This is a genomic window from Luteipulveratus flavus (assembly GCF_029439465.1).
Taxonomy (GTDB): domain Bacteria; phylum Actinomycetota; class Actinomycetes; order Actinomycetales; family Dermatophilaceae; genus Luteipulveratus; species Luteipulveratus flavus.
The window spans coordinates 1-57671 of record NZ_JAROAV010000057.1; the positions used below are offsets into that span (position 1 = coordinate 1).

Genomic DNA, 57671 nt, shown 5'->3' on the forward strand with positions numbered 1-57671 from the left:
GGCGGGGCGACCGGGACGGGCGGGGCGACCGGGACGGGCGGGGCGACCGGGACGGGCGGGGCGCGGCGTACGGTGCGACCGTGCGACGCGTGCTGATCACCGGACTGTCCGGCGTGGGCAAGTCCAGCGTGCTCGAGCGGCTGGCCGCGCTCGGCCACCGCACGGTCGACACCGACCTCGGTCCGTGGCTGCACGAGGTGCCGGTCGAGGACGCCGGAGGGACGACGCATGAGCCGATGCTGGTGCCCGAGCTGATGGACGAGCTGCTGCGCACCGCCGACGGCGAGTTGCTCGCTGTCGCCGCCACGGCGCGCAACCAGGGTGACTTCTACGACCGGTTCGACGCGGTCGTCCTGCTCAGCGCGCCGGTCGAGGTGATGGCCGAGCGGCTCGAACACCGCAGCACCAACGACTACGGCAAGGACGCGACCGAACGAGCCGAGGCGCTGGCGTACAAGGAGACGGTCGAGCCGTTGCTGCGACGCGGCGCGACCCTGGAGATCGACACCCGGACGCCGCTGGACGAGGTGGTCGCATCAATCCTGGGGCACGTCGGGCTGGATCCGTAGGCAGCGCACCGGGTCTCGGTACGGGCCTGACTTCGTCCGCCCTCCTCGACCAGCGGTGGGCGGGACGCGCCGCTCGGCCGGCAGAAGGTGGTGAGTGGCACAGGTATGCGTGTGCTGCCGGCCAGGTTTTGCCGAGGGGGTGAGGGGCTAGTCGGGTGGGGGCGCGAGGAGGAGGCGCAGGTCGGTCCAGTCCTCACCGGCCCGGGTGTCGAGCCGGCTCGCGAGCTCGAGCAGGCGCGCATCGAGCGCCGGGTCCCCGCCTCGCCGCGCGAGCCGGGCCCGCACCTTGTCGACGACGAGCGGGAGCGGCAGCGAGGCCGGGATGCCGGCCAGCAGGTCGTCGTGGGCGCGGTCGGGCTTCTCCGCAGCCTTGATCCGCTCCCAGGACGCCTCGACCTCGGCCGGCGTCGACGCGTCACCGTCCCCGAACACGTGCGGGTGGCGGCGCACCAGCTTGGCGACGAGCCCGGCGGCGACGTCGTCGATGTCGAACGGCTCCTGCTCGTGCTCCTGTGCCACCCGTGCATGGAAGAGGACCTGCAGCAGCACGTCGCCGAGCTCCTCCTCCAGGTGCGAGAGGTCCTCGGTCTCGATCGCCTCGACCGTCTCGTGGGCCTCCTCCAGCAGGTACGGCGCGAGGCTGGCGTGCGTCTGCTCCGCATCCCAGGGACAGCCGCCCGGGGACCGGAGCGCGTCCATGACGGCGACGGCGTCCAGCAGCCGCGCACCGGGGACGTCCCAGGACCCGACGAGAACCTCCACCTCCGGCGGCTCCTCCAGCCGGGACAGCTCGGCCGCGAGCGCGTCGGTGAGGCCGGGGTCGCCGTCGGGGGAACCCACCCAGACGACGTCGCCCGCGCCGGTCCGCTCGACCAGCCGTCGGGCCAGTAGGAGACCTTGCTCGTCGGTCGTGACGACCTCGACGCCCGATGTGGTCACGGCGTGGGTCGTGGGGTCCTCGGTGTCCGCGGCCAGGACCTGCGTCGCGGACCCGAGGACCTGCCAGGCGTCACGGGTCAGCAACCCCGCGGCCACCCGCGGGCTGGTCACCAGGATCGTCAGGCGATGGGTCACGCGGTCGTCAGGAGTCGCTGGACTGCTTGAGCCAGTTGTTCAGCTTCCCCGCCTCGACGGGGCCGCCCTTGCTCCAGCGGCCGTAGCGAGGGTTCAGCTTGATGTCGGCACTGCGGACGAGCGTGGCCAGCGCGGTCTGCGAGCGCGGGTTGTCCCGCAGCGTGCCGAAGGTGAGGTTGGACTGCACGGCGTCGATGCCGGCGTTGCTCGGGTCGGCGACCGGCTGCAGAGCCTTCTCCGCCTGGTCCCGCGAGACGCCGAGGTCGTACCGCGCGGCCAGCTCGTTCAGCTTGGGCCGCAGGGCGAGGAAGATCGCCGCGCTCTGGCCGTCGAAACCGGTCTGCGGGGCGACCCGGGAGACGTCCTTGACCGCGTCCTGGACCTGGGCGGTCGTGACGGTGGTGTCGCCGTACGTCGCGGCGGTGCGGCCGTCGGACATCAGGCCGCCGCAGCCGGAGACCGCCAGCGTCGCCCCGGCGAGCAGTGCCAGGCCGGCCGTACGCCGCGAACGGCGGGTGGTGCGCAACACGTGAGGTCCTCTCCCTTGGTCTGCCGGGGACATGATGCCACTCACACTCCGGCCGCTCACGACGAGGCGGCCGCAGCGGCCGGGACGTCGTCCAGCAGCACCGCTCGGATGAGCTGGGCGGCCCACTGCAGCACGTCGGTGTCCCGCAGCGGATGACCCGCGACGGGCGCCGTCGTCGGCACCGGGACCAGGATCTGGTGCAGCGCGTCCTTGACGAGCGTGCCCTTGTAGATCCGCTGCAGGCGCAGCGCCTGGCTCTCGCGCAGGTCGACCGGACCGAACCGGACGAACTTGCCCTGCACGGCGATGTCGGACACGCCGCCCTGCCGCGCGACGGTGCGCAGCCGGGCGACCTCGATCAGGTGCTGCACCGGCTCCGGCGGCTGGCCGTACCGGTCGTTCAGCTCGTCGACGATCTCCTGCAGACCTGCCTCGTCCTGGACGGTGGCGAGCTTCTTGTACGCCTCCAGCCGCAGCCGCTCCCCCGGCACGTAGTCGTGCGGCAGGTGCGCGTCGACGGGCAGCTCGATCTTGACCTCCGCAGGCGCCTTGTCGCCGCCCTCACCACGGAAGTCCGCGACGGCCTCGCCGACCATCCGGACGTACAGGTCGAAGCCGACGCCGGCGATGTGGCCGGACTGCTCGCCGCCGAGCAGGTTGCCGGCGCCGCGGATCTCCAGGTCCTTCATCGCGACCTGCATGCCGGCGCCGAGGTCGGTGTGGCTGGCGATGGTCTCCAGCCGGTCGTGCGCGGTCTCGGTGAGCGGCTTGTCCGGCGGGAAGAGGAAGTAGGCGTACGCCCGGTCGCGGCCACGGCCGACCCGACCGCGCAGCTGGTGCAGCTGGGAGAGCCCGAGGACGTCGGAACGCTCGACGATCAGGGTGTTGGCGTTGGAGATGTCCAGGCCGGTCTCGACGATCGTCGTGCAGACCAGGACGTCCGAGCGCCGCTCCCAGAAGTCGACGACGACCTCCTCCAGCCGGTGCTCGCTCATCTTGCCGTGCGCCGTGGCGATCCGGGCCTCGGGCACGAGCTCGCGCAGCCGGGCCGCGGTCTTCTCGATGGACTGCACCTTGTTGTGGACGAAGAAGACCTGACCCTCGCGCATCAGCTCGCGTCGGATCGCGGCGGTGATCTGCTTCTCGTCGTACCCGCCGACGAAGGTCAGGACCGGGTGCCGCTCCTCCGGAGGCGTCGCCAGCGTGGACATCTCCCGGATGCCGGTGACGGCCATCTCCAGGGTCCGCGGGATCGGCGTCGCCGACATGGCCAGGACGTCGACCGCCGTCCGCAGCTGCTTGAGCTGCTCCTTGTGCTCGACGCCGAAGCGCTGCTCCTCGTCGACCACGACCAGACCGAGGTCCTTGAACCGGATCTCCTTGGACAGCAGGCGGTGGGTGCCGATGACCAGGTCGACGCTGCCCTCGGCCAGGCCGTCGATGACCTCGCGGGCCTGGCTGTCGCTCTGGAACCGGGACAGCGACTTCACCACGACCGGGAACCCGGCGTACCGCTCGGAGAACGTCTGCTGGTGCTGCTTGACCAGCAGCGTCGTCGGGACGAGCACGGCGACCTGCTTGCCGTCCTGGACCGCCTTGAACGCCGCGCGGACCGCGATCTCGGTCTTGCCGTACCCGACGTCACCGCAGATCAGCCGGTCCATCGGGACGGTCTTCTCCATGTCGGCCTTGACCTCGTCGATGGACGAGAGCTGGTCGGGGGTCTCGATGTAGGCGAAGGCGTCCTCGAGCTCGCGCTGCCACGGGGTGTCCGGCGGGAACGCGTGACCCGGCGTGGCCATCCGCGCGGAGTACAGCTGGATGAGCTCGCCGGCGATCTGGCGGACGTGACGACGGGCGCGCGACTTGGTGGTCTGCCAGTCCGAGCCGCCCATCTTGTTGAGGTTGGGCATCTCGCCGCCGACGTACCGGGTGACCTGGTCGAGCTGGTCGGTGGGCACGAAGAGCCGGTCGCCGGGCTGGCCGCGCTTGGACGGGGCGTACTCGAGCACGAGGTACTCGCGGGTCGCACCGCCGACGGTGCGCTGCATCATCTCCACGAACTTGCCGACACCGTGCTGCTCGTGGACGACGAAGTCACCCGGACGCAGCTGCAGCGGGTCGACGACCTTGCGCCGCCGCGACGGCATCTTGCGCATGTCCTTGGTGCTGCCGCCGGCGGACGCGGCGGCACCTGTCAGGTCGGACTCGGTGAGCACGACGAGGTCGCTGGACGGCAGCGCGAACCCGTGACCGAGCGAGCCGGTGGTGATCTCGACCGCGCCGGGCGCGAGGGCGTCCAGGGAGTGTGCGGACACGTCGTTGTCGTGCAGCACCTCGGTCACGCGCTGCGCCAGACCCGGGCCCTCGGTGACGACGAGGACGCGCCGGCCCGCGTGTACCCAGTCGCGCAGGTCGCCGACGGCGGCCTCGGTGTTGGAGCGGTACGCGGGGACCTCCTCGGTCGCGACCGTCACCCGTTCGCCGGGCAGCTCGTCCTCGACGAACTCGGCGAGGTCCTCGTCGCTGGCGAACGAGGACAATGACCACCACGGGTGGCCGCGCTCGATCGCGTGCTCCCGGGTGTCGGACAGGGTCCAGTACGACGCCGCACCGAGCACGCTCTGCAGGTCGATCGGGACGACGTTGCCGGCCGCTGCGTTGGCCCAGGACGCCTCGAGGAACTCGGCGCTGGTCGCGACGAGGTCGTGCGCCCGGGTGCGGACGCGCTCGGGGTCGCTCAGGACGATGTGGGTGCGCTCGGGCAGCACGTCGACGAGGGTCTCCATGCCCTCGTCGAGCAGCGCCGGGCCGAGCGACTCCATGCCCTCGACGGCGATGCCCTCGGCCACCTTGTGCAGCAGGTCGGCGACGCCGGGCAGCTGCTCCGCGAGCTCGGCGGCCCGCAGCCGGACCTGGTCGGTCAGCAGCAGCTCACGGCACGGCGGTGCCCACAGACCGTGCTCGGCGACACCCCGGTCCTCGCCGGCGCCCGCACGGTCGCCGACCCCGATCGAGCGCTGGTCGGCGACCTTGAACCACCGGATCTCCTCGACGGTGTCGCCCCACAGCTCGACCCGCAGCGGGTGCTCCTCGGTCGGCGGGAAGACGTCGAGGATGCCACCCCGGACGGCGAACTCGCCGCGCCGCTCCACCATGTCGGTCCGGGTGTACGCGGCGGCCGCGAGCGCCTCGACGATGTCCTCCAGCGGACGCTCGTCGCCCACCTTCAGCGCCACCGGCTCCAGGTCGCCCAGACCCTTGGCGATCGGCTGCAGGAGCGCGCGCACCGAGGCGATGACGACCTTGAGCTCACCGTGCGTGGCGTCGTGGGCGTCCGGGTGGGCGAGGCGACGCAGCACCGCGAGCCGCCGTCCGACGGTGTCGCTGCGTGGACTCAGCCGCTCGTGGGGCAACGTCTCCCAGCTCGGGAACTCGGCGATGGACTCCGGCGGCAGGAAGCAGCGCAGCGCGGCCGCGAGGTCCTGCGACTCCCGGCCGGTGGCAGTCACCGCGAGCACCGGCACCGGCCGCTCGGCACGGTCGACGACAGCGGCGATGAGCGGCCCACGGGCACCGGGCGCCGCGGCCACGTCGACGACCGAGGCCGTACCGACGAGGTCGAGGACGCGGCGGACCGCGGGGTCGGCCACCAGGACGTCGAGCAGGGGCGTGAGGGTCACGGCGAGATCTCCTTGGACAGCACAACGACCCCGCACCGATGAATCGGAGGGGGTGTCTCCATGGTGCCAGAGCGCTCCGACATCCGTACCGGGCCGAGCCTGCGGCGCCCTCGGGCGGTCTGCGCGATACCGCCTGCCGGGGCGAGCGCTTGCCCTAGCATGGCGGCCGGCCGGTGCGGTCGTTCAGGGGACAGGGGTGGATCAGGATGACGCGGCACGGCTCGGTCGGACGGGTGGGTTACGCCCCCGGGGTCTACGACCTCTTCCACGTCGGCCACCTCAACATCCTGCGTCGCGCGCGGGAGCGGTGCGACCACCTGATCGCCGGCGTCGTCTCGGACGAGAAGGCGCTCCTGGCCAAGGGTCGCGCGCCGGTGGTGCCGCTCGGTGAGCGCCTGGAGATCGTGGAGCACATCCGCTTCGTCGACGAGGCCGTGGTCGAGTCCGCCGCGACGAAGCTGGAGATGTGGCAGCTGCACCCGTTCGACGTGATCTTCAAGGGCGACGACTGGCGTGGCACGCCGAAGGGTGAGCGGCTGGAGCGCGACTTCGCGGGTGTCGGCGTGGAGGTCTGCTACCTGCCGTACACGATCCACACCTCGAGCACGCTGCTACGCGCCACGCTGGACGGCTTCGCCTCCTGAGGCGACCAGGTCCTCCGCGGGCCGCTCGTCCCGCAGCCGCCGGGACCCGCCCGACCGCCGGCCGCTGCGGCGCCGCCGCTCGGAGAGGCCCTCGGCCAGCTCGCTGCACAGCTTCTCGTAGCGCGCCGCCACGTCGTCCCAGGTGTACCGGTCGGCCGCCCGGCGACGCGCGTCCTCGCCGAGGCGCCGCATCTCCTCCGGACGACGCTCGGAGGCCTCCAGCAGCACCGCGAGGTCCGCGGCACCGCCGAAGAACCGCCCGGTCCTCCCGAGCACCTCGCGGTTGAACATCACGTCGTACGCGACGGTGTACGCCGCGGCGCCCATCGCGCGCAGCAAGGAGGGGTTGGTGCCGCCGACGGAGTGGCCGTGCACGTAGGTGGCGGCGTTCGCGTACAGCTGGTCGAGCAGGTCCTGGTCCCAGACGCCGCCGAGCAGCCGGACGCGCGGGTCGGACGCCGCGAGCCGCTCGAGGCGCTCGACGTGCGCGCTGCGGTACGGCGCCGAGCCGACGACGACGAGCGGAAGTCGCGCGGCGCTCGCGAGGTAGCCCTCCAGGGCGACGTCGACGTGGTTCTCCGGCTCGAACCGGGCGACGACCAGGTGGTACCCGTGCGACGTGAGGCCGAGCCCCTCGACGCCGGATGCGCCGCTGTGGTCGAGAATCGGTGCGCCGTAGGCGATCTGGTGCGTCATCGCGCCGAACTCGTCGACGTAGTAGTCCGCGATGCCGGCCGCGTCGGCGATCAGCGCGTCCGACCAGCGCACCGACAGCGACTCGGCCATCCGGTAGTACCGCTGCCCGGTCGGCCCCCACTTGCCCCGGCGCCACTCCAGCCCATCGACGTGCGTGGCCGCCGGCGTACGCCCGATCCGCAGCAGCGGCAGGAAGATCGAGTTGGCGGCGTTGAAGACGACGGCCACGTCCGCGCGTGCCCTGACCACCTGGTGGACGACCGACAACGCGGTGTGGCTCAACGTCTCCAGGCTGCGCTGCCGCACCGCCGGCAGGTGGACGAGCTCCATCCCCAGGTAGGTGCGCGGACGCTCGCCGGTGCCGTCGTCGCGGCAGTACACGGTGACCCGATGACCCCGTGCCACCAAGCGGCGACCGACCTCCTCGACCGCCGTCTCGAACCCGCCGTAATGGGCTGGCACACCTCGCGTCCCGATGAGTGCGATGTGCACAGCCGTCCCCTTCGGTGATCTGTCGATTGGCGGCGTCCGGCCGCGCACTGCTCTCCCAGCAGGCCACAATAGGTGAACCGGCGTCATCCGGGACGTGAACTGATCGAAGGGGTATGTACATGGGGGGCACCGGGGTGCGGGCCGTGGGTCGGGAGGACTCCTGGCGCGACGTCGTCGACCATCTCGCCGGCGCGCAGAAGAGCAACCGGGGCGCGGCGGCGTACTCCCGATGGGTGAACCGACCGCTCGGACGACGTCTGGCCGCAACGGCTTTCAAGCTCGGTCGAACCCCTGACCAGGTCACCCTGGTGAGCGCAGCGGTGACGTTCACGGGGATCGTCCTGCTCGCGCTCCTTCCGCCGTCCCTCGCGACCGGCGTGGTCGTCGCCATGCTGCTCGTCCTCGGCTACGCCCTCGACGCCGCCGACGGACAGCTGGCCCGGCTGACCGGGACCGGCAGCATGTCGGGCGAGTGGCTCGACCATGTCGTCGACTGCCTCAAGATCTCGGCTCTGCACCTCGCGGTGCTGATCGGCTGGTACCGCGGGTTCGACCTCGGCGACGGGTGGCTGCTCGTCCCGATCGCGTTCTGCGCCGAGGCCGCGGTGTTCTTCTTCGCGATCATCCTGACCGAGCAGCTGCGCCGTCGCGCCGGGGCGATGCCGCCGGTCACCGCCGACCTGTCAAGGCCGTCGGTCCTCCGGTCGCTGCTGGTCATCCCCAACGACTACGGCGTGCTGTGCCTGACCTTCCTGCTCTGGGGCTGGCACGCCGGGTTCGTCGGGATCTACGCGGCGCTCGCCGTGGTCAACGTCGGTCTCCTGGCGATCGCCCTGGCCCGGTGGTACGCCGAGCTGCGCCGCATCGACGCCGCCCGCCTCGACGCCGCCCGCGCCGAGGCGATGTGACCGGGGGCGAGCCACCTCCCGCCCGGCGACGACGTGTCCTGATCAGTGCGTACCACTGCGCGCCGGGGCACGGTCCTGAGGCGGGTGCGGGATGGGCGTTCGCACGCGCTGCCGCCGTCGACCACGACGTCTGGGTGATCACCCGCCCGGTGTACGCGGCCTCGCTGGAAGCCGCGCTCGCCGACGACCCGGAGACGGCGGCGCACCTGACCGTGCGCTACCACGACCTGCCGGCCCGGGTGCTGCGGCACAAGAAGCGCGGCTTCGACCTGTACTGGTACTACTCCTGGTGGCAGCGCGAGCTGGCCTCCGTGGCCCGCGAGCTGCACGTGATGCACCGGTTCGACGTCGCCCACCACGTGACGTTCGCCAACGACTGGCTGCCCTGTGGGGTCGCGGCGCTGAAGGACGTACCGCTGGTCTGGGGTCCGGTCGGTGGTGCGACCGCTGCGCCATGGCGGCTGGCTCGCTGGCTGGGGCCGCGCGCGGTCGCGACGGAGGTGGTCCGGACGACGGCGAGCGAGGCCTTCCGGCGCGCGTTCACCGACCGGGTCGCCCGCCGAGCGTCGCTGGTCGTCGCGCAGAACGGCGACGTCGCACGCCGGTTCCGCCGGGCGCGACGAACGGTTGTCGAGCCGAACGCCGCGTTCGAGGGCACGGAGTACGCGGGCGGGGTCGCGGCCGAGCGCGAGCCGGGACTGGCGGTGTTCGTCGGGCGGCTGATCCCGTGGAAGGGCGCGCGGTTGGCGATCGCGACGCTCGCCGAGCCCGACCTGCACGACTGGCGGCTGGAGATCTACGGCACCGGCCCGCTGGAGCCCTCGCTGCGGGCGTACGCCGGATCGCTCGGGGTCGCGGATCGCGTGACTTTCCACGGCCACCGCCCGCGCGCTGAGGTGCTGGAGGCGTACCGGCGCGCCCAGGTGATGCTCTTCCCGTCGATGCACGACTCGGCCGGCTGGGCCGTGGGCGAGGCCAGCTCGGCCGGTTGCCCGGTGGTGTGCCTCGACATCGGGGGGCCGCCCGTACTGGCCGGACTGAACGGTCACGTCGTGACGCCGTCCGAGGACGTCGTCCCGGCGCTGGCCCGGGCGGTGCTGGACGCCGCCGCGAGCGGCGGTGAACCGCACCGCCGTTGGGCCTCCGACCGGCTGCCCGCTCTGGTCTCCGGGTGGTACGCCGACGCTCTAGCGAACCCCTGCCCTGGTCGGTAGCGCCACAGCCCACCCGACAGGTCGGTCCTCACCACGCCCGACCTCCCCCGAAGCCTCTCGACTCGACGACGATTCCGCTCTGGAGCCGTGGCAGCCCATCGATCGTTCATGCGCGAACTGTGCTGCCGACAGCGACCGACAGCCGACATCGATACCCGACACGGGTTGCCGAAGCGGATCCGATCGCTCAGTCGCGGTAGATCTTCGACCTGGGCGGCACGATGATGTCGACCGGTCCCCCCACGTCAGCAACAGTGAGCTTGGCCGTCGCGCCCGTGATCATCTCTTGCAGATAGTCCATCGGCGTCGTCGTGGACGACCCGGTCACCGAGTGCCCTCGACCGGACACGGTGAGGGATGCGATCGCCCCGGACGGCTTGAAGGTGAGCACGGCGGGGATCCGTCCCGCCAGCGTGTCACTAAGCCGGGCGTCCTTGCTCAGCGCGGTCTGCATGCCGAGCAGGTTCATTCCGCTGGCCGCATCGACCGTGCCCGTGATGCTCGCGCCCGTACCATCCGCCCCGCGATCAGCGGTGAACTCGGCTACCCCGAGCGGGACGGCCGTGGTGTTCGCGCGATCGGGAGCGGGAATGCCGGCGTTCACCATCGCCGAGCCGGTAAACCTCAGCCACTTGCCTCGTCGGGCGTCGGTCCAGGAAGGCATCGTCAGGTAGTACGCCTTCGACGTGACCACGACGTCGGTCTCGAGTTTCTTGCCCGCTTCCTTTCCCTCGCTGGGCGTCATGACCACTCGCACATGCTGTCGGTTGCGCGACACATCGACCCGCACGTCGCGGACGGTGCGGACCCTGAAGCCAGGAACCGCGAGGTCCGAGGTGACCGAGAAACGGACTGACTTCGCCGCGCGCATGGACGACACGGCCCTGGCCAGCCGCGAGCCGCGCGGAGCCGACGGCACACCACTGGTCGCGGACGTGCCCACGGCCGCCGGCGTGGCCACGGTGGTCGAGGACTTGGGCGCAGCAGCCCTCGGCGCATCCGTCTGGCATCCCGCCGTCAGCCAGACCAGCAGCCCAACCCCAACAACCCCCGTCAGTCTCACGGCCGGGACTGTACCGCTGCCGGAGGACTGCACGGTTCAGTACGTGCCATCGACCCTGTAGTCCCGGCACCCAGACTCGTCATTGCTGCCGAATCATGTTGCCGCACAGAAGTAATCGCAAATGCCGATAATTTAGTTATGTAGTGTCCCGTGGCGACCAGGCTGAGGCACGACAACGCCGGTCGCGTGCCTCAGCCGGTCCCAACTAAGCCGCCAGGGCGACGAACCCCCGCCGCTTCGCGTCCTGGAACCGATCGCGCAGCTCTCGCTCGACTCGGCCGGTCAGATCAGTCGGAAGCGTGCATCCGCCACCACCCCCGAATCCGTAGCCGTCCTCCTGAGCCTCCGCGCAGCGCAGCTCACGTGGAACCTCGCGTCGGATTCGCACGCACAAGTCGTGCTCGTGCCCGCGGACGCAGGTCCACTTCACGCGGACCCGGTGCCCGCCGTCCGGGCCGGTCACTTCTTCTTCGTCCCGTAGGGCGACTGGTTCGTCGGCTTGAGACTCACACCGATCTCTGAGGCGTGTGACTGTACGGCGTCCTCGGTGCGTCCCATCTTGAGTCCGATGACCCGGGTGGGCGTGTTACGACGGGCGAGATCGGTCAGCCGAGTGTTGTCGCCGGCCGACCAGGCCTTGCCGTGGTTACTGGGCTTTGCCATGTGGTTCGCCTTCCGCGCCGACAGACGCCCACCAACACTGCGCACCTTCATTGCTCCTCGTCCGCCCCGGATGGAGCGGGCCGAAACGCGGTGCGGTACGGTCCCCGGACAAGCGACCAACTTGTATCCGGCCCCGATCGTTGGCAACCCCGACCTTCGGGGCTTCGCTGTCGGCGCTTCCTCTGAGACCGGCCGCCTGGCATGAAACCACAGCGACGTAATTCCCAGAGCATTCACAGGATACCTGCAGGCACCGACAACCCCCTTGGCCTGTGGAGCGGGCCCGCTTGCCTGCTGGCGACGATGACGCGCTCGGCGAGTCATTGAGCCGCTATCGGGTGGGATAATGCACGGAATCCCGTGTGATAGTCGGTAGGGTCGGCCTCATGTTCAGCCCCGACCAGCCCGCCCGCGGCTACGCGCTGACCTGGCCCCGCGAGCTGTTCCGTGCCGAGCTGCAGGCTCTGCTGGCTCGCTCGGACGAGACAGAGCTGGGGAACCGACTCGAGCTGCTCTTCGAGGAGGCGTTCCACGGTCCGCACCCGCAGGAGGACGCTCGGTACGCGGCCGATCAAACTGCCCGGGATTTCCTAGCCTCGCCAACCTCCAACGAGGCCCGCAACCTCGCGACCTGCGTGCTAGAGCACCTTGACACTTTGCCGATGTACGCCCGAAAGCGGTATTTCCGTGAGCGGCAGGCGGGACCGGCGCCGGAGCTCCTCTTCTCGCCTTACCACCGGATCTCCAACGATCCGTTGGTGGTGGCACAGCTGGAATGGGGCGCGATGGTGGCAGGACTTGATGCGACGGGGTACCTGGACCGATTCGGCGGAGACCAGTGCGTCGACGGACAGGGTTACCAGGAGCACAACGCGACGCTGCAGCGACTGATCACCCGAGAGTCCTCGTTGGACATCGCGTGGCCGCCGATGCTCGTCGGTGGCGATCCGGCGACCGGCGTGCCGCAGGACGACTTCCTTACTCTCGTTGAGGTGGTCCATGACCTGGTCGCTCGACCCCAGCGTCGGTGGACTCACGACTACGAGGAGCACTACGACTACGCCGACTTCGACGAACACTCCGGGCAAGCCGTCTACAGGTGGAAGGTGAACGAGCTCCTTGCTCGTCACCTGCCGGCCTACCGGATAGCGGAGGAGGGTGAGGACGTTGGTCTAGTCGTGGCCGCGGTTGCCGACCCTCGGGCCGACCTGCTGAAGCAGGTACGCGAGGACGTCCCAGACGCGCCCGCCAACCTGGGGCCGATCGATCATGCGATCGCCTTGTTCCGAAGTCGTGACGTCACGATCGAGGACAAGCGCAGCGCCTGCAAGGACCTCGCCGACGTCCTGGAGCACCGGCGGTCGCTGCTGAGGGATGAGCTGCTGACGAAGGACGAGGGCCTGCTCTTCCAGCTCGCGAACGGCTACCGCATCAGGCACCACCGCGCCCAGAACGAGCGCGGCGACTACGCCGAGGAGTTCCTGGACTGGATCTTCTGGAACTTCCTGTCCGCGGTCGAGTTGTCCAACCGACTGCTGACCCGAGCACCCGCCACGCCCGAGGCGAGCAGCGATGGTTGACCACTCCCCCGGCCGCCCGGCGGAGACCGACGCCATCGCACTGCTGGATGACGTGCCGCTGTCTACCGCCGAGGCCGGCTACGTCGAGGCCGCCCGGGCCGCGAACACGCTGCGCGGGTACCGCTCCGACTGGGCAGAGTTCACCGCCTGGTGCACCCACTCCCCCACCGGCGACGGCGCACCGCTACCGGCCGCACCGGCCACCATCACCGGCTACCTCACCAACCTCGCGACCGCCGGCGCCAAGGTCGGCACCATGTCCCGCCGGCTGTCCGCGATCCGGTTCGCCCACCAGCTGCGCAACCTGCCCGACCCCACCGCCAACGCCCGCGTGATCGCCGTCTGGGAGGGCATCCGCCGCACCCACGGCGCACCCCCCGAGCAGGCCAAACCGCTCATGCCCCCGGACCTGTTCGACGTACTGGACGCATGCCCCACCACCAAGCACTGGAAGGATCCCGACCGACCCGACGAGCCGGACCTGAGCGGCGCCCGCGACCGGGCCCTGCTGCTGGTCGGATTCGTCGCCGCGCTACGCCGCAGCGAGCTGGCCGCCCTCACCACCGCCGACGTCACCGACCACCCCAACGGCCTGGTTCTCAGCTTGCCCCGGTCCAAGAGCAATAAGCACGGCGAGCACGCCGAGCTCGCCGTCCTGCCCCGCTCCGGCAACCCCGCCCGCTGCCCCGTCGTCGCCCTGCAGCACTGGACACAGCTGGCGGGCATCACCGACGGGCCACTGCTGCGCGGCGTCACCAAAGCCAACACTGCAACCACTCGGCCGCTGCACCCGGAGTCCATCAACACCCTGGTCCAGAAGGCCATCAACCGCGCGGGCCTGGATCCCACCGGCTACAGCGCCCACAGCCTGCGCGCCGGCTTCGTCACCTACGCCCACCTGCGCGGCGCCAACGACCGCGCCATCGCCCACCAGACACGCCACCGCTCCCTGGCCACCGTCGGCACCTACGTGCGCATCCACCACGCCTGGACCGACAACGCCGCCACCACCCTCGGGTTATGACACTCGGGGGCGCAGTGATGAATCACCACGCCCCCGAGTTGCGAGGCATTGCAGCCTCGCGCTTCAATGAGGGTGAGTCGTCGGATTCGCAGTCACAGCGACTCACCCTCCCCTAGTGGGGCTCAAGCGTGATGCTGAGCCGCCCGGCGCCCCAGCGCACCGACAGACGAAAGCCACGCACAGTGGATCGTCTCCTTTCTGACGCTCTCACGAGCCGAGGGCATGCCGTCGTCCAAGCGCCACCAGTTGGCGCCGGTCCCTCATGCTCACCATCGGTCATCAAGCGCCAAATCACCACTACCGAGACACCTACCGGTAGTGCGGCGTGACAGCCTCCCAGTCGGCGGGTTGACATCCTGCATTTCTGCGGGTTGACACCTACCTGATAAGCAGCCGCACCCCATCCGCCTGAGCGGTAATATACAAAGTAGAAGGGCCAAGTACCCCCGAGTACCCCGCGTACCCCTGTGCATTACTGGTTGGTCCGCTCACTTGGTCGACGACTTCGGCGCCGAGGAGCAGAGACCATGGTGGACAGGCCCAACCAGGAGGCCATCGAACGGCTGGAGAAGATCGCAAAGCAGTCCAAGCGGTCGACCGTCCAACTCCCCCAGGCCTTTGCGCGGGACGGCCAGAGCAAGGTCGCCGACCCGGTGCTGGCCATGCTGCTGCGCCGAAACGGGCTCCTGGTGAAGACGTACCTCACCGTTGCCATGGTCTCGACCAAGGACCCACACACCACCACGAAGCCGGCAACAGAGCTCGCGGCCGCCCTCGGGCTACCGCAACCCGAGACCGCAGGCGCGCGACGGGTCAACGCGGCCCTCAAGCAGCTCGAGAACCTTGACCTCGTCCGCCGAGAGCACCGCCGCGGCCGAGTACCCATCACCCACGTCCTCGACGCGCGCGGTAGCGGCAAGCCCTGGGGCGAGGTGAGCCTCGGAAACCCGTGGATCACCCTTCCGATCACGCTGTGGCAGCGGGGCTGGTTCGTCGCGCTGTCTCCGCGGGCTATCACATTGATCGTCGTACTCAAGGAGCTAACCCATGGCCGCCCTGGCCAGAAGGCGTGGGTCGACGGCATCCGGAAACGTCAGTACGGCCTCTCCGACGACACGTGGACGCGGGCCACTACGGAACTCGTAAGCGCAGGTTTGCTGGACATCGAGCGAGACACGTACCAGTCACAAGGTGAGCCTCGGCAGCGCAACGTCTACCGGCTGCGGCTCGACTTGCTGTCACTGCTGGACCCGGGCGACCCAGTCCCGGATACCGACAGCGAGGCACTGCCCTTCTAGCCCCGGGGCGGACCTGCGGGTGCCGCGTAGTCGCCCTGGTCCGGCCGACCGTCGACCAGCACCTTAAGCTTCCTGCGCGCGATCGTTCAGACCCGTGCGTACCCGCACGACGCCACGCCCCACTCTCGTACCCCGGCTCAAAATGACGGATAGTGAGCCACTCTCACTCCATGGCTTACTGAGCCAAGGGTATTGAGCCGGACTGACGGCCGCCTGGACGTGGTCGACGGCGTGGCTCGAAAACGATCGACATCGGGTCAGCAGTGCGCGGCCGGCCATCTTCCTGAGACAGCCCGTGATGGGCGTCACCATGTCGATGCTCACGCGCTACTCGAAGTCAGGCCAGGTGAGAAGCAAATATGCGAAGTAGGCGAAGTACGCGACCGCGGCCATCACGAGCAACGCGGCGACGCACATGGCCGCCTGCTGAGCCTTTGAGAAGCCGGACCACCAGCCGCGAACGTTGCCTGACATGAGCGCGATCGTGCCACGCGGATCGCCAAGCGGTGGCCCCGATGCCACCGTGGCCTCACCTTTCCGCAGCTCTGCCGAGCGAGTGTCTTGATGGACGGTCGGCTGCCGAGCTGCTCGCAATGTGAGGATCAGGCAGCTGAGCCGCGAACCCGCCGACTTTTGAGCCGGTCACTGAGCCGTCACCTGCGGGCGGCGTATCGCGGCCCGGAAACGATCGACACTGAGTCGCCGCGGCGGTGAAGGCCTTGGCGACCGTCGGACAGCCTCTGTTTGACGGGCTGGCGGTGAAACCGTGGTGCGTCGTCACATGTGCGGCGTCACGATGTGGCCATGGTGGAGGGGCTGGACGCGCGGCTGGCGGCGGGCGGAAACAGTACCGACGTCGGCGTGCTGCTCGATCTGGGGTGCGACCTGTTCGATGCCGGCCGCATCGAGGACGCGGAGACGTGCTTCAGGCGCGCGAGCGGCCTGGGCTCGCCCGAGGGTGCGTTCAACCTCGGGAACACACTCGTCAGGCAGGAGCGGCACGAGGCCGCGATCCCGGCGTTCGAACTTGCGCTCGCCCGAGGCGAGACAGACGCCTGGGCCAACCTCGGGCTGGTCCTGGAGGAGCTGGGTGACCTGGTCGGCGCGGCCCGTGCGTACGAGCAGGCTGAAGCGACCGGCGACCGCAGCGGCGCGTTGCGTCTGGCGATGCTGCTCCATGACCAAGGTGGCCGGGACCGGGCGATGACCGCGGCGCAGCGGTCTGCCGACGCCGGTGACCAGCTCGCCGCGGCCGTGGTGGCGTGCTGGCAGTGGTGCCGGACGCGGGATCCTGGCCTGGAAACCGCGCTACGGGCAGGCGCCGATCTCCTCCCCTCGGCCCGCGCTGACCTGGGTGCGCTGTTGCTGATGTCCGGCCGGGTCAACGAGGCGCGCACGGTGCTCGAGCAGGGCAGCAGCGTGGGTGAGGTGGAGTGCATGCTGCCCCTCGCGAACGTGTACAGCGATCTGCTCGGCGACGATGAACGAGCTCGAGCGGTGCTCACTGCCGCGGCCGACCTCGGCGACGCGCATGCTCATCACAACCTGGCCGTCCTCCTCGAGCCGGACGGCCAGCTCGAGGACGCCGCACTGCACTACCGGCTCGCGATCGCCGGCGGCGATTCACTGGCGGCCACTGCACTTCGAGACCTGCTCAACGAGTAGGGCTCCTGTTGTCCGCCACCGGGGCACTGACCATCTGCTGAGCTGGTGGCGGCGTGTGGGTGTCAGCGCGTCGCCCGAACGTGCGCCGTCGGTGGCCTGGGGCATGCTGGGGCGGATGCGAAGCGCCCTCTCCCACCTCCAGTGCTCCGACTGCGGCCGCGAGCACGACGCCGACCGGCTGCAGAACCTGTGCGAGTGCGGCGGACCGCTGCTCGCGCGCTACGACCTGGAAGGCGTCACGGTCACACCAGACGAGATCGCGCGTCGTCCTCGCGGCATCTGGCGATGGGCCGAGCTGCTCCCGGTACGCGACGACGCGCGCCGCCTGACCCTCGGCGAGGGCGAGACGCCGCTGCTGAACCTGCCGTCGCTGGGACTGCCGGGTCTGGTCGTCAAGGACGAGGGCCTCAACCCGACCGGCAGCTTCAAGGCTCGGGGCGCGGCCGTGGGCGCTGCCCGCGCCGCCGAGCTGGGCGCCACCCACGTCGCGCTGCCGACCAACGGCAACGCCGGCGCGGCGTGGGCTGCGTACGGACGCCGGCACGGCCTCGACGTCACCGTCGCCGTGCCCGGCGCCGCACCCTCGGTCACGCGTGGCGAGGCGGCCGCGGCCGGGGCCGACGTCCAGGTCGTCGACGGCCTCATCGGGGACGCGGGGCGACTGGTCGGTCGTGCTGCTGCGGCCCGCGGCTGGTTCGACGTGTCGACGCTCAAGGAGCCCTACCGCGTCGAGGGCAAGAAGACGATGGGGTTGGAGATCGCCGAGCAGCTGGGCTGGCGCGCGCCGGAGGTCGTCGTCTACCCCACCGGCGGCGGCGTCGGCCTCATCGGCATCGCCAAGGCGTTCGCGGAGCTGCGCGAGCTCGGTTGGCTCACCGGCCCGACGACCCGGTTCGTGGCCGCCCAGTCCTCCGGCTGCGCCCCGGTCGTCGACGCGTTCGAGCGCGGCGCGGACGACGTCGAGCCCTTCCCGAACCCCGAGACGATCGCGTACGGCATCACGGTCGCCGGCCCGCTCGGCGGCCGGCAGGTGCTCCGCGCCCTGCGGGCGGGCGGCGGGACCGCGGTCGCGGTGGATGACGAGGACGCCCTCGCCACCCGGGACGAGTGCGCCCGCGGTGACGGCCTGCTGCTCTCGCCCGAGGGAGCGGTCGCGGTGCACGCGGCGCGGGTGCTGGCCGACCGCGGGTGGGTCGCCGGCGACGAGCGCATCGTGGTCATGGGCACCGGCAGTCCTCTCGTCCAGCCCGAGCTGCTGCCCGTGCCCACCGGACTCATCGCTCGCGACGGCGAGCTGCGAGGGCACGGGTGACCGCGATCAGGACCAGCCCGAGGTGCGTCCGACGACGCGGGCCGGGTTGCCTGCCACGACGGAGTACGCGGGGACGTCACCGCTCACGACCGAGCCGGCTCCGACCACGGCGTGGTCGCCGATCGTCACGCCCTTGAGAATGATCGCGCCGGTACCGATCAGGACGTGCTCGCCGATCGTCACCGGTGCGCTGACCGGCCCGGCGCGGCCGTCCTCGTCGCGGATCTCGTGAAAGTCGGTGTCGAGGATCTGGCACTGCCAGGACACCTGCGTCCCGGCGCCGATGCTCACGCGCGTCGCGACGTTGACCACCGACCGGGCGCCGATGGCCGAGCGCGGTGCGAGTTCCAGGACCGCGCCGTCGGCGACGAACGCCTGCACCCCGTCGTGGATCAGCGAGCCGCGGTGCAGCAGGTACTCACCGGGGCCGGTCAGGCGGACACCGGCACCGATCCGCGCGCCGGCACTCCCCCGCACCGATGCCCGGCCCCGCTGCGCGACCTTGCGCGCGGTCGCTCGCCGGAAGTCGCCGTCCCGCGCGAGCCGGAGCACGGCCGTCCTGCGGCTCACCGCCTGACCCGCCCTGAGGGGCCCGCCGCGAGCGCCGTGACCACCTCGTCCAGCCGGTCGGCGTACTGCTCGACCGAGAACCGTTCGTGCGCCTGGCGTTCGGCGGTCTCGACGAGCGAGGCGACGAGGGCCGGGTCGTCGACGAGCCGGCGTACGGCGGCGGCGAGCGCGGCCGGGTCGCCCGGCTCGACCAGCAGTCCGGTACGTCCGTCCTCGACGGTCTCCAGGTGGCCGCCGCCTGCGGCCGCCACGACCGGGCGGCGAGCGAGCTGCGCCTCGACCACGACGTTGCCGAACGACTCGCGCGAGGACGGCGCGAGCAGGACGTGCGCCTCCGCCAGGGCTGCCCACACCGGGCTGACGTACCCCCGCAGCCGGACCGAGTCGACCAGCCCGAGCTCGTCGATCAGCGCGCGCAGCTCCTCGGCGTACCACTCGTAACCCGGGAAGACCGTGCCGTAGACGTCCAGCTCGGCGGGTACGCCTGCCGCGCGCAGCAGCCCGACCGCGCGGATCGCGTCGGCGCAGCTCTTGCGGGGGGAGAGACGAGAGATCACCACGAGCCGGACCCGGCCCTGCGTCGGGACCCCGTCCGTCGGCGGCTCGACCGGGGCGGGCACCCCGTTGTGGACGACGTGCCCGCGACGCCGCAGGCGCGGGACCGCCTCGGCTGCGGTCCGCAGGCTGGTCTGGCTGTTGAGGACGACCCGGTCGGCCAGCAGCAGCGGCGCGGTGAGGACGGTGCGGACGGCCCGCGGGTCGCTGCGCTCCGCCTCGTGGACGTGGCACAGGCTCGGGGTACGCGACGTCCGGGCGGCGAGCAGCCACCACGGCACGGTGACGGTGTTGGCGTACACGACGTCGGCCGAGGTCTCGCGGATCGTCCGCCGCAGCACGCGATGGGTCCTGGCGACGCTCGCGCTCAGCCGGACGAGACCGCCCGGTGACGCGCTGGCCCGGCGCAGCACGGGGAAGTCCACCGTGCGGACCTCACCGCCGGCCGCGACGATGCGCTCGACCAGCGGGCCGTCGTCCGGCACGGCCACCACGACCCGCCAGCCGCGACCGGTCAGTCCCGAGATGCTCTGCAGCATCTGCAGATCGGCGCCGTAGACGTCCGCCGACGGGTGCGCGATCAGTACCGTGCGCGACGGGCCGGCGCCGCTCACGACCCGAGGCGACCCAGGACGACCGGGCTCACGACTCTTCCTCGGTGGTCGTCGTGGTGCCGGACTTCCTGGAGGTCGGCAGCCGGCGGGCCGGCACCGGCATCTCCATCGTCTCGTCCTGGACCTCGCGCAGGCTGCGCGCTCGCGGCAGGGGCGCCGGCGAGGACTCGTTGCGGTCGGTCGTCTCCGGCGCGGCCTCCACCGGCACGGAGTCGTACGTCTCGTACCCGTCGGTCTTCGTGCGCTTGGGGCGCGGCGTCATGGTGAGGACGCAGCCGAGCACGGATGCGCCGACGGCCTCCAGCGAGCGCAGCGACTGCTGCACGTGCGACCGCTTGGTGTCACCGTGCCGGACCACCAGCAGCGCGCCGTCGGCGTGGGCCGCGACGACCGCGGCGTCGGTGACGGGCAGCAGGGGCGGCGTGTCGATGATGACCATGTCGCACTCCTCGCGGGCGCGGGCCAGCAGGTCGATCATGTTGCGGGTGCCGAGCAGCTCGGAGGGGTTCGGCGGGATGGAGCCGCTGGAGAGCACCATCAGCTGGTGCCGGCCGAACGGCTGGACGGCGTCGTCGAGGTCGGCCTGCCCGGCGAGCACGTTCGACAGCCCCACCGAGCGGTCCAGGCCGAGGTAGTCGCACACCTTCGGCCGGCGCAGGTCGGCCTCGATGAGCAGCACGCTCGATCCGGCCTCCGCGAAGGCCAGCGCGAGGTTCGCCGACGTGGAGGACTTGCCCTCCTGCGCCGTCGAGGACGTCACGACCAGGACCTTCACGGGTTCGTCGACATTGATGAACTGCAGGCCGGTCCGCAGCTGGCGGAACGCCTCGGCGCGCGGGGTGCCGTTGGCGGCGCCGAGGACCAGCGGGCGGTCGGCCGCCCCGCGGTCGAACCCGATCGAGCCGAGCACCGGCTGACGCGTCACCGATCGCAGCACGTCCGGACTGCGGAAGGTGTTGTCGAGCACGTCGCGCAGGATCGCCGCGAGCACGCCCAGCGCCAGGCCGACCGCGAGGCCGGCGGCGACGTCCTTCTTCTTCTGCGGCGCAACGGGGTACGGCTTGAGCGTCGGCCCGGACACGACCTCCAGGGCGACCGGCGACTGCCGCTTGCCGCCCTGGCTCTCGATCTGGTCGACCAGCGTCACCATCTCGGTCGAGACCGCCTTGGCCAGGCGCAGCGACCGCTCCCGGGAGCCGTCCTGCACGTGGACCGTGAGCAGCACCGTGTTGACGTCGGCGTCCGCGGTGATCCGCTTGGTGACCTGGCGCGGCGTCAGGCTGGTACCCGACTTCTCCACGACCATGGTGGCCAGGCGCTCGCTCGGAGCCAGGAGCACGTAGCTGTTGACCCGCTGCTGCCCGAACTGCGCCCCCGACAGCGGGGAGTCGCCCGCCGTGGTGGGCGTCGAGACGAAGAAGGTGACGGTGCTGGAGTACGTCGGTGGCGTCCGCAGCGTGAAGAACGTCGCCGTGGCGGTGCCGAGCACCGCGAGGAGGACCACGAGCCTCCAGTACTTGCGAACCGCCCGAAGATAGGCGCGGAGGTCGACCCCCACCTGCTCCGTCATGCCCTGCCCACTCCCCTGCGACGCACTGAACCGCGTTGGCGGCGGCTCAGTTTCGCACAGTGCGACGTCCGCTGCGGCCTGCTCCAGGAACACCGGCCGGGATCGAACGCCGACGGGCCGCGACAGACAAGCGGTCGATACAGTAGATGCGACTGAGTCGCATCTAGTGAGGAGCTCACCGTGCCCGACTACGCCCTGCCCCAGCTGCCCTACGACTACGCCGCGCTCGAGCCGCACATCTCGGGCCAGATCATGGAGCTGCACCACAGCAAGCACCACCAGACCTACGTCAAGGGCGCCAACACCGCGGTCGAGCAGCTGGCCGAGGCGCGCGACGGCCAGTCGTTCGGCGGCCTCACGACCCTGGAGAAGAACCTCGCGTTCCACCTCGGCGGCCACGTCAACCACACGGTGTTCTGGAACAACATGTCCCCCGACGGCGGTGACAAGCCGACGGGCGACCTGGCCGCGGCGATCGACGAGTTCTTCGGCTCGTTCGACGGATTCCGCGCCCACTTCGAGGCGAACGCGCTCGGCGTACAGGGCTCCGGCTGGTCGATCCTGACCTGGGACATGGTTGCGCAGCGGCTCTACATCGTGCAGCTGTACGACCACCAGGGCAACGTGCCGGTGTGCATGGTGCCGCTGCTGTTCCTGGACATGTGGGAGCACGCGTACTACCTGCAGTACAAGAACGATAAGGCCACCTTCGTCAAGGAGTGGTGGAACGTCGTGAACTGGGCCGATGTCACCGACCGCTACGAGCGGGCCAAGACCTCGACCCCCGGCCTGATCGTCCCGTGACAGCGAACGATGGCGTCGACCACCGCCAGGACCTGCTGGCGGTGGTCGACGCCGCCCAGCAGGCGGCCGGCGTGCTGGCCGCTCGCGACCGCGGCGACACGGCTGCCGCAGCCCAGCTGATCGCCTCCGCACCGGACGCGGAGGCGTTCGCCGGCGGCTGCCTGCTGCTGGCCGAGCTGACAGTCCGTACGCACTCAGCCCAGACCGGCATCTCCGTCGAGAGCTATCTGCAGCAGCTGATCCTCGACATGGAGACGGCACTGTCGCGCTGAGCAGCGCCTCCGTCTCCAGGGACGCTGACACCCTTGACGAACGCGACCTGCTCGTGCCGTCATCGCCCGAGGGCCGTCGTCACCGGGTCGCGTGGCCGTGGTCGTGGAGCCCGCTCAGCCCAGGGCGTCCAGCGCGCGCAGGTCGGCGTCGGTCAGTCGCAGGGACGCGGCGGCGATGTTGTCCTGCAGGTGGGCCGGGTCTCCGGTCCCGGGGATCGCGAGAACATGCGGGCCCTGGGCCAGGGACCAGGCGAGCCGGATCTGGGCGGGACTGACCGCGTGCTGCTCGGCCACCGCCTGCACGGCGTCTGCGGTGCTCGCGTCGGCGGCGGGCCGGCCCTCCTGGCCGTCGCCGGCGATGGTGAAGAAGGGCACGAAGGCGATCCCGTGCTTCCCGCAGTGGTCGAGCACCTCGCGCGCACCGGCTTCCCGGCATGCGACGGCGTAGCGGTTCTGGACACAGACGATCTCGGTGACGGCGCGAGCGTGGTCGACCTGCTCCGCGGTCACGTTCGAGATGCCGACGTGCCGGACCAGGCCGTCGTCCACCAGTGCGGCGAGGGCTCCGACATGGTCGGCCACCGGCTTGCTCGGCCCGGTGTGGCGGTAGTTGACGACGTCAAGGTGGTCGCGGCCGAGCTCTCGCAGGTTCTGCTCGACCTGGCCGCGGAGCTGGTCCGGGCGTGCCCAGGCCGTCCACTCACCCGACGGGTCGCGGCCGGGGCCGACCTTCGTGACGATGGTGAGGTCGTCGTCGTACGGGGCGAGGGCCTGGTGGATCAGCTGGTTGGCCGACAGCCACGGTGAGAAGTAGAACGCCGCGGTGTCGATGTGATCGACGCCGAGCTCGACGGCCTGCCGCAGGACCCGGATCGAGGTGGCTCGGTCGCGACGCCCGCCGAGGTCGAAGGCGGCGGTACCGGTCAGGCGCATGGCGCCCAGTCCCAACCGGTTCACGGTGCGGGTGCCCAGGGTCCAGGTGCCGGCAGCGGAGGCGTCGAGAGTCGAGGTCACCGGGCAGAGCATTCCACGGGCTCCGTGCCGATCTGCTCGTAGGCCGCACAGCCCAGCGGAGTCGGCCCGACAGCATCCACGAACGAGGCTGACGCCTGCTGCGCGACGCCGCCCTCCGTACGGTCCAGGGACCGGCACGATCGATACTGGAGCCCTCCTCGTCACCGCACCCGTGAGGTCCATCCGCCATGACTGCACTGATCGACGCCGCTCGCCGTGGGCGCGCGTGGGCACGCCGGCGCGGCTCCGCGATCGGGTCGGTGGTCGCCGTCCGCGCGCAGGAGCCCGTCGTGGTCCTCACGTACGACGACGGTCCCGATCCGGCCGGTACGCGCCAGGTCCTGGACGCCCTCGCGGAGCACGACGCGACGGCGACGTTCTTCGTGCTGCTGACCCGGGTTCGGAAGCACCCGACGGTCCTCGCGGAGATCATCGCCGCCGGGCACGAGGTCGCGCTGCACGGACCGGACCACCGGCGTCCGACCGAGTTCGGCCGGACGGAGGCACTGCGTCGCCTCCTCGACAGCAGGGCCGAGCTGGAGGACCGGGCCGGGCGCACCGTCCGCTGGTACCGCCCGCCGTACGGCGCGCAGACGCTCGGCACCTGGCGAGCCACCCGGCAGGCGGGCCTGACCCCGGTCATGTGGGGTGGGACGACGTGGGACTGGCGCGACGTCGGCCAGGACGAGCGCGTCGCCAAGGCGATGGCGACCGTCGTCGGACCGGGCAGCATCCTGCTCGCGCACGACGGGTTCGCGGGAGCCGACGACGGGGCGCCGGACGGCGGTCCGACCCACGACCTCGACCGGTACGAGCTCACCGACCGCGTCCTGGACGGCCTGGCCGAGCGGGGCCTGCGCGGGGTGTCCCTCGGTGGCGCGCTCGCCGCCGGGGCCCGGCCGGACCTGGCGGCGTGGTTCAGCCGGTAGCGAGCCGGCGAGCGGCGAGGTCCCGGCGGACGTACCAGAGGTTCGGCAGGACCTGGCACAGCAGCACCGCGAGCGCCGAGCCCCACACCGGACCGGCGGCCCCGAGCGGCGCCACCAGCAGCCAGGACATCACGAGGTTGAGCGGGACGAGCACCAGGATCGGCGCCACCTGGAAGCGCAGGCCGCGGGCGTCGGTGAGGTACATCCCGAGCGGGTACTTCGCCGCCTGGACGGCCACGAACGCCACGAACCCGGCGACCAGCGGCGCGTCCAGGGAGATCCGCCCGTCCGACAGCAGCGGGGTGGCGACCGGCAGGAGAGCCGCCAGCAGCAGCCCGGCACCCAGGCCGGCCACGAGGAACCCGCCCGCGAGCCCGACCGGCGAGCGCACCTCACCGTCGGCGCGCGCCTTCGCGAACACCGGCCACAGCGCGATGCCCGCGGCCATGACGGTCTGGACGATGAGGCCGAACAGCTGGGACGCGAGGTTGTACTGCGCGAGCTCGTTGGTGGTCGACAGGTGGCTGAGCAGCAGCCGGTCGGTCTGCATGGCGATGGGCAGCGCGACCATCTGCGCGAGCATCGGCCAGGCGACGTCCATGACGCGCGCGCCCGGCACGCTGCGGACGCGCGGCACGTCGGCCAGCGCCGCGCCCAGCTGCGGACGGACGCGGCGGGCCGCGACCCACAGCGACACCCCGGCCACGACCGTGCCGCCGAGGAAGGAGAACATCGCGAGCCAGGTGCCGTCGTCGCCGAGCAGCAGGAGCAGCAGGACCGACCCGAGCATGAACGGCGCGGGCAGCAGCTGAACCCTGATCTGCAGGTGGTTCAGGCCGAGCCCGGTCAGCAGCCTGGGGCCGACACCGAGCGGCAGCGTGGCCGCGAAGACGAGGACGCACACGGTCGCGACCGTCCCGCCGCCGTCCAGGAGGCCCTCACCGAGCACCGTCGGCCACGCACCGGTGACACCCAGCAGCAGCCCGACCAGTGCGAGGACGGCCGCGGAGCCGAGCAGCACGCGTACGGCACTGGTCAGGACGCGGCGTACGTGCTCGTCGCGCGCGGGGTCGGCCGAGCCGCCGACGGTGTTCATGATCGCGGCGGACATGCCGAGGTCGGCGAACGGCACCCACGCCGCCATCGAGGCCAGCAGGCCGTACTGCGCGTACGCCGGGAGCCCGAAGTGCTCGATGATCAGCCGGGTCGTGACCACGGAGACCAGCCCCGAGAGCACCATCACGAGCATCTTGGCGGCGGCGTTGCCCGCGACGAGCCGGGTGACCGGGCTGCGCCGGCGCTCGGCGACGGACGCGGTCACCGGACGCACGCGTCGTCGGTCAGCCACGCGTCGGCGGCACGCCGACCGTCCTCGGCCGGCAGGTCGCGCAGCACCGTCTCGGGCGGCCGCGCCGCACCCAGCGCGTCGAGCACGGCGCCCGCGACCACGTCGCTGGGGGCGCCCGCGGGGATCACGCAGTGGCCGTGCGTGGCAAGCCATTCCGCCAGCCCGGTCTCACCGGTGGTGACCACCGTGCAGCCGTGGGCCAGGCCCTCGACGATCGGCAGGCCGACCTGCTCACGCCACGTCGGCGTCCGCTGCGACAGCAGGACCACCACGGTCGCCGCCCGCAGCGCGTCGTGGATGACCGCCCGGGGCGGGTCCACGACGAGGCACGCCCCGTGCAGCCCGTCGGTCACCTCCCGGACGTGCGACTCCAGCTCACCGGTGCCGATCACCGTCAGCCGGGCCCCCGGGCGCTCACGCGCGACCTGCGGCCAGGCGGCCAGCAGGTGCAGGACCCCCTTGCGCTCCTGGAGCGCGCCGACGAACAGCACCCGCTCGGGGTCACGGGCCGGGCCCGGACGGTCGAGGCAGCCGCACCGCTCGGGCAGCGCGGGCACCACGACGGCGTCGGCACGCTCGATCCGGTTGCCGTACAGCTCGTCGTAGAGACGACGGGCGCCGTCCGTGCCGTACGCGATCCGGTCCAGCCGCCCGGCGACCCACCGGGAGAGCACCCGCTCGGCCCGCCGGCGCACCCGCGCGCGCACCCGGTCGGCCGGGATCTGCCACTCGTCGAGGTTGCCGATGGCGTACGTCACCACCCGGACCGGCCGCCGGCGTACGGCCGCCGTGGCCCTGGCCGCGGCCACGGCGGACGCCGTCCGCACCAGCCCCAGTCGCATGGCGGGCTCGTTGACCTCCAGCGTCCGCACCGGCGAGGCGGCCACGAGAGCGGCCGTCCGCAGGGTGCGCGCTCGGTGCAGGTCCAGGCCGCCGGCCAGGCTGTCGTCGAAGTCGTACCGGCGGTCGGCGTACACCAGGGACGCGGGGGCCGACTCGTGCGCGCGCTCCAGGTGGGCGTTGCGCACCTGCTGGTACACCCGCAGGTGCGGGTGCAGAGCCCGCTTCACGACGCGGCTCCGGCGGAGCGTGCGGGCCTGCTCTCGGCGGGGTCCGGGCGACCCCGCGGTGTGAGGGTGAGCCCGAGCCCGAGCACGAGCGTCGGCAGCGCGGAGTACAGGGGGCTGAACAGCAGGTTCCACAGCGTCCACCAGCTGAGGAAGAGCAGCAGCGCGCTCGCCTCGCCGCTGGTGATCCGCAGCGCGGCGCCCCGGACGACGTGGTAGCCGATGATGAGGGCGAGCAGGACGCCGAGAGCGCCGAAGTGCGCCCACAGGTCGCCCAGCGTCGAGTGCAGCTCGAACCGACCGCCGAACATGAAGTTCTCGACGTACCCGGTGTCGGGCTGGAAGGACAGGATGTCGAACATGCTCGACTTGGCGACGTTGATGTCGTGCAGGGACGGCACGACGCCGACGCCGTACCCGCCGGGCTGGTCGCGCAGCAGCCCGAACGACGCCGCCGCCTCCGGGCGCCCGCCCAGGATGAGCGAACCGCTGGCGCGCAGCTGCTCCTGGGTACGCGCCTGCGCGGCCTCGCCGAGGAAGCCGTCGACCAGCAGCGACTGGCCGAGGTAGTACGCGCCGACGGCGAGCCCGCCGAGCAGCGCCACCGTCCAGCCCCAGGCCCGGCCCCGGCTCATCGAGACCGGCCGCATCTGCCAGACGACCAGCACCGCCACCAGCAGGAACGTGCCGAAGTAGGAGCGGGCGTCGTTCATCGCACAGCTCAGCGCGAGCAGCAGGGTCAGCAGCAGCTGGGTCCCACGCCGGTCGGACCGCTGGACCAGGGAGAGCACGAGGACCGAGACCGGGACGAGGTAGCCGAACTTCCAGGGGTTGCCGGCGGTCAGCGCCCCTGGGTTGAGCACCGCGTTGGCCAGCAGACCGAGCCCGAAGGTGACGCCGATCTGGGTGTCCGTGAAGATCTGGCGGCACCACAGGATCACGCCGACCGCCGCCACCGCACCGACCACCAGCGCGAGGTCCTGCGCCGCGATCGCGTGGTCGACCTGACGCGCCGGGGTCCCCGCCCACGCCAGCCATACCCCCGTGACAGCGGCCAGCGCACCGGTCCCGACCAGCAGCCGGGCTCCCCAGTAGCGCCACAGCGCCTGCAACCACAGCGGCGCCAGAGCCAGGGAGAGCGCCACGCCGTACGTGACACCGGAGAAGACCGTCGAACGGATGCCGAGCAGGAAGACGGTCAGCAGCATCAGCGCGCGGGCGAGGCGGCGCAGGCCGTCGTCCTCGACCGGCATCTCGGCGGCGGGTCGGGCGGCGCGAGCGCGCCGGACCGGTGCGGCCGGGGCGAGCGTACGGACCGGCTTGCGCGGCGGGCTGATCGAGCTGGCCGGGCTCATCGGGCGACCACCGCCGGTTGCTCGGTCGACCCGGGCGCCGCGGGCGCGGTGGCCGAGGGCGCGGTGGCCGCGGGTGCCTCACCGCGGCCGAGCCGTGCGCGGGCGGCGCGGTAGGCGCGGACATGGTCGGTGGCGGCGTCCGGCCACTCACGCCCGTGCAGTGCGGGACGTCCGGACGGCGTGGCCGAGCGCACCGCGGTCAGGGCGGCGCCCAGTGCGTCGGCGTCGAGGTCTCCGGAGTACAGGTGCACCCACCCCGCGCCGCACTCGCGCTGCAGGGCGCGGTTGACCTCGTTGTCCGGGACGAGCACCGGGCGGTCCAGCGACAGCGCCGCGAGGACGCCGCCGGAGTTGTGCATCACCCGGTAGGGCAGGACGACGAGCTCGGCCTCGCTCACCTCGCGGACGAGGTCCGCGTCGCTGACGTGCTCCAGGGTGAGGGTCACCCGCGCATCGGCGCCGGCTCGCGACCGGACCTCCTCGGCCAGCTCCTGCGACGTGGGCCGCCCCGCGACGTGCAGGGTCAGGCCGGCACCGGGCGTCCCGGCGAACGCGTCCAGCAGGGCCTCGACCCCCTTGTACCCACGGACCTGACCGACGTACGTCAGTCGGCCCGGCACCCGGTCGGCACGCGGGTGACCGGCGAACCAGTCCCGGTAGTGGCCGTGCGCGATCGTCGCGGACAGGGCGCCGGTGGGTACGGGGGTGGTCGGGTTGAGGCGGACGTACAGGGTCGTCCACCGCTCGGCCCAGCGCAGCAGCGCGACCTGACCCCGGCCGAGACCGGACGGCAGGTCCAGGTTGTGCTTCGTCCGGACCAGCGGGCGACGAGTGGCGCGCAGCCGGAGCAGCAGCAGCGCGAGCAGCAGCTGTCGGCCGAGCGCTCCTGCCGGGGTCCGGCCCCCGACGAGGATCTCGGGCCAGTGCGCGTGGAACACGTCGTAGCGGGACAGCAGCGCGGCACGCCAGCCGAACGTCCGTACCGTCACGTCGGGCTCGGCGCCCAGGTGGTCACGGAGCATGACGACGTACGGGTTCGTCGTCGGTCGGGGCTCCGGGAAGGACTGCAGCACCACGAGCTCGCGACCGTACGCGGCCGCTCCGGGCCCGGCCAGGCCCGCCAGGAGCCCGCGGCCACGGGCGAGCGACTTCCGCCCGAGGGCGTCGTGCCGGTCGGAGCCGCTGATCCTGCCGTACGACGCGCGCGCGGACCCCAGTGCCGTCAAGGCGACTCCGCGAGCGCCCTGCCGCACGCGAATCCTGCTGCGCTGCAATCCGTTCGGCGCCATGGCCAGCGCCACCCTCGTCGTCGCGCGGCCGTGGCTGCGCGCTCGTTCCAGCACCCAGCGGCGCGTCATCCGGGAGCGCGGTACGCGGTCGGTGACCACCGACTCGGCGCACCACACCATCCGCGCACCGGCGGCGTAGAGGTCGCGGGTGAACGCGGTGTCCTCGCCGCCGGTGAGACCGAACCGCTCGTCGAAGCGCGTCCTGAGGTCGCGGACCCGGTCGAGGTCGAGCAGCAGGTTGCCGGCTGCGGCGAGCTCCAGCGCGTCCCCGGTGGCGAGGTTGCGGCGTACGAAGAACGTGCCCGCCTCCAGCCAGGGGTCGAGCTCGCCGTCGAACTCGGCGACGACCCGCCCCGAGACGGCCGTGGCGTCGTACGTCCGCCAGGTCCGTAGCAGGTGGAGCAGCCAGTCGTCGTGCGGCCGCTCGTCGTCGTCGATGAAGGCGAGCAGACTGTCCTCACGGCATGCGTCCAGCGCGCGGTTCCGCGCCGCCGCGATCCCTGGCCGAGGTTCGTGCTCGTACCGCACGCGCGGGTCGGCGAGCGCCTGGACGACGTGGTCGGCGCTGCCGGCGGGGTCGTTGTCGACGACCAGGACGCGGACGTCGTACCCGCCCGAGCGGGTGACCTCCTCGGCCTGTCGCACGAGCCGCGGCAGCAGGTCCGCGAGCTCGGCGGGGCGCAGGTAGGTGCACACCGCGATGCTCACCCGGACGGCCGCGGGCTGCTGCACGGGACCGGCCGCCGTCATGCGGCACTCCGGGCGAGGCGGCGCGGCGCCGTGAGGGCCGCGCGGGCGCAGAGCGCCAGCCCGACGCCCGACCCGCGGACCGCGGAGACCACCGACCGCGGTGCGGTGAGCAGCTGGCGACGCCCGCCGCGCAGCCAGATCTGGGTGCTCTCCCGCGGCGTGCGCACGGCCCAGCCGAGCGCAGACGACGCCGGGAGGTGCCGGCCGGCGAACAGCAGCCGGTTGCGGCAGTTGAAGTAGTAGTACGTGTCGGACTTCGCCGGCCCTCGCCGGGCCGCGTCGGCACGGGCCTGGGTGCCGCCCTCGTCGTGGACGACCGTGACGTCCCGGCGCAGGACGAGGGAGGCACCGGCGTCGAGGGCGCGCAGGCTGAGGTCGACGTCCTCCCAGTACAGGAAGTAGTCCTCGGCGAACCCGCCGAGCCGGTCGAACAGCTCGCGGTGGACGGCGAGACAGGCTCCGGTCAGCCAGGGCCGACGTCCGGCCCCCGCGTCGCCGAGGACGTCGCGGTCCGGCGCCGACGACGGCGTGGGCAGGCCACGCAGATGACCGCTGCGCAGGTCGATCTCGCTGCCGCGGAACACGACCCGACTGCTGGAGTCGCGGATCAGCGGCGCCACCAACGACATCGGGTGCTGCTCGACGTCCGCGAGCAGGACGTCCACCTCCTCAGCGCTCGCCCGAGCGTCCGGGTTGAGCAGCAGGAACGACTCTGCGCCGGCCGCGGCGGCCGCCCGGACGCCGGCGTTCACTCCGGCGCCGAAGCCGGCGTTGGTCGCCATGGTCACGACGTGCCAGCCGTGCCGGCCGGTCAGTGCCTCGACACGGTCCCGCTCCCCAGCCGTCGAGAAGCTGTCCACGACGACGATCAGCGGACCGCCCGGCCGCGTCAGGGGCAGCAGGTGTCGCTCGAGCAGGTCGTGGGAACCGAAGTTCACCACGACGACCGCCCGAGCGCTCACCATCGACGACCTGACCGTCAGGGCTGCGGGTTACGCGCGAGGAGATGGTCCAGCGACGCGACGATCGGGGCGTTGGTGGACGTGCTGCCCAGGTACGTCTCGACCCCGAGCCCTCCCGGGCCCGCCAGCTCGGTCGTCGTGTCGGTCGCAGTGGCGGTCCACGCGGTCGGCTCGCTCGTGCCGGCCTTCCACACCTTCGCCTGCACCGTGGTGGGCGCGGTGCCCGACACCTGCAGCCGGACGGTCGCGGCCTGGCCGGCCGCGAAGGTCAGGCCGGGCACGGTGAGGTTGCGCAGCGTGGTCTCGGTGCCCGACACCGTGCGGCTGAGGTAGAGCGACACCTGGCCGTCCGGACGCCAGAGCACCTTGGCGCGGTAGTCGCTCGTGCCGATCCGGCGGGCGACGACGCTGGTGTAGGCGTTCGCGCCCACCGGGACCTTGTCCAGGGAGACGTCGAGCGTGATGTCCTGGTCCTGCCGGGACACCGAGCCCAGGTAGGCCTTGGCCGTCGCCCCGGGACCGCTCATCCGCACGGTGCCGACGCTCCCGTCGACGCCGAACAGCGACGCTCCGCCGCTCAGCGTCCAGGTGCCGCCGGTGTCCGCCGACCCGAGACCACCCGTGACGGTGCGGCCGAACTCGTCCTTCGCGAACGTCACGAGCGCGACGACCGTGACGGACCGGGTGACCGTCGCCGTACCGCCGTCGTTGTCGGTGACCGTCAGCTTGACCGGGTACGTGCCGCCCTGCGCGTACGTGTGCTGCGGCGAGACGCCCGAGCCGGCCGCCGTGCCGTCACCGAAGTCCCAGGCGTACGAGGCGATCGAGCCGTCCGGGTCGGAGGAGCCGGCTGCGTCGAACGAGGACGTCAGACCCTGCTCCGCGGAGGTGAAGGACGCGGTGGGCGGGGTGTTGGGCCGCTTCTCCACCGTGACCGTGCGGGTCAGCACCGTGGTCGCCCCGTCGTTGTCGGTGACCGTCAGCTTCACCGGGTAGCTGCCGGCCGCCGCGTAGGTGTGCTGCGGCGAGACGCCCGAACCGGCCGCCGTACCGTCACCGAAGTCCCAGGCGTACGAGGCGATCGAGCCGTCCGGGTCGGAGGAGCCGGACGCGTCGAAGGATGCCGCGAGGTAGTCCGCGGAGGAAGTGAACGCCGCCGTGGGAGGCAGGTTCGGCGCGGGCGTGCCGGAGCGGCCGAGGTTGTAGTGGTTCGCGACCAGGGGCGCGGTCATGACCTTCGGGTAGACGGCGACGTCGTCGATGTCACCCTGCAGGTAGTCGCTGGTCGGCCGGTTCGGCCAGCCGGAGAGCGTGTCGCCACCGACGCGCCAGTACCCCTGGTAGCTCTCGCCGCCGACGACGGTGGACAGCTGACCGCGCTGCACGCCGTCGACGTACAGCCGCATGCCGTCGGCCCCGACGGTGCCGACCAGGTGGTGCCAGCCGCCGTCGTTGTACGCGCCGGTGGTCGTAACGGTCTTCACCGAGCCGGGGAACATGCCGAGCGTGATCCGGCCCGACCCGTCCATCGACAGGAACCGGTCGGCGCGCGTCGAGGCACCCGAGGCGCGGTTGCCGAAGCCGACGATCCGGCCGCCGCGGGTGGTCTTGGTCTTCACCCACGCCTCGACCGAGAAGTTCTGCGGTGCCTCGACCGCGGCCTGGCTCGCGACCAGACCGGTGCTGGTCCCGCCGAACCGGCCGGCCGCGTCGGTGTCGCCACTGATCGCGCCCGGCGCGCCGCGGGTCATGCCGCTGCTCGCGAGACCGTCGCGGACACCCGCCCAGTCCAGCACCGCGGTGCCCGAGGGCTCACCGAACCGCCAGTACAGCGAGGCGCCGTCGTCCTGGACCTGACGCGCGTACGCGCTCGTCGGTGCGGACGCCGGCAGGGTGATGGACGCCGTGTCGCCCGAAGCGGTGTTGCCGTCACCGTCGGTCGCACTGACCCGGTAGGTGTGCGTGGAGCCCGGTGTCAGCCCGGTGTCGGTCCAGCCGAGGGAGGGCCGGTTCCAGAAGGTGGAGGCCGCGGTGAAGGTGGCGACCGGGTGGGCCGTGTCCCCGTCCCGCACGATCCGGTAGGTGAGGTTCAGGTCGTCGGTGTCACTGTTGGCCTGGAACGCGACGCGCACCGAGCCGGCTGTGAGGCCGCGCAGCGTCGGCACGAACGACCCGGCGCTGAACGACGGTGGACGCTTCGCGGGCGCCGCCGGCTTCGTCGCGAACCGTGCGAGACCCTGCTGCCCCTTGAGGTTCACCCGCGGGAACTCGCCGCCCATCACGACGTAGTCGTCGTTGCCGGTGACGGTCCAGGCAGCCTGCGTCTGACCGGTGAACGTGCCCACGTCCAGCGTCGGGAACCAGTTGACCATCGACGGCGCCGGGAGCCCGTAGAAGTCGGTGTACTGGTTCGCCACGGCGTCGTGCGCCACGGTGCCGGTCGGCTCGCGGGTGAACGCCAGCGCCCGCCGCTGGTTGGTGTCCCAGGGCGAGGACTCGAAGTACCCGCCGATGTTGGTGCAGTAGTGGGCGTGGCTCACCGTGTAGACCGTGCCGCTCGAGGCGGGGAACACGTCGTACGTGTCGCCGTGGCAGTCCTCGATCCAGGCGATCGAGCCGTCCGCGGGGTTCATCGCGACGGTGCCCTCGAGGTCGCCGGGGCCGTAGGTCCATCCGGTGGAGTACATGTACGTGCCGTCGGTGCGCATGCTGAGGAAGCCGGCGGTGTCGCCGGTGTTGGAGAGCGTCTGGTTCGCCTTCCACGGGACGACGGCGCCGGTCCGGGCGTCGACCGCACCGAGGCCGGTCGCGCGAATCCCGTTGATGGTGGTGAAGTTACCCGCGAGGACGAGCTTGGAGCCGTCCGGCGTCAGCGACATCGCCTGCACGTTGAGGTCGGTCGAGGGTGCCCAGGTCAGCAGGGCGCCGTCGGACGCCTGGAACGCGGCGAGGTGCATCCGCTGGTTGCCCGCGACGCTGGTGAACAGACCGCCGACGTACACCGTGTCGTTGGTCGCCACGATCGACTTGACGTTGTAGCCGACCTCCGGGGCGAAGGAGCTGATCAGGGCGCCGGTGGCGGTGTCGAACGCCGCGATCCGGCTGCGCCACACGCCGCCCACCGTCGTGAACGCGCCACCGACGTAGAGGCGCTTCTTGTCGGGCGAGAGCGCGAGTGCGTACACCTTGCTGTTCATCGACGGGTTGAACGGCAGCAGCTGACCGGTCGAGAGGCTGTACGCGAGCAGGTTGTTGCGGGACACCTCACTGGTGCCCGCGGCGGCGCCCGGCGGACGGGCCGTGGAGAACTCGCCGCCCGCGTACACGGTGTCGCCCGCGATCAGCTGGGTCCACACGACGCCGTTCCCGATCTGCGCGGTCGGGAGCGAGTCGGCCGTCACGGTCGAGGCCGACCGCTGCTGCACCGGCGGCAGCCCGGGCGACACGTCGGCCCGGGCCGGGGTCGCGAGGGTGACCGCGGTCGTCAGCACGAGCGCCAGCGTGGAGAGGAGCACCGCGACGCGCCGTGCTGCGCCGGGAAGAGGGTGGTGCGAGGACATCGATGACCGCCGTTCGGGCCGTGAACCAACGAGGAAGGAGATGAGCACCGCTGCCGTCACAGGGTGTTCGGGAAGGTGAGGAGGGACCGTGCGGTGGGGCTGACGACCAGGGTCGAGCCCTTGCGCGATGCGGTCGGGATGACGAAGACGTACGTGCCGGACGCCCGGCCACCCACCGCCAGCCGGCCCCGGAAGGGCTGCGTCGGAGCGGTCGAGAGGGCCGACGCCGATGCACCCCGAGCGTCCCGCAGGTCGACGGTCACGGCGTCCAGGTCGAGCGGGCCGGCCGAACCGTTGGCGATGCGCAGCGTCACCCGGACCGCGTCGCCGGAGACCTCGCCCGGGACTCGGGCGGTGGCCTTCACCGAGGCGTGACCCGTGACCTCGACCGTCACGCCGGCGTCGGTCGCCGAGCGTGCACTCGCCTGCTGGGTCCGGACCGCGTGGGGCGCGACCGTCTGGTGGATGCTGCCGTGGGGCTGCTTCGCCAGGTCCTTCTTGCGCGGAGCGGGCGCCGTCGTCGGCTGCTCGGCTCCCCGGCCGGTGGGCGGTGCGCTGGTGTACGAGGCGGACGGGCCGGTCGCGGCCGCCTGGGGCGCGAGCGGCGTACGTGCGGACGTGGGCTCGGCGCTGCCGCTGCAGCCGGTCACGGAGAGCAGCGCCGCTGCGGACAGCAGCAGCGCGACGGGCCGGGACGTCGTCGGCATCAGTACGCTCCTTCGCCGCGCAGCACCGCACGCGCGGTCCGCCACAGGATCTGCAGGTCGAGCATCATCGACCAGTTGTCGACGTAGCGCAGGTCGAGCCGCAGCGACTCGTCCCACGACAGGTCGCTGCGCCCGCTGACCTGCCAGAGGCCGGTGAGCCCGGGCCGGACGCGCAGGCGCCGGATCGCGTCGGCCTCGTAGCCGGCGACCTCGTCCTGCAGCGGTGGTCGCGGGCCGACGAGGGACATGTCCCCGCGCAGCACGTTGACCAGCTGGGGCAGCTCGTCGAGGGAGTAGCGCCGCAGCAGCCGGCCGACGCGGGTGACCCGCGGGTCGTCGTGCCGCTTGTAGAGACGCCCGTTGCCGTGGTCGGCCTCGCTCCGGACGTCCGCCAGCCGCTGCTCGGCGTCGGCGACCATCGACCGCAGCTTGAGCATCCGGAACGGCCGGCCGCCCGCACCGACGCGGACCTGCCGGAAGAGCACCGGGCCGCGGCTGTCGAGGGCGACCGCCAGCGCGAGCACGAGCAGCAGCGGCGCGAGAAGGACCAGGAGCAGGAGGGCGGCGATTCGGTCGAACACGACCTTCCCGGCGAGCGCACCGCCCTGCACGGTGGGCCGCTCGACGTGGACGAGCGAGAGCGTCGAGGACGGCCGGATGGACAGGCGCGGACCGGCGACCTCCATGATCCCCGGGGAGACCATCAGCTCGACCTCACGCTCCTCCAGCGCCCAGGACAGCCGGCGCAGCCGGGTCGGGGTCAGGCCTGAAGGGTGGGCGACGACGACCACGTCGGCGCTGAGCTCGTCGACGACCCGCACGGCGTCCTCCAGCGTGCCCCGACGCACGCCGTCGATGGCCGGCCCGGCGACCGTGGTGCACGCCGCGACCGGACGCAGACCGTGGCTCGCGTCGCGTCGCAGGTCCTGCACCAGGTCGTCGACCGCCTCGCCGGCACCGACGACGACCGCGCGCTGCATCGCGAACCCGCGGTGCCGGCGGCGGTGCAGCCGCTGGCGGAGCCAGTAGCGCAGGCCGAGCGAGACGAGCAGCACGACCGGGACGAACACCAGCAGGAACGTTCGTACGAGGTCGGTCCGGACCCCGCCGACGGTGAGGGTGAGGACGGCGACCGCGGCGAGCAGCCGGACGGTCGCGCGCGGCACCGCGCGCAGCTCCTCGGCGCCGACGCCGAGCAGCCGCCGCTCGTAGCCCCTGGCCTGGGCCATCGCCAGCAGCCACGCCAGCGGCGCGAGCGAGACCGCGGCCAGCGCACCGCCGGGCCCGACGGCGCCGGCTCCGGCGCTGAAGCGGACGACCGCGACAGCAGCGGCCGCGGCGAACAGGGCCGCCAGCACGTCGAGCTGGAGCGCGCGGCGCAGGTAGCCCGGCAGCCAGGAGGACCGGGAGCTCGTGCGGCCGGTGCGTTCGGCGTCACCCGCGACACTCGTCCGCGAGAACCTTCGCGCGACAGGAGAGTCCGGCCGGTCCGTCGCGGACGCCGGCGCCTGGCTCAGGTCGGTCATCGATGCCCCCCGCGTCGACCCGTCGCGCCCACTCGCGCGTACGCCGCGGAACGGCGGGTGCCCCCGCCGTTCCCTGCCGCTCCCCTACGTGGCATGTGCTCTTTCCCCGGGCGCGAAGCGCGCACCACTTAAACCGCGCGCGTGGCGCGGAGCTCTCATGTGTCGGTCGACCTCGTCGTTCGGCGCCACACCCTCGACCGCTCGGGCTGCACGCTGACACGACTGGACCGGCCGCGAGACTACCGCCACGGGCGGTGTCGTGCGGACCGATTGGGGACGATCGACCCAACCTGTGGACGAGGCTCGACCAGCGCGCCCGGCGGAAGAGCCGAGGAGGCCGTCCACCGGCCCCGGAAGTCGGTCAACCGGGCGTTCGCGGACCCGTCTTCCTTTAGCATGGGAAGCGTCGGTACTGGCCTTCAGCCCGCAGCGGGCGAAGACGAGCCGGGGGGTGAGGACGCTGACGTTCAAGCAGGTGATCCACGTGCTGTGGCAGCGTGCGCTGCTCATCGTGGCGTGCACGGTCCTGGCCGGCGGTGCCGCGGTCGCGTACATGCAGACGCGGCACGTGACGTACAGCTCGGCCGCGGTCGTCCGCGTGGCGGTCTCGATGAGCGGTGACCAGCGCGACCCGGGCCAGCCCTTCATCGACACCGGCCCTGCGGCGGTCACGTCGGAGACGTCGCTGCGCAAGGCTGCGCAGATCCTCGGCGTCTCTCAGCCCGCCTCCCTCACCAGCGTCGTCCAGGCGACCCCGGACCCGCAGAACCAGACGATGACCGTCGCGGCCGTGGGCGACACCCCGGCCCAGGCCCAGGAACGCGCGGGCGCACTGGCCCAGGGCTACGTCGCCGCACTGGCCGCGCAGCAGCAGAACAACATCAACAGCCTGCAGCGGCAGCAGAGCTCGCTGCGGACCCAGCTGGACTCGATCACCAAGAAGATGCGGGCGAACGGGGACCTGTCCGGCGACTCCTCGGACTCGGGCTCGGGCGGTACGACCTCCTCCGACCCGGCCCTCACCGCGCAGCTGAACGCCGTGGCGGCCTCGTACCAGACCATCTCTCAGCAGCTGTCGAACCTGTCGGTCGCCGGTGCGCCCGCCGCGGTCCAGCGCGCCCCCGGTGCGGGCGCGTCCACGGCGTCGAGCAGCACCCTCGTCCTGGCGAGCGCCCTGCTCGCCGGACTGATGGCCGGCTGCGGGCTCGCGCTGCTGCGCGACCAGTTCGACACCCGGCTGCGCGGCGGCGCACACATCGAGTCGCTGACCGGGGTGCCGATCCTCGCCCAGCTGGCGACCGAGTCCTCGGCCCGCGGCGAGCAGACCTCGCTCCCGGCGGAGCACCGTCGGCACACCCCGTTCCTCGAGGGCATCCGCGCCCTGCGCACGTCGGTCCAGGTGCAGACCAAGGACGTCCGCAGCCCGGTCGTCGTCATCACCAGCCCCGAGCCCGGGGACGGAAAGAGCTTCGTCTGCGCCAACCTCGCGATCGCGTGGGCGCGGACCGGCAAGCGCGTCCTCCTCGTCGAGGGAGACCTGCGCAAGCCGACCACGGCCGCCTACGTCGGCTGCACCGACCAGTCGCGCGGGCTCGCCACGCTCCTGCGAGCGGCGCTCGACGACCGACGCGAGGTGAACGAGCGCGATCTCGCCGACGTCGTCCAGCCCACGACCACGCTCGGGCTCAGCGTGCTGGCGGCGGGGTCCGTCGGCGCTCAGCCGGCGGACCTGCTCGCCAGCGACGCCCTCGGCGCCGCCCTGCAGCAGATGCGCGGGCTCGCGGACGTCGTCATCGTCGACAGCCCACCGATCCTCGGCCTGGCCGACGGGCTCATCCTCGCCCGCGAGGCGGACGGCGTGGTCGTCGTCGCGTCCGCGCAGAGCACGAGGCAGAACGTCATCGCCGAGACGGTCAAGACGCTGCGGGACAACGACGCCCGCGTCCTCGGGGTCGCGCTGAACCACACGCAGCTGAAGTCGCTGAAGGGCTACAACGCCTACTACAGCGGCGAGGACGACTGGAACGTCGAACCCGCGGCGTCCTCCGCCCCTCAGCCGCCTACCGCTCCGCAGGCGTCTACCGCTCCGGTGACCGCTGCTCCGCCGTCGACGGCCCCCGTGACGGCCGCCCGCGTCGCGCCGCCCGCCGCTCCGCAGCCCGTCGAGCCGACGGCTCCCGCCGACGACGCGGTCATCCCGGACGACCGCGTCACGCACGTGGACCTGCGCCCGATGCGCGGCCCGGGCCGCAGCGACGGGAGCAGCCGCGGTGGCGGGGGCAGCTACAACGGGGCGACGCGCGCCCGCTGAGCCGAGCCCTCCGGCGCCCGGCCAGGGCGCGCACGTCAGGCCGCGCATGCCAGGCCGCGTACGTCAGGTCGCGGCGCCGAGCCGCTCCAGCACGGTGGCCATCGCGGCGACGCGGTCCTCCCAGGTCGGGACGGTCACCGGCCACGACCGGCGCGAGGCCGCTCCGGTGAGACCCGCCACCGCCGAGGCGAACTCGGGTCCGCTCGCCACCGTGACCCCCTGCCGTCCCGCGAGCTCGCGGAACCCCGCCACCGGCGTCGCCACCAGCGGACGACCGACCGCGCGGTACTCGTACAGCTTGATCGGGTCGAGGCTGTCGGTGAAGTCGTCGACGACATGCGGGACGAGCAGGGCGTGCGCGTGCTGCAGGTACGCGGGCACCTGGTCGCGAGGCCGCGCGCCGAGGAGCCGGACGACCGGATCGGCCTGCAGCCGGTGGGTGTTCGCGGCGGACAGGGCGTTGGGCCCGACCAGGACGAGCCGCGCTCGCGAGGAGGCGGACCGCAGCGCCTGCGCGGTCTGCAGGACCAGGTCGACGTCGAGGCGGTCCTCGTGCAGGGTGCCGACGTAGAGCGCGTACGGCACACCGTCGACGTCCGCCGGACGACGGGCGGCGCGGCGGTAGGTCTCCGCGTCGACGGCGTTCGGGATCAGGGTGACCGGGCGTACGGCGCCCTTGGTGCGTTCCAGCGCGGGTGAGCAGACCACGACCTCGGCGCAGTGCTCCATCAGCAGCCCCTCGCACTCGGCCAGTCGCGCCTGGGTACGGGGGTCGCGGTGGGCGAGCAGCCAGTCGTCGGTGATGTCGTACAGCGACCGCCACCCGGTCTCGACGGCGAGCGGCGCCCAGCCGGGGTCGTTGACCCACAGCAGCGGGTCGGTGAAGCCGGCTCGGCGGGCCGCTCGCCGGGCGCCGGCGACGAGCCGCTGATCGACGAAGGCTCCGGCGGCGCGCGGGAGCCACTTCGTCGGCTGGAACAGCGCGAGCCGCTCCACCACGCCCTGGGCGCGCAGCCCCGCCCCCGCCCGGGGGCGACGACGCGAGACCACCTCGTACGCCGGGTCGGCGGACGGCTCCACGAACAGCACCCGCAGCGTGGGGTCGCGGCGCAGGAGTCCGTCGACGAGGTGCTGGTTGCGCCGCCAGACGTCGTCCCAGGCCTCCAGCGAGCAGACCACCAGGTCGGTCATGCCAGCACCTGCTGGTAGGCACGGAGGGTCTCCTGCGCCTGGCGACGCACGGTGAACGCGGCCTGCTGGTGCCGCTGCAGGAGGTCGCCGTCGCGCTCCCGCCGGGCCAGGTCGGACGCACGCTCGCGCAGGAGCCGGCCGGCGGTCTCGGCGTCGCCCGGCGCGAAGAGGTTGTCGGGAGTGACCGCGCCGACCGTCTCGTCATGACCTCCCGAGGCGGACGCGACCACCGGCAGGCCGGCGGCCATCGCCTCCAGCACCGCCAGTCCGAGGCCCTCGCGCGGCGTCGGCGCGAGCAGGATGCCGCCACCGCGCATCAGCTCGGCCACGTCGTCGCGCGCGCCGAGCAGCTCGACGGTGTCACCCAGCCCGCGGTCGGCGACGTCCTTCTCGATGCTCGCGCGCTCGCTGCCCTCGCCCGCGAGCCGCAGCCGCCAGCCCTGCTCGGCGAGGCCGCTGCGCGCCCACGCGTCGACCGCCGTACGGGTGGACTTCTCCGGCTCGAGTCGCTGCACGACGAGCACAGTACGGTCCCGCTCGGCGGCCGGCACCCGGCTCTCCTGCACCGGGACGCCGGGGTGGACGGTCCAGGTCGCGCCGCCGGACTCCCGGGCGACGTAGTCGGAGATCGCGAGCTGGCCGGCGAGGCGGCCCTCGATGCGCCGGCCGACCCAGCGGGCCGCCGCGCTCGACCCTCGGCCGGCGGCGAAGTGGCGGGTCGCGACGACCGGCGCCCGGTGCACCGTGCGGGTCGCCACGGCGACGAGCTCGGCCTCGGTCATGTGCGCGTGGACCAGCGACAGACGGCCCAGCCTGGCGAGCCAGCGGGCGGCCTCGCCGCGGCTGCTGGCGGGGAACCAGGCGACACCTGCGGGATCGAGGGTCGCTCGCATCCGCGGACCGTCACCACCGATCACCACCACCTCGCAGCCGAGCCGGGCGAGCTCGGGCGCGAGGACGGCGATGTGGCGCTCCACGCCCGCGAACCCGTCGCTGCACACGACGTGCACGATCCGGAGCGTCACCGGCTGCGCTCCTGCGCACGCACCGGGCCGGTGACGTAGAGCCGGGCACGACGTCGGGCCGCCTCCCTGCGGCCGGCCGTCGGCGCCACCGCCCGCGCGGCTCCGCCGGCCACCATCGCCGCGCGGAAGACCATCCAGCCGGCGGCGCCGTGGTGCTTGCGGACGTACCTCTCCAAGGACGCGTGGAAGTGCTGCTCCCGGACGACGGAGTCGCTGCTGGTCGCCGCCCCGAGGTGGGTGCCGGACACGCCGCGGACGACGTCGGAGCGCCAGCCGCGCGACATCGCCCGCCGCTGCCAGTCGGTCTCCTCGGAGTAGAGGAAGAACCGCTCGTCCAGCAGTCCCACGTTCGCGATCGCCCGGCCGCGCAGCAGCAGCACCGAGCCGATGACGAAGTCCGGGCGGTTCCGCCGGAGGCCGAGACCCACGGCCTCGACCACGGCGCCCATCGGGCTGGGGAACGGCCACGCGACGCGGACCTCCTCCCCCGTCTCGGGGTGCACCTGCTCCGGCGCCACCGCCGCGAGGCGCGAGTCCGTGTGCAGCGCGTGGTGCAGCGCGGTGACCCCGGCCGGGTCGATGCCGGCGTCGGGGTTGAGCAGCAGCACGTCCGTGCCGGCCAGGTCGTCGTCACGGTCGCCGATGGCCCGCAGGCCGTGATTCACGCCGCGGGCGAAGCCCAGGTTGCTGCCGGGGTCGAGGTAGCGCGCACCGGCCGCCCGCACCACCTCGGCGGTCGCCGGGCTGGAGGAGTTGTCGACCACGGTCACCGGGAAGGCGCCGCCCAGCCGGTCGAGGCACGCGGCGAGCAGGTCCGGCGGACCGTAGGCGACGACGATGACGTGCAGGTCCGGGAGGCCGCCGCCCTCGGTCGCCGCCGTCGGCGTCGCGTGGTCGTACATGCGGCGATGATGGCGCGCCACCTGCGCCCAGGTGAACCCCTCGGCGTGCGCGAGGCCGGCGTCGCGGCACCGCTGCCAGGTACGAGGGTCCACCAGCTGCCGGATCCGGTCGTGCAGGGCCTCGGCGTCGCCCGGAGGCGCGAGCAGGCCGGCGCCCGCGACGACGTCCGGCAGCGCGCCGGACTCGCTCGCCACCACTGGCACCCCGCACGCCATCGCCTCGACCACGACCCGGCCGAACTGCTCCACCCAGCCCGAGGTCTCCAGGGAGGGCACGGCGAGGACGTCGAGCCCGCGGTAGAACGCCGGCAGCTCCTCGGCAGCGCGATGGCCGTGGAACCGGACCCGGTCGGCCGCACCCAGCGCGGCGGCCTGCGCCTCCAGAGCCTCTCGCTGCGAGCCGGTCCCCGCGACCTCGACCCGCCAGGCGGGCTCGCCCGCGACCGCGTCCAGCAGCACGCCGACACCCTTGTGCGGCTCCAGCCGTCCGGCGTACCCGATGGTCAGCCCGTCACGCGGCGGCTTCCGGTCGGCAGGGGTGAACCGGGACAGGTCGAGCCCGAGCGGGATGTCGTACGCGGGGGCGGCGAGCCCCTTGTCCTTCAGGATCCTGCCCGCCGCGGAGTTGCACACGTACGCCGCGCTCGCGCCGCGCAACGCCCAGCGCTCGGTCCAGCGGAACGGCACCGGGTAGCGCTTGCGGAGGTTCTGGGCGGAGTACATGACGTACGGGACCCGCGAGCGGCGCAGTCTGCGCAGGGCGAGCACCTCGGCGGTGGCCAGCGAGCAGGGCTCCTCGTGCAGGTCGACCAGGTCCCACCGCTGCCCGAGCAGCCGCCACACGGGGCGCGGATCGTAGACGAACAGGTTCGGGTGCTGGCCGAACGTACGCACCGGCTCGATGAAGTCGTCCCCGTCCGGGCTGAGCTCGACCATCGAGCCGCCCTCGTTCCACCGGCGCGACGACACCAGGGTCAGCTCGACCCCGCCGTGGATCAGCTCCCGCTCCCGCTGCCGCCAGGCCGAGACCGGCGCATGGTGAGCGAACCGCAGTACGCGCATCTGCCCCCACCCCCTCTGCGCCCATTCTTGCCAACGGTGAGCCTGTTGACGGCAGAATCTCGCACATGGGGGAACCGGCCACACTTCGTTGCAGAGCGTGCGGGTCCGAGCGGCCGCGCGTCGTCGTCGACCTCGGCGAGGTCCCGGCGTCCGACCTCTTTCCCCGCGCCGACGACCCGGCGCCGGATCCGCGCTGGCCGCTGACCCTGGCGATGTGCCCCGACTGCTGCCTGGTCCAGCTCGGCGCGGTGCGCGGCGCGATGCCGGAGCCGCAGTCGGCCGTCGACTCCGACACCGCGCTGGCGCACGCCGCCGCCTCGGTGGAGCGCGTCGTCGCCGACGAACGGCTCGCGCCCGGCCACAGCGTCCTGGAGCTGGACAGCTCGCACGGCGCCTCCTGGCTGCCCCGGTTCGTCGAGCGCGGGCTCCGGCCGGTGGACGAGGGTCCGGCCGACCTCGTCGTCGACGTGCACTACCTGATGCACGAGGAGGACCTCGACGCCGTGGTCGCCGCCCACGCCGCGCGCCTCGCCCCCGGCGGGGTGCTGGTGTGCGAGTTCTTCCACGTCCTGCCGCTGGTCGAGGGCGGCCTCGTCGACACCATCCGGCACGGCCACTTCGTCTACCTGTCCGGCATCGCGCTGCAGCCGCTCCTGGAACGCCACGGGCTCGTCCTCACGCGCGCCGAGATGGTCCCGGTGTACGGCGGCAGCGTGCGCATCTCCGCGCGGCGGGCGGCCGACGACCCGAGCGTCGATCCGAGCGTGGACGAGCTGCTCCGCCGTGAGCGGTCCGCCGGTCTCGACCGCGTCGACACCCTCGATGGTCTCGGCGAGCTGGGCCGGAAGGCGACGAACGCTCTGCGAGAACGCCTGGTGGAGCTGCGTTCTCGCGGTTCCCGGGTCGCGGCGTACGGCGCCCCGTCCAAGGCCGCCGTGCTGCTCGCGCTCGCGGACGTCGACGACAGCCTCCTGCCGTACACCGTCGACAAGTCGCCCGCCAAGCACGGTCACCGCGTCCCGGGGGCGCACGTGCCGATCATGGCGCCGGAGCAGCTGCTGCAGGACCGCCCGGACGAGGTGGTCGTCCTCACCTGGGACATCGCCGAGGAGGTCATCGCCCAGCTGCGGGAGATGGCACGCGGATCCGGCTGGCAGCCGACGTTCTACGTCCCGCTCCCCCAGCCGCGCGAGCTCACCTTCGCGACCGCGCCGGCGGGTGGCCGCGACTTCGCCGAGCGTGAGCCGCGGCCACCGCGGTCACTGCGCCGCCCCGAACCCCGTGTCGAGAGCGGGAACCGGACGAGCGCCGGTCCGATCGTCGTGTTCGGCGAGCTGGGCGGTCCGAACCTCGGCAACGAGGCGTCGTTCGAGTCCTTGCTCGCGCTCATCCACCGGGACATCCCGGACGCGGCGGTGCACGTCCTGTGCTACGTGCCCGAGCGGATGACGGCGCGGCACGACGTGACCGCCGACCACATCAACTGGCCGCGCCACGAGCGGACGCCGCGTCCGCTGCGGCCGGTCGAGAAGGTCGCCCTCCGCGTGGGGGACCTCGCCCGGACAGCGCGGCAGGTGCGGTCCGCGCGAGCGGTCCTCATCCCGGGTGCCGGGGTGTTCGAGGGTGAGCTCGGCACCCGGATGCTCGGGCTGCCGCTGTCGTTCTGGCGCCTGGCCGTGAGCTGCCGGATGTACGGCGTGCCGCTCCTGGTGATCGGCGCCGGCGCGAGCCCGGTGCAGGAGCCGTGGTCGCGCCGGCTGTTCGCCGGCGGGTTGCGGCGGGTGACGCACGCCTCGTTCCGTGACGAGCGGTCGCGCGACATCGTCCGCGGCTGGACCGGCCGACCCGACCAGGGCGCGGTCAGCGGCGACCTCGCCCTGCTTCTGGAGTACGAACAGGGCAGTGCAGCGGCATCTGTCCCCGATCCCGAGCTGGTGGTCGTCGGCGTCATGCGCAACGGCGGCCGGCGCACCACCGGGTACGACTACGAGGAGCGAGTGACCGAGCTGGTCCGCGGGCTGGTCGCCCGCGGCCGTCGCGTGCGCCTGGTGGGAGGGGACTCGGCCGACGACGAGACCATGGACCTGATCGTCCGCCGGTGCGGCGACGAGCGGGTGGACAGCCTGCGAGCCACCTCGCTGCGAGAGCTGGCCGAGGCCATCTCGCCGGCCGCGGCCGTCATCGGCACCCGCTACCACAACCTCGTCATCGCCCTGCAGCTCGGAAAACCGACCGTGTCCCTGGGATACGCGCGCAAGTGTCAGGACCTGATGGCGATCTTCGGTGTGCCGGCTCTGTCCTTCGAGGCGTCCTCCTTCGCGGCGACGGACGTGCTGGCCGCCCTCGACGACGCCCTGGAGCACGGGACCCGCCCCGACCCTGCCGTCCTCCCCCGGCTGCGCGATGCGATGGAGGCGGACTGGGCGACCTGCCGGAACCTCATCGAAGGAGCGCACTGATGGCACCACTTCTCAGCGTCGGCATCCCGGTCTACAACGGCGAGAAGTACCTCGCCGAGGCGCTCGACTCGATCCGGGCCCAGACCCTCACCGACATCGAGATCCTGATCGCCGACAACGGCTCGACCGACGGCACCGAGCAGATCTGCCGTGCCGCCGCGGCCGCCGACCCCCGGGTGCGCTACCTGCGCAGCGAGACCAACCTCGGAGGCCCGCGCAACCTGAACCGGCTCGTCGAGGAGTCGACCGCGCCGCTGTTCAAGTGGGCCTTCTACGACGACCGCTGCGCTCCGACGTTCCTGGAGGCGTGCGTGCGCACCCTCGAGGCGCATCCCGACGCCGTCCTCGCCCACCCCCGCGTGCTCACGATCGACGAGGCGTCCCAGCTGACCGGCGGCCGCGACGACGCGGACCTCCAGCTCGACCTCGAACCCGCGCACCGACGGCTGGCCCAGCTGTACGTCCGCATCGCCGAGCAGGCGCTGTTCGGCGTCATCCGCACGGATTCGCTGCGCCGCACGCGCGGGATCCAGCCGCTGCTGTCCGACGGCTTCATCCTGCTCACCGAGCTGTGCCTCCAAGGCCCGTTCGTCGGTGTGCCGGAGCAGCTGCTGTACCTGAGGGACCACGGAGAGCAGCACGGCGGTAACCGCGCCAGCGAGATGCGCTGGCTCGGCAGCCGGCGCCGGGCGCGGGTCTTCGGTTACACGCAGGTCACCGGTCATCTGCTCGCCGCCGTACGCCGCTGCGACCTGGACGCCGCGGAGAAGGCGCGCTGTGCCGCCACCGTCGGACGGCACTGGACCCTGCGCACCTGGCGCAGCAGTGCGAGCGACGTCAAGCACCTCTACGCCGACGTCACCGGTCGCTACTGACCCGCCGAGGTCATAGCGACAGCAGGGCCTTCCGGACCACGAACGCTTCGGCGTACCGCGCCCGGCACTCCATACCGCGCAGCCGCATGAGGCCGCGGAACATCTCCTCGTCCCACCAGTCCCGGCCGTGCTGCGAGGGGTACGCCTGGAACAGCCCGTCGATCTTGCGCTGAGCCGTCGCGTCGTCGACCGGGACGTAGTGGGTCGGGCGGCCGAGGTCGCCGTCCCACTTGGGGATCTCGTAGTGCAGCACCAGGGAGTCGCGCCACACGGTGGTGGCCAGCTCGCCGATGAGGCGGTGGTCCTGGTGCGCGTCCTCGGGGGACGGCGCGAGGACGAGGTCGGCGTCTCCGGCGCGCGCGACGTCCTCGAGCGCCTCCTTCGTCGCGTCCCAGTGCGCCGGGAGCCGTCCGTCCGGAAGGTCGAGGCACTGCACTCCCCCGGTCGCTCCGAACAGCTTCGCAGCGTGCTCGGCCTCCCGAGCACGCTCCTCGGATCCGGTCAGGACGACGTTGCGGACCACCCGCCGCACGTCTTCCGCGAGCATCAGGACGGTGGCGCCACAACCGATCTCGATGTCATCAGGATGGGCGCCGAGACAGACGACGTGACGGACGGCGCCGAGATCGAGGGCCAGCATCACGCGTACGTCCGGAACACCGGGCGGATCGATCGGCCGCCCATCCACGGCGTGGGATCGCCCGCCTCGAGCGCCTTGCGGTAGACGACCGCAGCGTCCGCGACCACCTCGACCGTACGACGGACATCGGCCGCCGACGTCGCGTCGCTGACCACCAGCGAGGGGGCGAGCACACCACCGAGCAGGAGCTGACGCATGAACAACGTGCGGTACTCCTGCGACGGACGACCGTCGCCGTCGAGCGTTGCGAACACCAGATTGCTGTCGCGTCCTCGCACCACCAGGTGGTCGCTCACACCGGCGGCGTCGGCCGCGGCTCGCACGCCCTCCGCCAGCTCGGCACCGGTCGCGTGCAGGCGCGCGACGACGTCCTCGCGCTCGAAGACGTCGAGGACGGCGATCATGGCCGCGAGGGCATGGGTCTCGGCACCGTGGGTGGTGGAGAGCAGGAAGACCCGCTCCGCGTCGTGGTCGAGGCCACCCCGCTGCATGAGGTCGCGGCGGCCGGCCAGCGCGGAGACGGCGAAGCCGTTCCCGATCGCCTTGCCGAAGGCGGACAGGTCGGGGGTCACGCCGAACAACGTCTGAGCGCCTCCGGCGTGCCAGCGCAGACCGGTGATCATCTCGTCGAAGATCAGCAGCGCGCCGTGCGCATGCGCGAGGTCCCGCAGCGCGGACAGGTACCCCGGAGCGGGCTCCCCCGCCTCCAGGACCAGGCAGGCGATCCGCTCGCCGTGCTCCTGGAGCAGTCGCCGGGTGGCGTCCAGGTCGCCGTAGGGGAAGGTGACGGTCAGCTCCCGGACGGCGGACGGGATGCCCGCGGGCATCGCGGTGGCGCCGATGAACCAGTCGTCCACGGAGAAGAAGGGGTGGTCGGCGCAGATGGCGACCAGGTCGCGACCGGTGTGGGCCCGGGCGAGGCGGACGGCCGCCGTCGTGACGTCCGAACCGTTCTTGGCGAACTTCACCATCTCCGCACCCGGCACCGAGGTGAGGAAGCGCTCGGCGGCGTCGGCCTCGATCCCGGCCGGGCGGGTGAAGTTGGCCCCGAGCCCGACCTGGCGTCGGACGGCATCCACGACGAGCGGGTGCGCGTGCCCGAGGATCACCGATCGCAGCCCGGAGCCGTACTCGATGTACTCGTGGCCGTCGAGGTCCCAGACGTGCGCGCCCGCGCCGCGAGCGATGATCGGCGCGATGTCCGCGGGGTACTGGTCGGGGCCTTTGGCGTAGGTGTGCGCACCACCCGGCACCAGCTCGGCCAGCCGCGCGGCAGCGGCCCGGGAGCGGGCGTACGGGTCCGGCGCGTCGCCGCTCATTCAGACCGCCGGGAGCGCGACGTCGACCGGCGGGGGCAGCGGCTCGCTCATGACCGCGGGCTGCTCGCGCCACAGCGCCCACGGGCTGCACCCGCGGCGGTAGAGGTCCTCCAGCGACGCCCGCTCCTTGAGGGTGTCCATCGGCGCCCAGAACCCGTCGTACGGCGTCGCGCGCATCTTCCCGTCGGCGGCGGCCTTCACGCAGGCGTCCATCACCAGGTCCTGGTTCTCGCCGAGGTAGTCGAAGATGCCCTGGCGCAGCACGAAGTAGCCCCCGTTGATGCGCATGTCCATGTCGGCGACGGGTTCGAGGCCGGTCACGCTGGTCGGGCCGTTCATCCTGAGCACGTGGAAGGAGTCCTGCGGCTTCACCGCGAGCACGCTCGCCACGGCGTCGGTGCCGCGGAACTGCTCGACCAGGTCGTTCATCGGTGCGTCGGTGAGCACGTCGCCGTAGTTGGCCAGGAACATCTCGTCGCCGTCCAGGTGGTGGCGGACCCGACGGAGCCGTTCGCCGATGGGGGTGTCCAGACCGGTGTCGGCGAAGGTGATGCGCCACTCGCTGATGTCGGTGCTGAGCATGTCGATCTGCTCACCGCCGTGGGACATCACGAAGTCGTTGGACGCGGTCTCCCGGTAGGAGAGGAAGTAGTCCTTGACCGCCTCGGCGCCGAACCCCAGGCAGAGGATGAACTCGGTGTGCCCGAAGTGGGCGTAGTACCGCATCACGTGCCACAGCACCGGTCGATGACCGATCGGCACCATCGGTTTGGGCAGTGACTCCGGTCCGGAACGGATCCGCATGCCCAGCCCCCCGCAGAACAGCACAACCTTCATGTCGTCAGCCCCTTTCCGACGAACGAGTCCTCTCAGAGGACCTCGAGGTGTGGAAGGGCGACCACCAGCCGGCCGCCCCAGTCACGTACGTACGACAGCTGCGCCGAGATCTCCTCGCGGAGGTTCCACGGCATGATCAGGACGTAGTCAGGGCGCGCCGCGTCGAGCGCCTCGACCGGGTGGACCGGGATGTGCGTGCCCGGCAGGAACCGCCCGTGCTTGTACGGGTTGCGGTCGACCGCGAAGCGCAGCAGGTCGGCGCGGATGCCGCAGTGGTTGAGCAGGGTGTTGCCCTTGCCGGGGGCGCCGTACGCCACCACGGACTTCCCCTCGCGAGCGGCGCCGATCAGGAACTCCATGACGTCGTTGCGGACGGTCGCGACCTGGGCCGCGAAGCCGGCGTGCCCGTCCAGGCTGTGGAGCCCGGCCCGCTCCTCGGCCGCCAGCACCCTGGCGACCGCGGCGGTCGGCTCCGGAGCGCCCTCGGTCGGTGCGGACCACGTCCGCAGCGAGCCCCCGTGCGAGGCCAGCTCCTCGACGTCCACGACCGTCAGGCCCGCCCTGGCCAGGACGCGTTGGGTGGTGAGCAGCGACAGGTAGGAGAAGTGCTCGTGGTAGATCGTGTCGTACTCGTTGCCCTCGATCAGGCGCTGCAGGTGCGGGATCTCGATGCTGACCCGGCCGTCGTCGGCGACCAGCGCGCGCAACCCCTGGGCGAAGTCGACGATGTCCGGGACGTGCGCGAAGACGTTGTTGGCCACCACCAGGTCGGCCGGGCCATGGGTCGCCGCGACCTTCGCGCCGGTCTCCGCGCCGAGGAACAGCACCTCCGTCGGCACGCCCTTCTCGCGTGCGGCCTCGGCGACGTTGGCGGCGGGCTCGATGCCGAGGCAGCGCATGCCCCGCGCGACGACGTGCTGCAGGAGGTAGCCGTCGTTGCTCGCGACCTCCACCACGAAGGCGTCCTCGTCCAGCCCGAGCCGCTCGACGGCGGTGTCGACGAAGCGCTTCGCGTGTGCGACCCAGGAGTCGCTGTAGGAGGAGAAGTAGGCGTAGTCGGAGAAGATCTCCTCGCCCGAGAGGTACGCCGGCAGCTGCACCAGCAGGCAATCACCGCAGATCCGCACGTGCAACGGGTAGAAGGTCTCACCCTGGTCGAGCTCGTCGGCGGTCAGGAAGCTCTCGCACGGCGGCGACATGCCGAGGTCGACGAACGTGTGCGTCAGCTCTGCGCCGCAGAGCCGGCACGTGGGGGCGCTCACGACGCGACCTCGGACGTCCGCAGTCGCAGGTCGTCGTCCAGGCGGCCGGCGGCCATGAGTGCCTGGACCCGCTGCAGCCGGACGTACCGCTCACCCTCGAAATCCGTTGGGGTCAGACCGATCTCGCGCATGTCGTCGGCGAGCTCGACGATCCCTTGCGGGACCGTCCACTGCGGCCGGAAGGCGGGCAGCCGGTCGTAGATCTTCGCGAAGCTCACCTGGTAGTCGCGGGTGTCCGGGCCGGCCCCCTCGGCGAACGTGACCGGGCAGCCGGTGTACGCGGCGACCTGCTCGGCGATCGTGCGGATCTGCACGACGTCCTCGTCCCGGCCGACGTTGAACGCCTCGTCGTGCACGGCCTCGCGCGGCGCCTCCATGGCGGCGAGGAACGCCGCGGAGATGTCGGCCGCGTGGACCAGCGGACGCCACGGGCTGCCGTCGGACTGCAGCCTCACCTCGCCTCGGGTCAGCGCGGTGCCGGTCAGGTTGTTGACCACGATGTCCGCGCGCAGCCGCGGCGAGCTGCCGTACGCGGTGGCGTTGCGCAGGTAGGTCGGGCTGAAGTCGTCGCTCGCGAGCGCCGAGAGCCCCTCCTCCGCCATCACCTTGCTCTCGCCGTACGGCGTCACCGGATTGAACGCCGACGTCTCGTCGACCGGTGCGTCACCCGCCGCGCCGTAGAGCGAGCACGAGGAGGAGAACAGGAAGCGCGGGACCCCTGCGGCCTTCGCCGCCCGGGCCATCGCGACCGCCCCCTCGGCGTTGACCGAGTAGGTGGCCTGCGGGTTCAGATGACCGATCGGGTCGTTCGAGATCGCCGCGAGGTGCACGACGGCGTCGAACCCCTCCAGGTCCTCCGGCCGCGCGTCACGGACGTCACCGTGGCGCTGCTCGTACCCGCTGACCTGCGGACCGAAGTCGCACCCGGCGTACCAGTCGGTGTCGAGGCCCACAACCTCGTGCCCCGCGGCCAGGAACTGCGGCACCAGAACGGCGCCGATGTACCCACGATCACCCGTGACCAGAACTCTCATGATCCCCCCAAGGTCGCCATCAACAATCTAGCCACAAACGGGTGTATGGTGCGCCCGCTTGTAGGAAAATCGGGTGAGGGGCAGTCCGGTACAGGCAGCGCGGCGGAGGGGGATCCGGCATGCAGGTGACGCACACGTCGATCGGGGGCGTCCTGCTGCTCACGCCGACGCCGCACCGTGACGAGCGTGGCTTCTTCAGCCGCACGTTCGACGCGGCGATCGCTCGCGAGGCCGGCATCGACCCCGACGCGTTCTGCCAGGACAGCCTCTCCCGCTCCCGCAAGGGTGTCGTCCGGGCGCTGCACCTGCGCGGGGGCGCCGGTGAGGCCAAGCTGGTCCGCTGCTCCTCCGGCGCGATCTTCGACGTCGCGGTCGACCTGCGGCCGCAGTCGCCGACGTACGGCCGGTGGGAGTCCTTCGAGCTGGACGGCGACCACCAGCGTTCGGTCTACATCCCGGCCGGCTGCGCGCACGGCTTCCAGGCCCTGACCGAGCCGGCCGACACCTCCTACCGCATCGACCGCGAGCACGACCCGGCCGACTCGATCGCCATCGCGTACGACGACCCGTGGCTGGCCATCCCCTGGCCGCTGCCGGTCACGGTCCGGTCGCCCGCCGACGCCGCCGCTCCGACGCTGGCCGAGCTCGGCCTCCAGCCCGACCGCCGGGTCGCCCCGTGAGCGCCACCGTGCTCGTGCTCTGCACGGCCAACCGGTGCCGGTCGCCCTACGCCGCAGCCGTGCTGCAGAGGGCGCTGGACGAGCGCGGCGTGCGGGCCACCGTCCGATCGGCCGGCTTCCTGCTGTCCGGGCAGCCCGTCCCGGAGACCGGGGTCAGGACGTTGCGCCGACGCGGGTACGACCTGTCCGAGCACCTCAGCACCCGGCTGACCCCGGCCCTGCTGCAGCACAGCGACCTCGTCGTGACGATGGCCCGCTCCCACGTCCGCGAGGTCACCGCGCAGGAGCCCTCCGCCTGGCCGCGGACCTTCACGCTGACCGAGCTGGCCACCCTGGCGCCCGCCGACCGCCCGAGCGCGGAGGAGGACGTGCCGGCCTGGACGAGCCGTGTCGGCGCCGCGCGTCCGGCCGGGGCCGCGCTCGGCGACGAGGGCGACGTCCTCGATCCCATCGGTCGACGCCGCGGCGCCTGGAAGGCCATGGCCGACCAGATCGAGCACGGGGCGTCGGCCGCGGTGGACGCCCTGGCGCCGGCCCTCCGGCGGCAGGTGAGGACCTGACATGGGCAGGCTGCAGCTGCCGCGGTGGCTCGAGGACGTCGGCGTCTGGACCCGGCGGGCCGTGCTGACCGTCCTGGCCGTCGTGGTCGTCGCCGGGATCGGAGCCCTCTCGGTCCGTAGCCCGATGGAAGGCGCCCTGGCCGGTGCGGTGCTGCTGGCGCTGGGCTTCGCCGCGATCGACCTCGGCTACCTCGCGGTGCTGTGCCTCCCCGCCACGTTCCTCATGGCTCGTGCCGGAGGAGCGCTCAGCATCTCCGACCTCGTCCTGTTCGGCGCCTTCGTCCCCGCGGCCCTGCTCGTGGTCAGGGAGGAGGCGGGCGAGCTGCGCCCGTTGGTGTGGCTGGCCATCGTCTACCAGGCGAGCCTGGTCCCGACCCTGGCGCTCAACCCGTACAAGGCGAACGTGATCGAGTGGGTCCACGAGCTGGTTCTCGTACTCGGCGCCCTGGTCATCGGGTGGGTCATCGGCTGGCAGGGCAGGGCGCGCCTGGCCCTGTCGCTCTACCTTGTGATGGCCGTGGCCATCGGCGTGTGCGCTTCCGTCACCGCCCTGGCGACGTTCGCCTCGAGCGGGCGGTTCGAGCCGGTGTACCTGCCCGGGCTGCACAAGAACCTCATCGGCAACGCGTTGGCGTTCGCCACCGTGCTGACGTACGCCCGTCCGGCGTGGCTGCGCTGGAATCCTCGCTGGGCGGGTGCGGCCATGGTGGTCTGCCTCAGCGGCTGCCTCGCAGCGCAGGCCAAGCAGGCTCTGGTGAGCGTGGTCGTGGGCATCCTCATCGTCAGCCTGCGCTCGCGCCGCCTGGGCCTGCGGGGCTGGTTCATGGTCGCCGCGACCGTCCCGCTCAGCTACTTCGTGTGGCAGGTGGTGAGCGAGCAGCTGAGCTCGTCCAACAACTTCAACTCCGCCCATCAGCGGCTGACCTGGTACGACCGCTCGATCGAGATCTGGGACCAGTCGCCGCTGTTCGGCGTCGGCCTGCGGTGGTGGTACACCGCGCGCTTCCCCGACACCGGTTTCCAGCCGCCCAACGTCGAGCTGGAGATGCTGAGCAGCGCAGGCGTCCTCGGCCTCGCCGGTCTGGTCACCCTGACGATCGGCGCGATGCTGTGGCTGCGGACCCTGAGCCCCGCGTACGGCACGATCGCCATCGCGATCATCGCGATGCGCTTCACACAAGGTCAGTTCGACCTGTTCTGGGTCGCGGGGATGTCCTCGTTCCCGTGGCTCGTCACGGGCATCGCCGTCGGAGCCCTGGCGCGCTCCCGCCATGCCGAGGAGAGCACGGCGACGGTCCCGTCGCCCGAGCCGGCGAGAGCGAGGACGGCATGAGAGTGGCGACGGCCGCGTACGCGTTCGACTACGCCGGTGGGATCGAGCGGGCGGCGTACGAGGTCGCGACCCGGATCGCCGCGGGCGGCACCGACATGGACCTGTACGCCCACCGCATCGACCCGCGGCCGGAGCCTCCGCTCACCTGGCACCCTGTCGCGATGCCCGTGCACGTGCCGTTCGCGACGGCCCTCCTCTTCTCACGGCAGGCGACGCGCGCTCTGGACTACCGGGCGTACGACATCGTCCACAACCAGGGCGGCTGTGCGCTGCGGCGCCAGGACGTCATCACCGCGCACAGCTGCCACCGCGCGTGGTGGCAGCTGAAGCTGGAGAACGGTGAACGCACCCGCGCGCTGCTGAACCCGCAGCACCACGCCGTGCTACGGGTCGAGGGCGCGAACTACCGACCCGGCGCGTACCAGCACGTGATCGCCGTGTCCCAGGGTGTCGCCCGCGAGATCGAGCACCACTACGGAGTTCCCCGCAGTGCCATCACGGTCGTTCCCAACGGCGTGGACGCCGCCCTGTTCGCCCCACCGGACCACGCGGCGCAACGCGCGCAGGAGCGGCGCCGTCACGGGTTCACCGATGACGAGGTCGTGCTGCTCTGGGTGGGCAAGGAGTTCCGCCGCAAGGGCCTCGGGCCCGTGGTCGAGGCCCTTGCCCAGCTGCCCGACCACGTCCGCCTGCTCGCGGTCGGCGGCGACCACCAGGAGCCGTTCCGAGCGCTGGCGCGGGCCAACGGCGTCGCCGACCGCGTGGTCTTCGCCGGCCACTCGTCGCACGTCCATCGCCTGTTCCAGGCCGGGGACGTGTTCGTGCTGCCCACGCTGTACGAGGCGTTCGCGCTGGTGACCCTCGAGGCCGCGGCCGCCGGGCTCCCGCTCGTCGTGACCCGCGTCAACGGCACCGAGGACTTCGTCCGCGAGGGCAGCAACGGCGCCTTCGTCGAGCGTGCGCCGGGCTCGGTCGCCGCTGCCCTCGCGCCGCTCGTCTCCGACCGCCAGCTGCGACGACGCATGGGCGAGCAGGCACGGCGCGACGTGCAGGGGTACACCTGGGACGCCGCCGCGCGGCGCACCCAGGAGGTGTACGACGAGGTCCACGAGCGCAGATGTCGTCGCCGGAGGTCGGCATGACACCCCGCAACCACCCACGCCACCCAGCAACGGCCAGCAGCCCGGACCGCCGGGACGTGCCGGACGGAGGACCACCGATGAGCACCTCTCGTGCGGGCACGAGCCGTCGCGTCGGCTCGCCCCCCGAGCCGACGGCTCCGGCGACCGGAGCGCCGGCCGTGTCGGTGCGCAACCTGTCCAAGACGTACCGGATCGCTCGCGCCGGTGATCGTCCCGCGACCGCGGCGGAGGCCGTCCTGCGGCGGGCCCGGCACCCGCTGCAGCGCCAGTCGTACGACGTCATGCATGCGCTCGAGGACGTCACCTTCGACATCCCGTGGGGCTCGGCCGTCGGGATCGTCGGGCGCAACGGCGCCGGCAAGTCGACGCTGCTGAAGATCCTGACCCGCATCACGGCACCCTCGGGCGGGCGGATCGAGCTCGGCGGGCGGGTCGGCAGCCTGCTGGAGATCGGCACCGGTTTCCATCCCGAGCTGACCGGCCGCGAGAACATCTACCTGAACGGCACGCTGCTCGGGATGCGGCGCAAGGAGATCCAGCGCCGGTTCGACGAGATCGTCGAGTTCTCCGGGGTCGAGAAGTTCCTCGAGACCCAGGTCAAGCGCTACTCCTCGGGCATGTACATCCGGCTCGCCTTCGCCGTGGCCGCCCATCTCGAGACGGAGATCCTGGCCATCGACGAGGTGCTCGCCGTGGGCGACGTCGAGTTCCAGAACAAGTGCATCGCCAAGATGCGCGACGTCGCGCGTGACGGCCGCACGGTGCTGTACGTCAGCCACCAGATCCAGACGGTCAAGGCCCTGTGCTCCTCGGCGATGTACCTCGAGGCCGGTCGCCTGGTCGAGATGGGCAGCGTCGACCGGGCGATCGAGCTCTACACCTCCTCGTTCGCACAGGCCGCGCAGCAGCAGCTGGACGCCGGTCGCCGCCCGGGCACCGGCGAGCTGCGGTTCGCCTCGGCCCAGCCGAGCAAGGAGGTCTACCGCCCGGACGACGACAAGGTGATCGAGTTCGCGATCCCGGGCAGCGCGTCCTCCATCGGGCAGTACTTCGTCTCGGCTCACGTCAACAACGAGGACGGCGTCGTGATCGCCCAGTGCGACTCCCGTCTGGTCGGGCGCTGGTTCGACCCGGGTGAGGAGGTCCGCGGCCGCCTCACGCTGCGAGCACCCTGGCTCAAACCGGGCCGCTACACCGTCGATCTGTACCTGTGCAAGACCGGCATCCTCGACGCCTGGGAGGGGTCGTGCACGTTCACCGTCCTGCCCGTGCTGCCCTACCCCGACGCGGCGAGCGCCGACGGGTCCGAGAAGGGAGTGGTCTTCGGTGACTTCGTCTACGACAGCTGAGGCCCGTCGCATCGTCATCTCTGCGCCCGGCCGGTTCCGGCTGCCGGCGCCGCGCACCCTGTGGGAGGCGCGCGAGGTGCTGTGGCGGTTCGGCCTGCGTGACATCACGCTGCGCTACCGGCAGACGTTCCTCGGCGTGATCTGGGTCGTGCTGCAACCGGCCCTGACCGCGGGCATCTTCACCCTCGTCTTCGGGAAGGTCGCGAACCTCGACAGCGGCGGCGTCCCGTACTTCGTCTTCAGCTTCGTCGGCATGACGGCGTGGAACGTCTTCAACGGCGTCGCCACCCGGGCCGCTCCTTCGCTGGTCGCGAACTCCGCGCTGGTCTCGAAGGTGTTCTTCCCCCGCGTCCTCGTGCCGTTGTCCACCGCGTGCTCGGTCGT

48 protein-coding genes (1 of these 48 running past the window's edge) are annotated in these 57671 nt (G+C 72.1%); 21 read left to right on the forward strand and 27 right to left on the reverse strand.

The window, feature by feature from the left end; translation table 11 throughout:
* Positions 1–569, forward strand: a 569-nt coding sequence (locus P4R38_RS19540; RefSeq protein ID WP_277193654.1) for an AAA family ATPase, incomplete at its 5' end; no start/stop codon positions are given.
* Positions 570–716: 147 nt separating this feature from the next.
* On the opposite strand, the gene P4R38_RS19545 is transcribed toward P4R38_RS19540, so the two are convergent.
* From P4R38_RS19545 to mfd, 3 genes are read right to left on the reverse strand one after another with little or no spacing between them, the layout of a single operon-like run.
* The gene (locus P4R38_RS19545) at positions 717–1643 is read right to left on the reverse strand and encodes a MazG family protein (protein ID WP_277193655.1); all 927 of its coding nucleotides are present in this window, start codon (positions 1641–1643) and stop codon (positions 717–719) included.
* A gap of 7 nt (positions 1644–1650) precedes the next feature.
* Complete coding sequence (locus P4R38_RS19550) at positions 1651–2172, reverse strand: hypothetical protein (RefSeq protein WP_275236773.1); 522 nt, start codon at positions 2170–2172, stop codon at positions 1651–1653.
* 56 nt (positions 2173–2228) lie between these two features.
* Positions 2229–5855, reverse strand: coding sequence for a transcription-repair coupling factor (mfd, locus tag P4R38_RS19555; RefSeq protein ID WP_277193658.1), 3627 nt, complete (start codon positions 5853–5855; stop codon positions 2229–2231).
* Between the two features lie 206 nt (positions 5856–6061).
* On the opposite strand from mfd, the gene P4R38_RS19560 reads away from it, so the two are divergent.
* Complete coding sequence (locus P4R38_RS19560; protein ID WP_277193659.1) at positions 6062–6499, forward strand: adenylyltransferase/cytidyltransferase family protein; 438 nt, start codon at positions 6062–6064, stop codon at positions 6497–6499.
* Here the strand turns inward: P4R38_RS19560 and P4R38_RS19565 are convergent.
* Entirely contained in the window at positions 6467–7687 is a 1221-nt protein-coding gene (locus tag P4R38_RS19565; RefSeq protein WP_277193660.1) for a DUF1972 domain-containing protein, read from the reverse strand. The genes P4R38_RS19560 and P4R38_RS19565 overlap by 33 nt on opposite strands.
* Before the next feature lie 119 nt (positions 7688–7806).
* On the opposite strand from P4R38_RS19565, the gene P4R38_RS19570 reads away from it, so the two are divergent.
* Complete coding sequence (locus P4R38_RS19570) at positions 7807–8595, forward strand: CDP-alcohol phosphatidyltransferase family protein (protein WP_277193661.1); 789 nt, start codon at positions 7807–7809, stop codon at positions 8593–8595.
* 134 nt (positions 8596–8729) lie between these two features.
* The gene (locus P4R38_RS19575; RefSeq protein ID WP_277193662.1) at positions 8730–9809 is read left to right on the forward strand and encodes a glycosyltransferase; all 1080 of its coding nucleotides are present in this window, start codon (positions 8730–8732) and stop codon (positions 9807–9809) included.
* A gap of 187 nt (positions 9810–9996) precedes the next feature.
* Here the strand turns inward: P4R38_RS19575 and P4R38_RS19580 are convergent, their stop codons facing one another.
* Both P4R38_RS19580 and P4R38_RS19585 read right to left on the reverse strand, forming a co-directional pair.
* Positions 9997–10872, reverse strand: a complete 876-nt coding sequence (locus P4R38_RS19580) for a hypothetical protein (RefSeq protein ID WP_277193663.1) — start codon at positions 10870–10872, stop codon at positions 9997–9999.
* Between the two features lie 459 nt (positions 10873–11331).
* A complete protein-coding gene (locus tag P4R38_RS19585; RefSeq protein WP_277193664.1) occupies positions 11332–11535 on the reverse strand; it encodes a hypothetical protein in 204 nt (67 codons plus the stop codon).
* 386 nt (positions 11536–11921) lie between these two features.
* Here P4R38_RS19585 and P4R38_RS19590 point away from each other — a divergent pair, with 386 nt between their 5' ends.
* From P4R38_RS19590 to P4R38_RS19600, 3 genes are all read left to right on the forward strand, one after another.
* Positions 11922–13115 carry a hypothetical protein gene (locus P4R38_RS19590; protein ID WP_277193666.1) on the forward strand — a complete coding sequence of 398 codons (1194 nt, stop codon included), beginning with the start codon at positions 11922–11924 and terminating at the stop codon, positions 13113–13115.
* Positions 13108–14139 carry a site-specific integrase gene (locus P4R38_RS19595; protein ID WP_277193667.1) on the forward strand — a complete coding sequence of 344 codons (1032 nt, stop codon included), beginning with the start codon at positions 13108–13110 and terminating at the stop codon, positions 14137–14139. Before P4R38_RS19590 ends, P4R38_RS19595 begins: the two co-directional genes overlap by 8 nt.
* A gap of 527 nt (positions 14140–14666) precedes the next feature.
* The gene (locus P4R38_RS19600) at positions 14667–15437 is read left to right on the forward strand and encodes a hypothetical protein (RefSeq protein ID WP_277193668.1); all 771 of its coding nucleotides are present in this window, start codon (positions 14667–14669) and stop codon (positions 15435–15437) included.
* A gap of 327 nt (positions 15438–15764) precedes the next feature.
* Here the strand turns inward: P4R38_RS19600 and P4R38_RS19605 are convergent, their stop codons facing one another.
* Entirely contained in the window at positions 15765–15911 is a 147-nt protein-coding gene (locus tag P4R38_RS19605) for a hypothetical protein (RefSeq protein WP_277193669.1), read from the reverse strand.
* Positions 15912–16241: 330 nt separating this feature from the next.
* Here P4R38_RS19605 and P4R38_RS19610 point away from each other — a divergent pair, with 330 nt between their 5' ends.
* Together P4R38_RS19610 and P4R38_RS19615 are read left to right on the forward strand one after the other, a co-directional pair.
* On the forward strand, positions 16242–17102 hold the full coding sequence (locus P4R38_RS19610) for a tetratricopeptide repeat protein (RefSeq protein WP_277193671.1): 861 nt from the start codon (positions 16242–16244) through the stop codon (positions 17100–17102).
* Between the two features lie 115 nt (positions 17103–17217).
* Positions 17218–18414 (forward strand): threonine synthase, encoded by a 1197-nt coding sequence (locus tag P4R38_RS19615; RefSeq protein ID WP_277193672.1) that lies wholly within the window; start codon positions 17218–17220, stop codon positions 18412–18414.
* 6 nt (positions 18415–18420) lie between these two features.
* Here the strand turns inward: P4R38_RS19615 and P4R38_RS19620 are convergent, their stop codons facing one another.
* From P4R38_RS19620 to P4R38_RS19630, 3 genes are read right to left on the reverse strand one after another with little or no spacing between them, the layout of a single operon-like run.
* Positions 18421–18984, reverse strand: a complete 564-nt coding sequence (locus P4R38_RS19620) for an acyltransferase (RefSeq protein WP_277193673.1) — start codon at positions 18982–18984, stop codon at positions 18421–18423.
* A complete protein-coding gene (locus tag P4R38_RS19625; RefSeq protein ID WP_277193674.1) occupies positions 18981–20153 on the reverse strand; it encodes a glycosyltransferase family 4 protein in 1173 nt (390 codons plus the stop codon). The genes P4R38_RS19620 and P4R38_RS19625 overlap by 4 nt, the downstream gene beginning before the upstream one ends.
* Positions 20154–20181: 28 nt before the next feature.
* A complete protein-coding gene (locus P4R38_RS19630) occupies positions 20182–21723 on the reverse strand; it encodes a polysaccharide biosynthesis tyrosine autokinase (RefSeq protein ID WP_277193676.1) in 1542 nt (513 codons plus the stop codon).
* A gap of 180 nt (positions 21724–21903) precedes the next feature.
* Between P4R38_RS19630 and P4R38_RS19635 the strand changes: the two genes are divergently transcribed.
* Positions 21904–22527 carry a superoxide dismutase gene (locus tag P4R38_RS19635; RefSeq protein WP_277193677.1) on the forward strand — a complete coding sequence of 208 codons (624 nt, stop codon included), beginning with the start codon at positions 21904–21906 and terminating at the stop codon, positions 22525–22527.
* Positions 22524–22799: a hypothetical protein gene (locus P4R38_RS19640; RefSeq protein ID WP_277193678.1), complete on the forward strand. Its 276-nt coding sequence runs from the start codon at positions 22524–22526 to the stop codon at positions 22797–22799. The genes P4R38_RS19635 and P4R38_RS19640 overlap by 4 nt, the downstream gene beginning before the upstream one ends.
* A 114-nt stretch (positions 22800–22913) precedes the next feature.
* Here the strand turns inward: P4R38_RS19640 and P4R38_RS19645 are convergent, their stop codons facing one another.
* Complete coding sequence (locus tag P4R38_RS19645; RefSeq protein WP_277193679.1) at positions 22914–23813, reverse strand: aldo/keto reductase; 900 nt, start codon at positions 23811–23813, stop codon at positions 22914–22916.
* 188 nt (positions 23814–24001) lie between these two features.
* Between P4R38_RS19645 and P4R38_RS19650 the strand changes: the two genes are divergently transcribed.
* Positions 24002–24742: a polysaccharide deacetylase family protein gene (locus tag P4R38_RS19650; protein WP_277193681.1), complete on the forward strand. Its 741-nt coding sequence runs from the start codon at positions 24002–24004 to the stop codon at positions 24740–24742.
* Here the strand turns inward: P4R38_RS19650 and P4R38_RS19655 are convergent.
* The 8 genes from P4R38_RS19655 to P4R38_RS19690 are packed head-to-tail and all read right to left on the reverse strand — an operon-like array spanning position 24732 to position 37306.
* Positions 24732–26063, reverse strand: a complete 1332-nt coding sequence (locus P4R38_RS19655) for a lipopolysaccharide biosynthesis protein (protein WP_277193682.1) — start codon at positions 26061–26063, stop codon at positions 24732–24734. The genes P4R38_RS19650 and P4R38_RS19655 overlap by 11 nt on opposite strands.
* Positions 26060–27160 carry a glycosyltransferase family 4 protein gene (locus tag P4R38_RS19660; protein ID WP_277193683.1) on the reverse strand — a complete coding sequence of 367 codons (1101 nt, stop codon included), beginning with the start codon at positions 27158–27160 and terminating at the stop codon, positions 26060–26062. Before P4R38_RS19660 ends, P4R38_RS19655 begins: the two co-directional genes overlap by 4 nt.
* Positions 27157–28512 (reverse strand): hypothetical protein, encoded by a 1356-nt coding sequence (locus P4R38_RS19665; RefSeq protein WP_277193684.1) that lies wholly within the window; start codon positions 28510–28512, stop codon positions 27157–27159. The genes P4R38_RS19660 and P4R38_RS19665 overlap by 4 nt, the downstream gene beginning before the upstream one ends.
* Positions 28509–30551, reverse strand: a complete 2043-nt coding sequence (locus P4R38_RS19670; protein WP_277193685.1) for a glycosyltransferase — start codon at positions 30549–30551, stop codon at positions 28509–28511. Before P4R38_RS19670 ends, P4R38_RS19665 begins: the two co-directional genes overlap by 4 nt.
* On the reverse strand, positions 30548–31513 hold the full coding sequence (locus P4R38_RS19675; RefSeq protein WP_277193687.1) for a glycosyltransferase family 2 protein: 966 nt from the start codon (positions 31511–31513) through the stop codon (positions 30548–30550). Before P4R38_RS19675 ends, P4R38_RS19670 begins: the two co-directional genes overlap by 4 nt.
* 17 nt (positions 31514–31530) lie before the next feature.
* Positions 31531–35073 carry a PKD domain-containing protein gene (locus P4R38_RS19680; RefSeq protein ID WP_277193688.1) on the reverse strand — a complete coding sequence of 1181 codons (3543 nt, stop codon included), beginning with the start codon at positions 35071–35073 and terminating at the stop codon, positions 31531–31533.
* A gap of 56 nt (positions 35074–35129) precedes the next feature.
* Positions 35130–35780, reverse strand: a complete 651-nt coding sequence (locus P4R38_RS19685) for a hypothetical protein (RefSeq protein WP_277193690.1) — start codon at positions 35778–35780, stop codon at positions 35130–35132.
* Entirely contained in the window at positions 35780–37306 is a 1527-nt protein-coding gene (locus tag P4R38_RS19690) for an exopolysaccharide biosynthesis polyprenyl glycosylphosphotransferase (protein WP_277193691.1), read from the reverse strand. The genes P4R38_RS19685 and P4R38_RS19690 overlap by 1 nt, the downstream gene beginning before the upstream one ends.
* A gap of 451 nt (positions 37307–37757) precedes the next feature.
* Between P4R38_RS19690 and P4R38_RS19695 the strand changes: the two genes are divergently transcribed.
* Positions 37758–39617, forward strand: a complete 1860-nt coding sequence (locus tag P4R38_RS19695; RefSeq protein ID WP_277193692.1) for a polysaccharide biosynthesis tyrosine autokinase — start codon at positions 37758–37760, stop codon at positions 39615–39617.
* A gap of 63 nt (positions 39618–39680) precedes the next feature.
* On the opposite strand, the gene P4R38_RS19700 is transcribed toward P4R38_RS19695, so the two are convergent.
* From P4R38_RS19700 to P4R38_RS19710, 3 genes are read right to left on the reverse strand one after another with little or no spacing between them, the layout of a single operon-like run.
* Positions 39681–40808 carry a glycosyltransferase gene (locus tag P4R38_RS19700; protein WP_277193694.1) on the reverse strand — a complete coding sequence of 376 codons (1128 nt, stop codon included), beginning with the start codon at positions 40806–40808 and terminating at the stop codon, positions 39681–39683.
* Positions 40805–41833: a glycosyltransferase family 4 protein gene (locus tag P4R38_RS19705; protein WP_277193695.1), complete on the reverse strand. Its 1029-nt coding sequence runs from the start codon at positions 41831–41833 to the stop codon at positions 40805–40807. The genes P4R38_RS19700 and P4R38_RS19705 overlap by 4 nt, the downstream gene beginning before the upstream one ends.
* The gene (locus tag P4R38_RS19710; RefSeq protein WP_277193696.1) at positions 41830–43797 is read right to left on the reverse strand and encodes a glycosyltransferase; all 1968 of its coding nucleotides are present in this window, start codon (positions 43795–43797) and stop codon (positions 41830–41832) included. The genes P4R38_RS19705 and P4R38_RS19710 overlap by 4 nt, the downstream gene beginning before the upstream one ends.
* 65 nt (positions 43798–43862) lie before the next feature.
* Between P4R38_RS19710 and P4R38_RS19715 the strand changes: the two genes are divergently transcribed.
* Both P4R38_RS19715 and P4R38_RS19720 read left to right on the forward strand, forming a co-directional pair.
* Positions 43863–46256, forward strand: coding sequence for a polysaccharide pyruvyl transferase family protein (locus tag P4R38_RS19715; RefSeq protein ID WP_277193697.1), 2394 nt, complete (start codon positions 43863–43865; stop codon positions 46254–46256).
* On the forward strand, positions 46256–47131 hold the full coding sequence (locus tag P4R38_RS19720) for a glycosyltransferase family 2 protein (protein WP_277193698.1): 876 nt from the start codon (positions 46256–46258) through the stop codon (positions 47129–47131). Before P4R38_RS19715 ends, P4R38_RS19720 begins: the two co-directional genes overlap by 1 nt.
* 10 nt (positions 47132–47141) lie before the next feature.
* On the opposite strand, the gene P4R38_RS19725 is transcribed toward P4R38_RS19720, so the two are convergent.
* From P4R38_RS19725 to P4R38_RS19745, 5 genes are read right to left on the reverse strand one after another with little or no spacing between them, the layout of a single operon-like run.
* Positions 47142–47771 (reverse strand): PIG-L deacetylase family protein, encoded by a 630-nt coding sequence (locus tag P4R38_RS19725; protein WP_277193760.1) that lies wholly within the window; start codon positions 47769–47771, stop codon positions 47142–47144.
* Positions 47771–49090, reverse strand: a complete 1320-nt coding sequence (locus tag P4R38_RS19730; protein WP_277193699.1) for a glutamate-1-semialdehyde 2,1-aminomutase — start codon at positions 49088–49090, stop codon at positions 47771–47773. The genes P4R38_RS19725 and P4R38_RS19730 overlap by 1 nt, the downstream gene beginning before the upstream one ends.
* On the reverse strand, positions 49091–49927 hold the full coding sequence (locus P4R38_RS19735; RefSeq protein WP_275236746.1) for a glycosyltransferase family protein: 837 nt from the start codon (positions 49925–49927) through the stop codon (positions 49091–49093). It abuts the gene before it with no gap.
* Positions 49928–49959: 32 nt separating this feature from the next.
* Positions 49960–51189, reverse strand: coding sequence for a class I SAM-dependent methyltransferase (locus P4R38_RS19740; protein WP_277193701.1), 1230 nt, complete (start codon positions 51187–51189; stop codon positions 49960–49962).
* The gene (locus P4R38_RS19745) at positions 51186–52223 is read right to left on the reverse strand and encodes an NAD-dependent epimerase/dehydratase family protein (RefSeq protein WP_275236744.1); all 1038 of its coding nucleotides are present in this window, start codon (positions 52221–52223) and stop codon (positions 51186–51188) included. The genes P4R38_RS19740 and P4R38_RS19745 overlap by 4 nt, the downstream gene beginning before the upstream one ends.
* Positions 52224–52342: 119 nt before the next feature.
* Here P4R38_RS19745 and P4R38_RS19750 point away from each other — a divergent pair, with 119 nt between their 5' ends.
* The 6 genes from P4R38_RS19750 to P4R38_RS19775 all read left to right on the forward strand — a co-directional run.
* Positions 52343–52903: a dTDP-4-dehydrorhamnose 3,5-epimerase family protein gene (locus P4R38_RS19750; protein ID WP_275236742.1), complete on the forward strand. Its 561-nt coding sequence runs from the start codon at positions 52343–52345 to the stop codon at positions 52901–52903.
* Entirely contained in the window at positions 52900–53463 is a 564-nt protein-coding gene (locus P4R38_RS19755; protein WP_277193703.1) for an arsenate reductase/protein-tyrosine-phosphatase family protein, read from the forward strand. The genes P4R38_RS19750 and P4R38_RS19755 overlap by 4 nt, the downstream gene beginning before the upstream one ends.
* A gap of 1 nt (position 53464) precedes the next feature.
* Positions 53465–54796 carry an O-antigen ligase family protein gene (locus P4R38_RS19760; protein WP_277193704.1) on the forward strand — a complete coding sequence of 444 codons (1332 nt, stop codon included), beginning with the start codon at positions 53465–53467 and terminating at the stop codon, positions 54794–54796.
* Positions 54793–55938 (forward strand): glycosyltransferase family 4 protein, encoded by a 1146-nt coding sequence (locus tag P4R38_RS19765; RefSeq protein ID WP_277193706.1) that lies wholly within the window; start codon positions 54793–54795, stop codon positions 55936–55938. Before P4R38_RS19760 ends, P4R38_RS19765 begins: the two co-directional genes overlap by 4 nt.
* A gap of 77 nt (positions 55939–56015) precedes the next feature.
* Positions 56016–57287, forward strand: a complete 1272-nt coding sequence (locus P4R38_RS19770; protein WP_275236738.1) for an ABC transporter ATP-binding protein — start codon at positions 56016–56018, stop codon at positions 57285–57287.
* Positions 57265–57671 carry the 5' portion of an ABC transporter permease gene (locus tag P4R38_RS19775; protein ID WP_275236737.1) on the forward strand. The gene runs 436 nt beyond the window's last position, so only the first 407 of its 843 coding nucleotides appear in the window; its start codon is at positions 57265–57267; its stop codon lies off the right edge, out of view. Before P4R38_RS19770 ends, P4R38_RS19775 begins: the two co-directional genes overlap by 23 nt.

What these genes read in the sequence shown, in the direction of transcription:
- P4R38_RS19765 (WP_277193706.1), top strand. Translation starts at nt 54,793, where the DNA reads ATGAGAGTGGCGACGGCCGCGTACGCGTTCGACTACGCCGGTGGGATC.
- P4R38_RS19615 (WP_277193672.1), top strand. Translation starts at nt 17,218, where the DNA reads ATGCGAAGCGCCCTCTCCCACCTCCAGTGCTCCGACTGCGGCCGCGAG.
- P4R38_RS19670 (WP_277193685.1), bottom strand. Translation starts at nt 30,551, where the DNA reads ATGACGGCGGCCGGTCCCGTGCAGCAGCCCGCGGCCGTCCGGGTGAGC.
- P4R38_RS19680 (WP_277193688.1), bottom strand. Translation starts at nt 35,073, where the DNA reads ATGTCCTCGCACCACCCTCTTCCCGGCGCAGCACGGCGCGTCGCGGTG.
- P4R38_RS19735 (WP_275236746.1), bottom strand. Translation starts at nt 49,927, where the DNA reads ATGAAGGTTGTGCTGTTCTGCGGGGGGCTGGGCATGCGGATCCGTTCC.
- P4R38_RS19605 (WP_277193669.1), bottom strand. Translation starts at nt 15,911, where the DNA reads ATGTCAGGCAACGTTCGCGGCTGGTGGTCCGGCTTCTCAAAGGCTCAG.
- P4R38_RS19720 (WP_277193698.1), top strand. Translation starts at nt 46,256, where the DNA reads ATGGCACCACTTCTCAGCGTCGGCATCCCGGTCTACAACGGCGAGAAG.
- P4R38_RS19665 (WP_277193684.1), bottom strand. Translation starts at nt 28,512, where the DNA reads ATGAGCCCGGCCAGCTCGATCAGCCCGCCGCGCAAGCCGGTCCGTACG.
- P4R38_RS19685 (WP_277193690.1), bottom strand. Translation starts at nt 35,780, where the DNA reads ATGCCGACGACGTCCCGGCCCGTCGCGCTGCTGCTGTCCGCAGCGGCG.
- P4R38_RS19750 (WP_275236742.1), top strand. Translation starts at nt 52,343, where the DNA reads ATGCAGGTGACGCACACGTCGATCGGGGGCGTCCTGCTGCTCACGCCG.
- P4R38_RS19585 (WP_277193664.1), bottom strand. Translation starts at nt 11,535, where the DNA reads ATGGCAAAGCCCAGTAACCACGGCAAGGCCTGGTCGGCCGGCGACAAC.
- P4R38_RS19650 (WP_277193681.1), top strand. Translation starts at nt 24,002, where the DNA reads ATGACTGCACTGATCGACGCCGCTCGCCGTGGGCGCGCGTGGGCACGC.
- P4R38_RS19600 (WP_277193668.1), top strand. Translation starts at nt 14,667, where the DNA reads ATGGTGGACAGGCCCAACCAGGAGGCCATCGAACGGCTGGAGAAGATC.
- P4R38_RS19770 (WP_275236738.1), top strand. Translation starts at nt 56,016, where the DNA reads ATGAGCACCTCTCGTGCGGGCACGAGCCGTCGCGTCGGCTCGCCCCCC.
- P4R38_RS19630 (WP_277193676.1), bottom strand. Translation starts at nt 21,723, where the DNA reads ATGACGGAGCAGGTGGGGGTCGACCTCCGCGCCTATCTTCGGGCGGTT.
- P4R38_RS19730 (WP_277193699.1), bottom strand. Translation starts at nt 49,090, where the DNA reads ATGAGCGGCGACGCGCCGGACCCGTACGCCCGCTCCCGGGCCGCTGCC.
- P4R38_RS19595 (WP_277193667.1), top strand. Translation starts at nt 13,108, where the DNA reads ATGGTTGACCACTCCCCCGGCCGCCCGGCGGAGACCGACGCCATCGCA.
- P4R38_RS19715 (WP_277193697.1), top strand. Translation starts at nt 43,863, where the DNA reads ATGGGGGAACCGGCCACACTTCGTTGCAGAGCGTGCGGGTCCGAGCGG.
- P4R38_RS19590 (WP_277193666.1), top strand. Translation starts at nt 11,922, where the DNA reads ATGTTCAGCCCCGACCAGCCCGCCCGCGGCTACGCGCTGACCTGGCCC.
- P4R38_RS19745 (WP_275236744.1), bottom strand. Translation starts at nt 52,223, where the DNA reads ATGAGAGTTCTGGTCACGGGTGATCGTGGGTACATCGGCGCCGTTCTG.
- P4R38_RS19725 (WP_277193760.1), bottom strand. Translation starts at nt 47,771, where the DNA reads ATGCTGGCCCTCGATCTCGGCGCCGTCCGTCACGTCGTCTGTCTCGGC.
- P4R38_RS19570 (WP_277193661.1), top strand. Translation starts at nt 7,807, where the DNA reads ATGGGGGGCACCGGGGTGCGGGCCGTGGGTCGGGAGGACTCCTGGCGC.
- P4R38_RS19610 (WP_277193671.1), top strand. Translation starts at nt 16,242, where the DNA reads ATGGTGGAGGGGCTGGACGCGCGGCTGGCGGCGGGCGGAAACAGTACC.
- P4R38_RS19700 (WP_277193694.1), bottom strand. Translation starts at nt 40,808, where the DNA reads ATGACCGACCTGGTGGTCTGCTCGCTGGAGGCCTGGGACGACGTCTGG.
- P4R38_RS19690 (WP_277193691.1), bottom strand. Translation starts at nt 37,306, where the DNA reads ATGACCGACCTGAGCCAGGCGCCGGCGTCCGCGACGGACCGGCCGGAC.
- P4R38_RS19710 (WP_277193696.1), bottom strand. Translation starts at nt 43,797, where the DNA reads ATGCGCGTACTGCGGTTCGCTCACCATGCGCCGGTCTCGGCCTGGCGG.
- P4R38_RS19760 (WP_277193704.1), top strand. Translation starts at nt 53,465, where the DNA reads ATGGGCAGGCTGCAGCTGCCGCGGTGGCTCGAGGACGTCGGCGTCTGG.
- P4R38_RS19560 (WP_277193659.1), top strand. Translation starts at nt 6,062, where the DNA reads ATGACGCGGCACGGCTCGGTCGGACGGGTGGGTTACGCCCCCGGGGTC.